The organism is Archaeoglobaceae archaeon (assembly GCA_038734275.1).
Taxonomy (GTDB): Archaea; Halobacteriota; Archaeoglobi; order Archaeoglobales; family Archaeoglobaceae; genus WYZ-LMO2.
In genome coordinates this window covers 284,815-340,903 of the sequence record JAVYOO010000001.1, presented here as the reverse complement: position 1 = coordinate 340,903, position 56,089 = coordinate 284,815, and the positions used below count along the sequence as shown (strand labels likewise).

The following is a 56,089-nucleotide window of genomic DNA, read 5'->3' as shown; positions in this document are numbered from 1 at the left end:
TGTAAGGGCTTCTGCAAATCTTACAGCGAGTCATCAAGCTTTTTTTGAATGTGCTCTAACAGAATGGCAATTTTTCTGAGATAGAAGCAGGTCTCTGAGAGTATGCATAGATCGATGTTTTTTGTGCAGTTATCAGTCTTGAATTTGCATCTCTCGCAAACCGAAAAGAAGGTGTTCAATCCTACTGCTCTTTTCTCGATCTGCATAACTCTCTCTTAAAAAATTAGTGATTAAGTAGCTCTGAAAGTATGCATGGAAGCATCTTCTATCTGTTTTTCGTGAGAAAGGCCTCACAATTTGTTTTTTAGTGCATTTGAAGCAAACTTTGAGTGTAAATTCCTCAACTAGAGGCAATATAGTGCTTAAGCGTTCTTCTTGTTTTTCTTGTTCTCTTCTCTTCCTCAATTGCTCAGCAAGCTCATTTAAACGTTCGTCTTGTAATTTCTGAAGCTAATATTCACTTTCTCTCTTCTGCTTTTCCAGCTTTGTTATCTCTTCCATGATTTTCTTCTTTTCTTCGCTCAAGGTGGAGAAGCTTAATTTTCTATTGAGTTGAGCAATTTTTGTTTCGATGTCTTCAACGTTCTTTCTTTTCTCTGCTATTATGTCATTGATGTTCATCTATCCTCACCTCTGAGCCAATCTATGTGCTTCTTTATCGCTTCAGTCCAGAACATCACTACGGTTGGACAAAGCCGTTCTTCGAAGATGCAAAGCTGTATATGGGTGTCAAGAAGGTGGCCTTATTCCTTGAAGATGCTGCCTGGACCCTTTGCAGTAGGGAGGGGTGCAAATATGTAACACCCTTCGGATCTACTGAAACAAAAGCTATGAAAGACTGGATAAGGGATGAACTCGAACTGGAAGTTGTATACATTGTTAACATAGCTGTCGGTGAGAAGAACTTCCTACCAATGCTTGAAATGGCCAAATCGAAAGGTGCTCAATATATTTTCGTGCGTTCAAGCTGGTATACTGACACAGTAACACTCGTTAAGCAGTGGGCGACATCCAGTGCAAGGGACATTCCAATCGTTCTATGGGGAGGTCCGAATCACTGGAGCGTCTTCTGGAATCTAACCGGTGGAGCAGCATTGGGTGTGATAACTAGTGGAGCATACGATGCTCCCAATATCCCGCCAGTTAGCCCACTAACGCGACCTTTCATCGAAAAAGCCAGATCATTAGGTTTATCTGTTGACATTTCCTCTCACGTCTTCTACTCAGAGATGTATCGCATAAAAGAGGCAATGGAAAAAGTTGGAGATCCAAAGAATATAGATTCAGTAATAAAAGCAATGGAGGATATCGAATTCAAGAATCACACATTATATCCACCTTCTGCAGTCTATTTCGGATACAAGGATCCGAGGTTACATTCATATACGGGCCTTCCAATGCCATTCCCTGCTCAAATTCAGTGCAACGGCCAGGCAGTGTTCATAAGTTCTCCAGAGAGAATAAAACAAGCCGGTTACTCAGAAGAAGTAGTCAGCATGATGAAGCCTGAAGCTTACAAGCCCCCAGCTGAACTACGAAAAATCTGCGGAAGCTAACTTTTTTAAAATTTTTTAGCTACCTTCTTCTAAGCAACCAACCGCTGATTTCTTTTGGCTTAAGTAAATATAGCCCGATTTTTGGATGGCTGAGCGATATTTTTATGAAATCCTCGCACAACTTTTCAGGGACCCCTTCCATCCTGCAGAAAATCGGTATAACTTTTCTAATTTCATCTTCATCTCCCACTTTTTCCAAAAAGCCTTCTATTATCAACGAACAATCCCCACTCAACACGATATAGCAAACATTTCTGCTTTTTTCCAGACACCTATGTTTTCTCCCCTCTTTCAAAAAGCAAAGTAGATCCTTCTATCTAAAAAGCTCACAACTCCCTGAGGATTTGTTTTTAGAATTCCCTCGATCTTGATCTGATCAAGTTTCTCGACTTCTATTCTATGAGGTATTTTATTTTAAATCTAAAAATTACTTAAATTTTATCAAATGATTAATTCAAAAAGGCAGACCGAAAATTTAATATTGCATAATTGAGTCAAACTGCCATGCTCGGAATGGAATTTCAAACATTTGTATGCTTTGCTATAACTATGCTCGCCCAGATCTTGGTTTTGCTGATCTGGGCTCTGAAATGGAGGTGAGTAAATGCTCGCTTGGGTCATCTTTGTAGCCTACCTTGTAGCAGTGGCGATAATTGGCTACTACGGAGCTAAAAGGACCAAGACTGTTGCAGATTTCGTCGCAGCGAGTGGTCAGCTTGGTTTTTGGACCTATTCTCTGCTAATGATTGGGAGTGTTTTCAGTGGAATGACTCTAATCGGAGTCGCTGGACTTGGATTTACAACCGGTTGGGCAAACATGTGGGAACGCATAATTGGACCCCCATTTGCTATTGCCTTTGGCACAATCCTGATCGCAAGCAGACTTTACAAGATTAGACCAAATGGAATTCTGACAATTCAGGATTACCTTTCGTTTAGATACAACGATCCAAAGGTTATGAGAATTCTTGCAGGAACAATTTCTGCCCTTACATGCTACATCTACCTTATAGGGCAGTATACTGCCATTGGTGTTGCAAGCCACATAATTCTGGGGATTCCTTACTGGCTTGGTGCAACCATCGCTGCTGTAATAGTGGTCTCCTACGTTATGAGCGGGGGAATGTTTTCGACAGCATGGACGACTTTTTTGCAGAGCCTTCTCATGATGTTTGGAGTTTACCTTACAGTTCCATTTATAATAGCAGGAGTTGGAGGATTTGAACAGCTAAACATCGCACTGTCAAACATGCCTCAACTCCAGAACGAAACTCGTGGTGTAGCACCAAATTACATGTTTGCAGAGTATCTATCGAAGCCTTTTGGACCTGCCGAAGTTCCACTTGTAGGCTGGGTTTACAACATAACGCTGTTCTTTATAACAGTGCCCTTTGGCTTGATGGTTGCCCCGCACATCGTTAACAACATGCTGACGTTCAGAGATCGTAGCTATATAAGATGGAGCCCACTGGTAATGTATGTGTTGGGAGTTGCAATCATCCTCCTAACAGCACTCGCTGGGATGGCTGCGAGAGTAGCATGGGCTCAAGGACAGCTTGATATCCCCGAATTAAATCTTGGAGTTACCAAAGTTGCTTGGTCTGATATGGCTTATCCTGCCGTGGCCCAAAAATTCCTCCCAGAGTGGCTTTTCCTCTTGCTCTTGCCAACTATACTTGCGGGCGTAATGTCCACCACGGACAGACTTATACTTACAGCAACGAATAGCATAAGCTATGACATTGTAAAAAATGCTCTGGGTAAAGAGATTGGAGAACGAAAAATGAGATTGTTCAATGCAATCCTTGTTGCGATTATCGGCTTTTCATCCCTTCTGATTGCGCTGACACCACAACAAATGCTCGCTTGGATCATCTGGTCAGGCCTTGCACTGATGGCAAACTGTTTCTTCTTCCCCATCGTCCTCGGGCTCTATTGGGATCGAATGACTAAGAATGCCGCAAGGCTCAGCATGCTTGTCGGATTCATCGTAACCATAGTTTGTTTTGCCACTTATGGAAGGACAATTCCGATTTTTGGAATTCCGAGCTATGCAGCGTTTCCAGGATTCTTGGCAAGCTTTTTGACTGCAGTAGTAATCTCACTTGTGGAGAAGAAAAAATAATTTATTTTTTATAAATTCGTTGCAAAAATTTTACAACCAAAATTATAAAATAACATGAAAGAGAATTTCTTACATGGAATTTGAATACATATTCGAAGACGTGAAGATTAAACCGAGCAACGCTCCCAAGTTTATCCTCAATGGTGAAGAAGTTGATATCTGGAGTAAAGAGCTTATCAAATATCACTCCAAGAGTATCACTGAATACATTCGCGAAAATCTGCTGTTTTATGAATCTAAAGGGCTTGACCCATTTGGTGAAATCGTAGGCAAGACGGTTGAGAAAGAGATGGTAAAGACAGCTCTTCTCAGTGGTTCGAATATTCTATTCAAAGGTAAGAAAGGATACGGAAAGACAACATTCTCAAAGAGTGTTTCAAAACTTTTGCCGGAGAAAATACTCGCAATAAAGGGCTGTAAAATACACGACGACCCCACACAGCCTGTATGCTTTTCATGTAAGAAAAAGGTTCTTGAAAACGAAAAAGTTGAACTAATCTTTATCCCAAGAAAATGGATTAGAATTCCAGGAGACCCGATGATGACAACAAGACAGTTAATCGGTGGGATTAGCATTCAAAAGATAAAAGAAGGCTATGATCTTGATCATCCAGAAGTATTTACTCCCGGCAGAGTATTAAAGGCACATAGAGGCATTGCTTACTTTGATGAACTTGGATCAATTCCTTCTGCTTTACAAACACTCCTTCATGAACTTTTTGAGGAAAAACAGGTCACTACCCCTGAAGGGGACATAGTGCCGATGAAGATAGACACACTTGTAATTGCATCTACGAATCCTGCCAATTATAAAGGAGTCTCGGACATCAAAGAGCCCTTACTAGACAGAATGGAGCAAATCGACATAGGCCCCCCCGAAACTCTGGAAGAGGAGATTGAAATCGGATTGAGAAATATGAACTTAAAACACGGCTCAATTATTCCCGACTGGCATCTAAGGATATTGGCTAATGCTGTTCGCTGTATGAGGAACAAGACATGCAGATACGCTAACAGGATTGAAGTTGAACCCAGCTGTAGAGCAACGATAAAGCTCTTCGACCATGTAAGAGCTTCAGCCATACGAAAAAGACATGAAGCGGTTATGCTTGCAGATTATGGTGAAAACTTTGAAGTCGTTAAACTTGCGCTAAAAAGCAGATTTGAAGTTGAATATGAGACAGAAATATCAAAAGATGAAATAATCGAAGGGGTTTTGAACGACTCCATTGACAGCGTTTGCAGTTCGATTTACACTTCGATCCCAAGAAATACATTCAGTGAGATTATTGAGGAGATCGCAGAGCAGAAAGTTGTAAATGCTTACGAGACAAATAGCGTTCTTAAAAGATTCGCGTCATCACTTTGTAAAAAGAAAGAAGAGCTTAAATCCGCTGTTGAGATAACTCTTGAAGCGATTGCAAGATGTTCTGGGCTTATAGAAAGAGACGGTGATGGTATTTATGTTTACAAAGCATATGATCGAGAAACCTGAATGCAAAGCCTGCAAAAAAGGTTCTCCATTAGAAAGTTTGGTAAACGATCTTCTTTATTCTCTGTTCAACCCCTACTATCGTGAGAAGGGTAATTTTGACCCGACAGAGCTTATAAAAAAGTATTTAAGAGATGAACTGAAGAGATTCGAGCAAAATCCATTTTTCAGGGAAATTGTTAGAGATTTAGGTTTTTCTGACGGTTACTGGACCGAACAACTTGAAAAATACCAGATGGCCAAAAAGATGGCTTGGGAAGATCTAAAAAGCATGCTCGAAAGGGGAGAGCTTAAAAGAGAAGATATAAGTGCAACTCAGCTCGTAGAGAATTTCTTTGATGAAGTAGTTGAAGATCTCAAGAAACTTGGGTACATTGAATACGTGGAGGGGAAATTCCATAGAAGAGTTGTAAAGTATAAAGCAATTGCTGAAAAGATAATCGGAGACAAAATACTCTCCATAGCACTGGAAGAACTTGAACAAAAGAATCGTGGAGAACATCTGACCGAAAAGGAAGGAATTTCGATTTTTAGCGGCGAAAACATAGTTGAGTTTGACCCTGCAATTCATTCCTTTGATAATATAGATATCTGCGAGTCATTCGTAAAATCAGCTATAAAGGGTAGACTCGATCTCGATGAAATCGTTGTCAGACAGCCAAAACACGCAGAAAAGTGTGTTTACGTAATGCTTATTGACGTAAGCGACTCTATGCGTGGTAAAAAGATCATAGGTGCTATCGAAGCAGGAATCGCATTAAGGAGAGCTATAGAGAGAAAATCGAGCAACGATGAGCTTGTAATAATGGCCTTCAATCACAGGGTTTCAAGAGTTAGGAAAGAAGACATTTTAAATCTCGAACCGAAAGGAAGAACCGATATAGGGCTGGCCTTAAGAAAAGCACGTGAAATTCTTTCCGAAAAGAGTGGAACCGGCATTGTTTTTCTTATTAGCGATGGTGAGCCTACTTCAAGCTTCGATCCAACACTCACCCCCTGGATGTGTGCACTGCGAGAAGCTAAGATGCTCAGGAATGTTCGTGCCAAGCTTCAAATAGTTATGTTTAGCAACGAAGGTAGATTTGTTGAATTTTGCACACTGATGGCCAAACTATGTGGAAACTCTAGACTCTTCCATTTCTCAGACCCTCTAAATCTCAAAAAATATATCCTGAAAAGGTTTTAAAGTAATTCTTCCTTTGAATATACCACTATCCCTTTGTTCGTAATCTCAAACGGATGTATTTTCTTACTATGATTTGTGCCGCGCATTTTGAAAATTTCAAGGCTTCGCATTCTTGTATTCTCGACTCTTGTGTAATAGAGAACTATCGTGCCTTCAACCACGAAGTTCTCGATTCCGAATCTACTTATTCTGTCCGGGCCATCTTCGATCACTTCACAGGTTAGCAGAGAAGTCAAGCCTAAAATTTCCATTGTGGTTGAAATCTTCAGCAATTCAACTCTAAACTTGGCTGGATCGGAAATTGTAAATCCAATCGAGGTCGTGGAATCCAAGACCGCCCTCCTTGCCCCGATTTCATCTTGGATTGTTATTATGTGGTCCAGAAGGGATCTTGTATCAAACGGCCGAACATCGATATATCTCTCTTCTGAAGGCAACCCGATTTTTGTTGAAGTGGCATCAACTATGGCAAGCATGTTTTCGTCTTCAAGTTTTTCAAGATCCCAACCAAAACTCATAAAGTGCTCTCTAAGGTGTTGAGGCCTCTCTTCTGTAGCCACGAATATTCCTGGCTCATTAAATTGTTTTGCGCCATTTACCAGATACTGCATTGCGAACACAGTCTTTCCGGATCCTGACGTTCCAGAAATCAGGTAACTTCTATCCCTTAAAAGTCCGCCCTCACAGAGTTCATCAAAACCGGGTATACCCGTAGGCACTCTTTCAAGCATAATCATCACACTAACCATTTCAAAACCTTAAAGTTTAAATTATTTACGCAAAATTCAGTCTTATGAAGATTACGGTCTCGTTAATAAAGGCAGATGTTGGAAGCGTTGTGGGGCATGCCGTTGTTCCTGAAGAAATAAAAAAGTTGGCTGAAGATCTTTTGAGAAACGCGGTGGAGAGTGGCGAGATAGTGGACTATCGGGTGTTTAACGCTGGTGACGATCTCGAATTGCTGATGACACACAAAAAAGGCGTTGATAACGCCAAGATTCACGAACTCGCTTGGAATGTTTTTAGTAAGTGCGCAGAAAAAGCCAAGGAGATGAAATTGTATGGTGCAGGACAGGATTTGCTCAAAGATGCTTTTTCTGGAAACATTAGAGGTCTTGGCCCGGGTATTGCCGAGATGGAATTCACAGAAAGAAAGGCAGAACCATTACTTGTGTTCATGATGGATAAAACAGAACCAGGTGCGTTTAATTTGCCAATATTCAGAATCTTTGCAGACCCATTTAATACTGCCGGCCTCGTGATAGACCCCTCAATGCACTCTGGCTTTGTATTCGAGATCTGGGATATCCTGGAGCACAGAAGGGTTTTCATGAGAAGTCCAGAAGAAATTTACAGCATACTCGCACTTATTGGAGGAAAGAGCAGATTTGTTATAAAAAGAGTTTATCCGAAGCCTGGAAAATTGCCGACAGACGAACCCGTAGCGGTCGTAAGCACCGAAAAACTATATCAGGTAGCAGGGGAGTATGTTGGTAAAGATGATCCTGTAGCGATTGTGAGAGCTCAAAGTGGTTTGCCTGCTGTGGGGGAAGTTCTCGAAGCCTTTGCTTTCCCACACTTGGTTAGTGGCTGGATGCGGGGGAGTCACAATGGTCCAATAATGCCAGTTCCCTTTAGATATTCCAAATGCACCCGTTTTGATGGGCCCCCGAGATGCATATGTGCAGGATTCCAGCTCTGCAATGGTAAACTCATAGGCCCGGTGGACATGTTTGACGATCCGGCCTTTGACTACGCAAGACAAAAAGCAAATGAGATTGCAGAATACATGCGAAGACATGGTCCGTTCGAACCGCACAGACTTTCCGCAGAAGACATGGAATACACAACACTACCTAAAGTGCTTGAAAATCTGAAAGGGAGATTTGAAGAGTTATGAAATACGTATTCTGGAAATCAATAATGGATGAGCAGAAGATTGACTACCTTAGCAAGTATAGCATCGCTGTTGTTGGAAGCAGGATGATGCTTGAACTTTTATGGCGTTCTGGAATTGGATGTATTAGATACGTTTCCGACTTTATCACTCCGCTCGATTCACTCATTGATTGTACGATCAACCCAGGCGAGGCAAATCAATACGATGTTGTGAATCCAAAATCCGATGAGAGTTGCGTCATATCATATCTCTATCCTGAAGACAGAGGCGAATTAAGAAAAATACTGAGAGGAGTAGACATGATAATAGCCCACAAGCATATTCCAGTGGTTGCTAAAGTTGCTGAAGAGATAGGCGTTCCTTTTGTGCCTGATGTGGTTACCACATTTCTTCCAGACGGTGTTAAATTCTGGGAAGTAGAATACCCAGTAATTGAAAGAAATCCTATAAGCTACGCAATTACATGTGGGCTGCAGGCAATGGAGGTCATGAAGACGCTTTGCGGTTATAAGCCGATCTTAGCTCCAGATGCCATACTGGTTGACATGAAGGAGGGGATTAGAAGAGTATGTCTGAAGAAAATTGGCACGGCCTGAAGGTTGGTATAGAGATTCATCAACAACTCGACACAAAAGAGAAGCTATTCTGCAGATGCCCAACAGAGTCCTCAGAGGATGCGAAGCTCGAAATTAGGAGGTATCTAAGACTTAAAAGGAGCGAAATGGGTGAAGAGGACAGGGCGGCGAGAGAGGAAGTTGAAAGGAAAAAAAAGTTTCTTTACAAATATTATGAGTCTACATGTCTTGTCGAGGCTGATGAGGAGCCACCGACTGAAATGAATAGAGAAGCCCTAAAAATTGCGATTCAGGTTGCTAAAATGCTCAAAATGACAGTTCTTGACGAAATACATGTGATGAGGAAGATCGTGATCGATGGAAGTAATACAACCGGATTTCAGAGAACTGCACTTGTTGCAGTGGATGGAGAGTTGGAAGTTGATGATGAAAAAATTAGGATAGCGACGCTTTGCCTTGAAGAAGAAGCATGCAGGAAAGTTGAAGAAGGTGAAGGTTTTACAGTTTACTCTTTAGATAGACTTGGAATTCCTCTAATCGAGATAGGAACAAAAGCGGACATTAAAACTCCTGAAATGGCAAAAAAAACTGCAAAAAAGCTTGGAATGATTTTAAGATCAACAGGAAAAGTCAAAAGGGGTATAGGGACGATAAGACAGGACGTGAACATTAGCATACGAGACGGTGCGAGAGTTGAGATAAAGGGCGTTCAGGAGCTCGATCTAATAGACAAGGTTGTCGAATACGAGGTTATAAGGCAGTTAAATCTGTTGCAAATAAGGGAAGAGTTGCAAAAGAGAAATGCTCACGTAGTTGAGAGAGTTTTCGATGTAACAGACGTTTTCAGAAATACTAAGTCTAAGATCTTAAAAGGAAAAACAGTAAAGGCTATACTGCTTAAAAACTTTGCTGGAATTGTTGGAAAAGAGCTACAGCCCGGAAGAAGGCTTGGAAGTGAGTTTGCGGACATAGCGAGAGCTTTCGGTTTGGGTGGAATATTCCACACAGATGAACTTCCGGCTTACAGTATCAGTGCTGAAGAAGTTTCAATGCTGAGGAGCGTTGTTGGTGCTGTTGAAGGGGACGCAGTCGTTATCGCAGCTGGAGATCCAGATAGGGTTGAGAGAGCTTTGCTGAGGATAATCGAGAGAGCTAAATATTGCTTTGTTGGTGTTCCAGAAGAGACTAGGAAGGCTAACGAGGATGCGACAACTTCTTATCTCCGCCCACTCCCGGGGGCTGCAAGAATGTATCCTGAAACAGATGTCCCTCCAGTTACCTCTTTAGCTTATCTCGATGTTGAAATTCCCGAATTGATCGAAGATAGGGCTAAGAGATATGCAAAGCTACTACCAGCGGATCTCGCATTTGAGATTGCAGATTCAAAATACTACCGAGTTTTCGAAGAATTCTGTAATTCGCTTCCACCAACGATTGTTGCAAGGGTTTTGCATGTAATTCCGACTGAGCTCAGAAGAGAGAACTGCAAGGTTGATTTGCTCGAGGAAAAGCACTTCAGAATGGTTTTGGAGATGATCCGAGATGGAGAAATTGCCAAGGAAGGTGCTGAGAATGCTTTGAGGGCAATACTCGAGAAACCATCTGCAAGTAGGAATGAATTGAAAGTGGCGCTCGGATCGAAGAGCGACATTGATAGCTTTATTCAAAAGCTTATTGAAGAAAAGAAAGACCTGATTGCTGAAAAAGGTGAAAATGCTTTCAAGCCATTAATGGGTATAGTTATGGGCGAATTCAGAGGCAAAGTGGACGGAAAGGTTGTTGCAGAGAAGCTTAGAGAAGCGATATCGAAGAAAATGAAAGAACTCGAACCGCAAAATTCATAAGTCAGAATACCCCCCTTTTTTTAGGGCTCGTGGTCTAGCGGTTATGACGTCGCCTTGACACGGCGAAGTTCCCCGGTTCGAATCCGGGCGAGCCCATGTTTTTCCAGGATTGGAGACGCCTAAAAGGCCACTGTTAAATTCCTGCTTTTCTGGATTGTTCGATTTTCGGTTTGAGGGCTTTGGAGCTTTATTTTTGCTGGATATCTCATATGAGAAATTTTTTCGCATATGAGATTCGCCTTTCTTAGAATCAAACTCTTTTATCAATTCGAGTATTTTCCGCTCGATTAAATCTGAAATGGAAACGCTTTGAACTTTAGTAATCTCTTGCAACTCTGAGAGAAGATCTTTATCCACACGGAGCAAGAAGTTAACTCTACCGCTTGGCTTTCTTCCCATGTGTGGAGTTGGCAACTTTTCGCCTTAAATTGACAATGATTTGTGTTCTCCCTCATTTATGGTTTTTGCTCAACTCACATAGCAAAAATTTTAACCACCATTCTCTTACGCCCTTCATGCTCAAAGATGTCATCAAGGACAGTGAGGGAGAAAAAGTTCTTCTGCTTGGTAACGAAGCCATCGCTCGAGGAGCAATCGAAGCTGGCATAGATGTCTGCGCTGCTTATCCCGGAACACCTTCTTCAGAAATTCTCGATACATTAAGTGAGGCTTGCAGAATGCTAAAGGACAGGATGGAATTCTACGTTGAATACTCCACAAACGAAAAAGTTGCTTTAGAGGTGGCAATCGGTGCTTCGCTTGCTGGAAAAAGAGGAATGGCTTGTATGAAGCATGTGGGCGTTAACGTTGCTGCAGATGCTTTGCTGAGCTTTGCGTACGTTGGAACGAGAGGAGGATTTTTACTCGTTTCTGCAGACGATCCAAGTATGCATAGCAGTCAGAATGAACAGGATAACAGGTGGTATGGAAAAATTGCTAAATTGCCTGTTCTTGAAGCTTCGAGTGTTCAGGAAGCAAAAGAAATAACTAAGCAAGGTTTCGAACTTTCCGAAAAATTTGGTTTGCCCATAATTTTTAGAAGCTACACAAGGCTGAGCCACCAGAGTGGAGCTGTTAAACTCGGAAGGATTCCATATAAAAAGCTTGATAAAGTAAAGTGGACCAGACGTCCTGAGACTGATGTTGTTCTGCCAGCAATTGCAAGAAAGCTTAAGCCAGTGTTGAACAAAAAGCTTTCAGATATCGAGAGATTCTTTAACCGCTGGGAAATGAACTGGATTGAAGATGGAAATGGAAAAATTGGCGTTGTTGCCTGTGGATTGGGCTATGCATATGCGAAGGATGCAATGAAAAGTCTAAAAGTGGAATTACCGATTCTCAAGCTCTCTTCAACTCATCCCATCCCTGAAAAACTTGTAGAGGAGTTCGTTTCTGATCTCGATGCAGTTATTACTGTTGAAGAAGTCGATCCATTCGCTGAGATCCATTTGAAAGCGATGGGCATTAAGGTTTTTGGAAAACTCAACGGCTACATGCCAATGGATTACGAATACAACGCTTCAAGAGTAGAGATTGGGATTGCAAAAGCACTTGGTATTAAGCCAAATAGAAATTACCCAGAAGAGCTGAAAATAGCTGAAGAAATCTCAAAGTTAGCTCCTCCAAGACCTCCAGTGCTTTGTCCAGGCTGTCCGCATACTGCAGCATTTTATGCAATCAGAAAAGTCGTGAACGAACTTGGAAACGCTTGCTTACCTTCAGACATTGGCTGTTATACTTTAGGCATTAACAAACCTCTCGAAGGTGTCGACATAACGATCTGTATGGGAGCAAGCGTTGGTGTGTCGAATGGACTTGCACATGTGCTGAGTGATAAGATCATCGCCACCATTGGAGATTCCACGTTTTTGCATGCTGGGATACCAGCCCTGATTAATGCGGTCTACAACAGAGCAAAGTTTGTGCTCGTGATCCTTGACAACTCCACAACTGCAATGACTGGACATCAGCCACATCCGGGCACGGGAGTAAGGGCTTGCGGTGAAATTGGGAGCAGGGTGAAGATCGAAGAAATCGTGAAGGGCTGTGGAGTAGAGTTTGTTGAAGTTGTAAATCCATACAACGTTAAGAGAATGATCGATACACTTAAGAGGGCCATAGCCCACAATGGGGTTTCTGTTATCGTTGCAAGACAAGCCTGTGCAATAATATGGGCAAGGGAAAAGAGAAAGAAATCGAAAATAGTTCCTTTAAAGGTAACAGACAAATGCGATCTCTGCATGGAGTGCATAAAGACATTTACTTGCCCAGCATTGACTTTCGATGGCAAAGTGAATATCGATCCGGACTTGTGCGTGGGCTGTGGAGTGTGCTCGCAGATTTGCTCAAAGGGAGCAATAAGGAGAGAGAATGCTTGAGCTCAGAGAACTAAGCTGGAAACTATCGTTTAGCTCTACAGTAGTTTCGGTATTTTTTATCAGTTTTGCAGTATTTTACCTCGCAAAATTCGGTCTTCAGAATTCGATTTTCGTAGCATTGCTGTTGAGTCTCTTAGTGGCAATCTTGATGAAGTTCCAGAAGAGCAAGATTTTAAAACCTCCATAATAGCGGTCATTATGCAAGTGAAAAGAGCATTGATCTTCGGAAGATTTCAGCCATTCCATCTCGGGCATCTCAACGTGATCAGATGGGCTCTGGAGCGTTTCGACGAACTTGTTTTACTCGTTGGTATGGCTGACGAGAGTCATACGCTTAGAAATCCGTTCACTGCGGGAGAGAGGATCACCATGATCAGAGAGTCTTTGAAAGAGGAGGGAATAAGTCTCGACAGAATTATAACTGCAACAGTTCCGACAATGAGCGTTTACGTTGGCAATGCAATCTACATCCAGCACCTTGTCCCCAAGATTCAGGCTATAATCACGAGAAATCCCGTTATCGCTCAAGTATTCAAAGATGCGGGACTTGAAGTTGTTCTTCCACCAAACTTCAACAGAGAGAAACTTCGCGGGACTACGATAAGGAAGATGATGCTCAATGGGGGTAATTGGGAGGAATGTGTTCCAAAAGCAGTAGTTAGAATCATTAAAGAACTCAATGGTATTGAAAGACTCAAAAGGATAAACACAACCGATTGAAAGTTTTTATCGACACGCTTAAAATCTGAGAAAACGTGAAAATGATAAGCCGCCGTGGCTCAGCTGGAAGAGCGGGTGACTTGTAATCACCAGGTCGCGGGTTCAAACCCCGCCGGCGGCTTTTCTTTTAAATTCCGTTTCTTGGAATGAGGAGATCATCAACAATCTTGTTTCGTAAGTTGAGTTAAGGACAAGGGATAAACGCTACGTCAAGGCTTTAAAGCTGAGATTGAAGCGATTTTCTGAGTTTCGTTCATACTCTGCAAATCTTAACGGCATATTAATTTAAGCCACTTAACCAGCTTCAGAATTTTAGCGAGTTGCAGAAGCTAAGGTTAACCACAGCCATTCTAATCTCTGCAACCTCAGGAATTAGGGCTGAAGAGCTATACAAGTTGCAAAGAGATAACATTGATTTGGAAGAGCGAATGATAAGAATAGACTTCAGAATCGCCAAAGACTATGAAGAGCGCTTTACTTTCTTCTCTGAGGAGGCGAAGGAATGGCTTGAAAGCTATTTTGTCCATAGGTGGTAAAACGCTATTTCCAGAGACAAGCATAAGAAGATGTTTCAGAAAACTGGATTCTTTCCTTGGGCTTAGGCACATGCGAAAGTTCTTCTCTCAGCAAAGCGATCGCTTGGGGATGCCAACAACGATTAAAAAACTTTTAATGGGACATTCTCTTCGAGGAGATGTGGATTTGAATCATTACGACTTCCAGGATGAGGAAGAGCTGAGGAAGATCTATGATCGTTATTGGAAGGATTTTAGAATTTTATCCTAATTCTCAGTAAACTTTCTTTCTATGCCCCAAAACGATCAGATGAATCTCCTTCTTCTCTTCCACAATTCGATAAATAACTCGGTATTTTTCTATCCTCAAAGACCTTAAGCCAGAATAGTCTAAGATAGCGGTTCCCAGCGTTTGGATCCTTAGAGAGCTTCTTAATCGCTTTAGCTATCCTCAATGCAAGTTCTGAGTTCTTTTTCGTTAAGTCTTTGAAAGCTTTTTCGAATTCTGGAGTAGCTTTAATTTTATAACTCATTCTGAGATCCCCAGATCTTCGAGAATTCATCAAAAATCTTTAAGTTCTCCCCTATCCGCTTCTTCTAAACCCTTCTTTATAGATTGAGCGAGCTCCTCATCATTCATAACTTCAAGAGTCTCGATGATTGACTCTATTCGGGCTTTAATCTCCTCAAGCTCTTTTATGATTGAAACTCTTTGCATGATTAAAACACTCTCGCATTATTTTTAAGCTTTCTCTATGTTTTTCTTCAGACTTAAAACAAACTTTTCACGTGAATGCTCAGAAACCTCAACCTCAGCAAAGTAGCGATCAACAAGAGTTCTTATCATTTTGAGTAACTTTTTTCCTCTATCTTTCTCATCTTGGCTTAAAACTTGAAAAACGATCTTTTCCGACGTCATTTCCACGATTTTGACATTCTTCGAAAAATTACGTTCGATGAGATCTTTCAAAGCTTTGAGGATTTCACCAATTGCAAGCATTTGTCCCAACTCTTTTCATTGGACCGATTAAAAATGTAAACTTGATTTGATAATATTTTTTATTACAAAAACAAATCAGTAATATACATGCAATGCCATAGCATTATCGGTGATGGAGATGAAGTTGTTGCTCGGAATCGCAATCTGCACTTTGGTGTTTGCAACCGCTGGAATAATTGCTGGAGCGATCGAAGTGCCGTTCAAAACGATTGCGAAGGGGCAGTTCTGCGATTACCTCGGCGAAGATAACTACGTTATAAGGGATGAAGCGAGTTTCAAGGAGCTCATGGCGAAAGCAGGATTAGTTGTCAATGATAGCGTGAACTTTGATCGAGAAATGGTAATAGCAACCTTCTACGGCTGGAAATCAACTTCTGGCTATGATATAACTATAAGGAGTATCAAGATAATTCCAAAGGCTACAGAACCCCACAACAAAGACGTGATGGTTGTCACTGTCGTCAAGAAGAAGCCAGGCAACAATTGTATTCCGATGCCAGTTATAACTTCTCCGTTCCACATTGTAAAGCTTCCGAGATTCGATGGAGCGGTTGTCTTCAAAGAAATAACAGTTGTTGAGCCCTGCAAACCCGTGAAGCTCGAAGTCAATGGAGACTGGGGACCGCCAAATAATTATTACTAATTTTATTTTTTCCGAATTTTCTGCATTCGAAACTATTATCTGCCATAAAGACTTTTGCAAAGCATGGAGTTCGAAATTATTGCCAAAGATGCCCTCGGGAGAATATGCAGAATCGAAACAAAGCATGGAAGGATTGAAACTCCTGCTGTGCTCCCTGTGATTAATCCAAATATCCCATTCATCCCTCCTGAAAAAATGAAGGATTTTGGTGCTCAGGCTTTGATTACAAATGCCTACATAATCTACAGAAGCTTTAGAAAGGAAGCTCTGGAAAAAGGTGTTCACAAAGTTCTTGGTGTTGATCTGCCAGTAATGACTGACAGCGGTAGCTATCAGCTAATGCTCTACGGTGATGTTGAGGTTTCAAACAGAGAAATTGTTGATTTTCAGCAAAGAATTGGCTCTGATTTTATCGTTCCTCTCGACATTCCAACTCCGCCTGATGCTGATCTTGAGACCGCTAAAAAAGATCTTGAGATCACGATCGCAAGAGAAATAGAAGCTAAGGAGCTTAAGGGAGATTCCATGCTTGTGCTTCCGATTCAAGGCTCAACCCATGCTGAACTAAGGCGTGAGAGTGCAAAAAGGGCTAAAGAGATTGGTGGCGACGTTTACGCAATTGGAGCAGTGGTGCCTTTAATGGATGCTTACAGATTCAAGGATCTCGCGAAGATCATCCTTGAAATAAGATCTGTGTTATCTGTGGAGCCAATTCATCTTTTTGGCTGTGGACATCCAATGGTTTTTGCCTTGGCTGTTGCAATGGGCTGTGATCTCTTTGACTCTGCAGCCTATGCTTTGTATGCCAAAGACGATCGCTACCTTACAGTTTACGGAACAAAGAAGCTCTCTGAGTTGCAGTATTTCCCTTGCAGTTGTCCAAACTGCATAGAAATGGAGCCTGAAGAGGTTAGAAAGCTTGAGAAAAATGAACGAGAGATCTTTCTTGCTGAGCACAACCTTTACGTCACTTTTTCTGAAATTAGAACGATAAAAAATGCTATTAAGGAGAACTCCCTTTTTGAGCTCGTCGAAAAGAGGATCAGAGCTCATCCAAATCTTATCAGTGCCTGGAGACTCATAAAAGAATATCAAGAGCTTTTCGAGAAGTCTGATCCTTGGATAAAAACAAAATTTCTTTACTGCGGTGTCGAAACATTGCTAAGGCCGGCTGTAAAAAGGCACGCTGAAGCGGTTAAGCATATAGATTACGACAAGGAAACGATTGTAATCTCGACAGATTTTGGAATTCTTGCAGACGTCTACCTTCGTCCAGTCTTTGGTCCTGTGCCAATAGAACTGCTTGAAAGTTATCCTGCAGGACATGCCGAGATACCCGAGCCAGAGTTTATAGAAAAAGAAGCTCTTGAAGTTGCGGTCGAGAATTTGAGGGATTTCATGAGCTCAATGAAGGGCAAAAAATTCGTGATCCATGTTTCTGGTAGATGGAAAGAATTCGTTAAGAATCTGCCCGGGGAATGTGAGTATGTTCTACACTGAAAAAAGGGACGGATTTGCAAGACTTGGAGTTATTGAGATCGATGGCTACAGCATTAAAACTCCAGCGATGCTTGAAGGAGAGATTTTAAACAAGATAGACTTTGGTAAAGCTCCATATGCTGTAAAGAAAATTTTGCCTGAAGTTTATGAGAAGTTGAAGCCTAAGGGCGAGATTAAAATACTCACGGGACTACCAGCAATGTCCCCAAGAGAGGTCGCTGAAGCTTTTTCAGAGCTAAGAGGTCTTAAGCCATTGTTCGCAGTAGCCTGTGCAGATCCGAAGAACGTTTCTCTGCTGATCTATCTCGGAACGGATCTTGTTGACAACATAATGGCTGTTGCCAAAGCCTATAGGGGAATTTACTTCTTAAACGATCTCGAAGTAAAGATAGACAAGCTGAAAGCATTTCCGTGCAACTGCAAGTTTTGCAAATCTCAGGAGCTAAGCAAACTTAGTAGAGACGAGATCCTTGAAATCACCGCAATGCACAACACCGAACAGCTTAGAATGGAAGTGGAAAAGTGCAGAATTCTCATTGAAGAAGAAAATCTAAGGAATTACGTTGAAGCTAAGGCGAAACTAAATCCAGAATTTACTGCTTTGCTTAGATTCGCTGATCTTGAGCAGAGCCCATGTTTTCCTAGATTCAGAAGATCGACTTGTTTCTTTAACTCGCAGGAGAGTTTGAACAGATTCGAAGTCAGATACTTCTTAAGCAGAATTGTGGATTGCTATAAGCCGAAAACGAAGGCATTGCTTTTGCTTCCATGCACAGCAAAGAAGCCCTACTTGCTTTCAAAGACTCACACGATCATAAGAAGTGCGGTTAAGGTAAACGTGAACGAGATCATAATAAGCTCCCCGCTCGTTCTGCCGAGGGAATTTGAGCTCATTTATCCTGCGGTGAACTACGATACTCCCGTGACTGGGCATTGGAGTGAAGAAGAAATCAACTTCGTTGCAAGCTGGCTTCTTAAGCTTGTCGAAAAAGGAAACTTTGAGAAAGTCGTCGCACACGTCGAAGGTGGATACAGAAAAGTCGTTGAAAGAGCCTTAAAGGATTACGATGTGATTTTCACTTCTGATGGCGATATTCTGAGCGATGAGTCTCTAAGAAGACTCAAAAAGGAGCTCGAAGGCTTTGAGAGATACGATCTATTTTCAGAAATGTTCTCCCACGCTTCTCGCTACCAGTTCGGAACTGGGGTTGAGGGAACTGTTAAGGGAAAGTATCCTGAGATTGAGCTTGTAAAAAAGGACAGAGTTGCGAGATTCGATCTAAGATACGGTAATCTGGACATTTACTCTGAGTTTGCAATTGAGCTACTGAAGAGGGGGGACTACGTTGTCAAAATTGCTGAATTCGAACCGACTACGACGATCTTCTCAGCGGGAGTAGAAGAAGCGGATCCTAAGATCAGACCAAACGACGTTGTGGTTTTCAGCAACTCAACACATTATGGCGTTGGAATTGCGAGAATGCACGGAAAGGAAATGATGGAAGCAAAGAAAGGTGTTGCAATTGAAGTTAGAAGAAAATACAGATTCTGATTCAAAATGGGATAAATTTATTTCTCCTGAATTCCAAATTTTTTAGTGAAAGTTGAAGAACTTTCGGATAAGGTTTCAAGTTATGTTGTTGAGGTTTTGAAAGAGAGCGGAATTTATGAACTTTTTCCCCCTCAGGAGTCTGCTTTACCTTTTATTTTCAACAGAGAAAATTTAATTCTCGCAGTTCCTACTGCTTCGGGAAAAACGCTTATTGCTGAGCTTGCAATGGTTCTTGAGACTATAAAGGGTGGAAAGTGTCTTTACATTACCCCGCTGAGAGCTCTGGCAAGTGAGAAGTTCGAAAGTTTCAGGAAATGGGAGAAAATTGGTGTCAAAGTTGGGATCTCTACTGGAGACTATGAATCCACGGACATGCACCTGGCGGACTGCGATATAGTGGTCACAACTGCTGAGAAAGCGGATTCACTTATGCGAAATCGAGCTAACTGGCTGAAAGACATTAGCTGTCTTGTGGTTGACGAGCTTCACCTGATCGACTCTGAAGATCGGGGACACACGCTGGAAGTGCTAATAACGAAGATGAGAAAAATGAAACCTGAGATCTGGATCCTTGGATTGTCTGCAACAGCTCCAAATGTCTCGGAGATTGCTGAATGGCTTAATGCCAAATTCATTCAAAGCTCTTGGCGTCCAGTCCCACTTTACTACGGCATTCTCTGCGAGAAAACGCTTGAGATTTACAGAGATGGCGTAGTTTACAGTGCAAAAAAGAGCTTCGAAGAGATCGTAGAGGACTGCATTTCAGAAGGCGGAGGAGTTCTGGTCTTTGAGTCCACGAGAAGATACGCTGAATCACTTGCGGAGAAGCTCTCCAAAATTTCAGCAAAATATTGCCAAGCTAATGAACTCGCAAACCAAATACTTGAAGAAAACGATGGAGAAATGAGCAGAAGGCTTGCGGAATGTGTAAAAAAAGGCTCAGCATTTCATCATGCGGGATTGCTGAGTGAGCAGAGAAGAATAGTTGAGGAGGGTTTCAGAAAGGGGAAGATCAAGGTTCTCGTAGCAACTCCTACGCTTGCTGCGGGAGTTAATTTGCCAGCGAGAAGGGTGATAGTAAAGAGCATATACCGTTACGACGGCTATTCGAGAAGAATAAAGGTTTCTGAGTTCAAGCAGATGGCGGGAAGGGCGGGAAGACCAGGAATGGATGAGATTGGCGAAGCAATTGTTATTGCGAGCAAAAAAGATAAAGAAATAGTGCTGAAAGACTACATCAATGGCGAAGCTGAGAAGATCATTTCAAAGCTCGGAGTTGAGAGCAAGCTTAGATTTCATTGCCTCTCGTTGATCTGCGATGGATTTGCGAGCGATTTGAAAAGTCTTAAGGAGTTCTTTAACTCAACGCTTTTTGCTAAGCAATCTGAGCTTCACGATTTCGAGCTTGAGAGGGTTTTAAGGCAACTCGAAAATTGGGAAATGATCGAGCTATCAGACGAAATAATTCCCAAAAAGCTTGGAATTCTCGTTTCGAAGCTCTACATAGATCCGCTTACTGGCTTCATATTCTACGACACGCTCAAAAAATTCGATAATCTGAGCGAGATCTCAGCTTTGCATCTGATCTGCAGAACTCCAGACATGGAAAGACTTAGCTTGCGAAAAGACGATTACTGGGTAGAGGACATGGCTTTTAAACTAAGAAATGAGCTTACTTACTATCCATCGCAATACTCTGTTGATTACGACTGGTTCCTCGAGGAGTTGAAGACCGCTCTATGCTTGAAAGACTGGATTAATGAAGTTGACGAAAACGAGATCTGCAGTAGATTTTTAATTGCTCCCGGAGATCTAAGAAGGCTGATCGAAACCGCTGAATGGCTTGCACATGCACTCTCAAGAATTGCAAGTGAATTCGGCAGAAATGTGCCGAGACTTGAAGAGAGAATTCGCTACGGAATTAAAGAAGAGCTCCTTGAGCTCGTTTCGATCAGGAATATAGGCAGAGTTAGAGCGAGAAAGCTATACAATGCAGGGATAAAAACCAAGGCAGATATTATTGCCAATCGCTCAAGAATTGGTAAACTAATCGGAGAAAAAATCGCAGAAAAAGTTTTAAGGGATCTTGAGTCCTTCAAGCCTTAGCAGGGCTTTTTTGATCTCAATTCCCCAAGAATAACCACCAATGCTGTTTTTAGCCACGACTCTGTGGCACGGAATTAGCACTGCGATAGTATTTCTCTTCAAAGCCTGTCCTATAGCCCTTGGAGAGCTTTTTAAGTCCTTTGCCAGCTCTCCATATGTGATCGTTTTCCCGTAAGGAATCTTTAAAACCCTTTCAAGGACTTTCTTAGTGAAGATTGGCAGATTTAGCTCGAATTCGCATTCAAATTCAACTTTTTCTCCTTTGAAGTATCTTTCAATTTGTTTCGCCAGCTCGCAGTCTTTGAACTCGAATGCTGGAGACTTTGAGAAAAAGGCTCTTTTAACGATTTCTCCACCTTCAACGTTGAAGTAGAGTTCATTCCATTGGATCGAGAATCCAGTCTTCTTTTTGAGTTCATTATTCTTCATTCTGTTCATACTAAGACTACTGGAGATACTTATTTGCTTTTGTCTAAAGAACTAAGGGTGTGGAAAAAGAAGTGTTGAAAGTTGAACCTCAAAAGTGGCTGGCAGAAAAGTTTAGGGAATACGTTGCGGAGAAATACGGTTTAAGAAGGGGGACTTTCAAAGGCTGTTGCAGATTTAATTGAACAGGAATTAAAAAAGAGAGAAGGTTCAGTCGATTTCATTGTCGGACTTAGCTTGTTTCAAAATTTCTTGGCGAAATAATGCTATAAGAGCTCTGATGGAATTTGGACTAAAATATCTCATTAAGCAAAATTAGGATGCCAATAAATAGCATAAACACTAAAACAAAAGCCAGAATTGTCCCTATTATCGCTCCTATAAGTTCTGAAAGGTTTTTAGGAAAATTTTCTGAGCTGTCTTCGTCATCAGTCAGGCTTCGATAGCGATTGTAGAGAATGAATTCGAGTTGTTCTTTTTTCATGTATTCGCCCCTTCTGTCTGATTTATTCTCTTTGCCGTAAAATATGATATTAACCATAGGAATGAGGCGAGAATGAGTAGGTAAAACCCGATCTCGTAGTTCGGTTTTACTTTTGCTACAAATAAATCAAGGGTTAAATTTGCGAGAAGATAGTAATTTAAGATAAATGCGAGAATTATACCCAAGACTCCGCTAACTAAGGCATATCCTGGCCTGTAATGAGCATAAATCGAAAATATAAAGATGCTGACCAGCAGAAAATAGATGATGAACGTCAGGTAATTAAGCTTACCAAGAAGCTCGAAAAGGTAAACTGAATTTACTCCGAAGCCTCCAAGACTCGCCAACGGAAAAATAAGAAAAGCTGTAAATAGAAAGAGAGCCATTGTGTTCAAAATTTTTGTGATTAAAGTCGGTTTTACGATCTCCTTTTTACCGTCTTTCACCTCCCATTTCTCTTTTCCTTCTAATCTTCTGAAAAACTCGAATCCAAGAATCGTTAGTTTATACTCTCCGTTTTCCAGCACAATGTAGTCTTTTTCCAACAGCAAATCAATTGAACTCTGAATCGCTTGCATTGAGACGCTCGGAATTTTCTCTTGAATTTTCTCTATGGTTGTGGCGCCCTCTGAAATCAATTTGAACACAGTGAAATCAAACGAAGATAACCCTCCCTTCAGCTCTTTTATTTCTTTTGAAGTCTTGTCTGTTTTTGGTAATTTCACCTTTTCAGAAATTGTGAACAAGATCATCAAAACCGTGGCTAAAAGAGCTATCCAGAATCCGTAAAAAAAGTAGGTGTTCAAAATTACAATTTGCCCAGAATTTAGATTTCTGATTGTTCTCTCAATCGTGCTGAGATCAAGCAGAGACAAAATTGAAATAGCTACAAAGAAGCAAATAACAGCTAATGAGAGTGTAATTTTCATGGGCTTTTCAAGATTTAATAATAAGGCGATTGCAAGTGCAAGAGACAAGGATCCAGTCACAACAATCAAAATTGAGTTCATAAAAACGAAAGGGGACTGCATGGCTCCCATAAGTAGAAAACCATAAATCAGACCAAAAATCCCAAAATAAGTAAGAAAGGGTGTTGCAATTATTTCTTTTCGCATACCACTCACCTTTTTCATTAATTTTCTAAGAGTTTTGTATTTAAAAATTTTGTCAAATTGGCTCCACGATAATTAATATAGTCGCCTAATCAAAAATCCTTCCCTGCGATCTCTCTTATTCTCTCAATCCCGCCGATCTCCTTTATAACTTCTACGACAGCTTTTGGCACAAATTTTTCCCAGTCATCGCCTTCAAGCATCTTCTTCCTTATTTCAGTGCCATGATACTCGTGTCTGTTGATCATACCCGTCTTTACCACGTTGAAGTTCGCCTCCTTGAAAAGCCGATACACGAGAGGGTTGTTTGTGTAAACCACTTCGAAGGGAGGGACCATTGAACAGATGTGGGTCACCCATAGGCTATTGCGATAGATGTCTTCGAGTGGGATTATGTAAACCTTTTTCCGTGTTCCGAGCTCATCTATAGCTCTTGAAATCATCATAATTCGTTCTCCAGCAGTAAATGGGTTCTCAAGCGTATGGCTTTCTTGAGCACTGCCAATTCCTATAATGAGTTCATCGACTTCCTCCAGAATCTTCTTAACGACTTCGTGATGTCCTAAATGGTAGGGCTGAAATCTGCCAATGAATAGCCCTCTCATCTTGGTCTCCTCACAACTCTGTATATGTCGTCTTTAAGCTTCCTTCCAGTCCTTTTCTCCCACTCCTCAATTGGGATGGCAAACTTCTCCTGGATCTTGTCCCTGTAGTATTCAGGAATAACATTAAATGTGCAGAAGGGTATTATTCTGCCATCAGGAGTTGCATAGTGAATTTCGCAACGCTCAACTCTTGCTATGTCGTAGTTGTATAGATCTTGGAAGTGCATGAAGCCTATGAAGAGAGATTTCTTGTGGAATTCTCCCAGCGCAGAGTAATCATGCTTGAGAAGAATGTTGAAGAGAATTTTCCTTAAACTCATTCCCTTTGGAGCCTTAGACGAATCTATAAACCTACGCATGTCTATCAGGTTCTTCAAAGCCTTGACAGATTTAATTTTACTATCCCGTATATAATCCGCCTTTTTGTCGAGGAAGTCGAGGAATCCGTTTATGTCTACAAATCTCGTAATAGGGATCATTTTTCCATCTTCGATGAAGACGTAGGTTGCCATTCCACATGCAAAATGGGCAGTTAACTCGTATTGTGGTCTCGAAGTTATCGCCTCAACGAATTTCGAGACAGGGACTACACTTGGAACTGGATAAAAGTCGTCTCTGGTTATCTCCCCTTCGGTTTGCTCTTCTATGGCTTTTAGACAATCTGGAATCGTAATCCTATACTGCTCCCTTTCCTTTTTGGGCATGCTCCCTACAAGGCTCACTGGCTGGAAGTTGACACCACGAACTATGTCTACGTTTTTAGCAGCAAATCTTATTATATCTGCAAGCTGGTGATCGTTAACATTTCTGATTATGGTTGGCACAAGAACGATGCCCAGATCAGCTTTTCTGCAGTTCTCAAGGATCTTTGGTATCTCTTGATGGTTTTTGGGGTTCGTTTTTTCATCAACTCCATCATAAGAAAGATATACTGTGTTAACACCCGCTTCCCTAACCTTCTTTGCGAAATCTTCTTCAAGTGCCAGTCTTATGCCGTTTGTGTTTAGCTGAACATGATCGTAGCCCTCCTCCTTTATCACCCTGATAATTTCAAGCAGGTCTTCTCTTAAAGCTGGTTCCCCGCCAGTTAACTGCACAGCATTGCAGGGAACTGGTTTAATTTGCCTTGCAAGTCTGACCATTTGTCTTATTTGCTCAATTGTGGGCTCATAAACATATCCTGCTCTTTTTGCGTAGAAGAAACAATACCAGCAGGCAAGATCACATCTATTCGTTAAGACAATGTTCAGCAGTGCGGTATGGCTTTTGTGGTTACCACATAGACCACAGCTAAAAGGACAATTGCCTTTTTGGGTAATCGGATTTTCAATTCCTTTACCGTCTCTTGCAAACCTTGAAGCTCTCTTAAAAAGCTCCACATCTCCCCAGTAAACGTCTTCGAATTCCCCATGTTCTTTGCAAACCTTCTTTATCATCACCTTGCCATTTTCAGCGTAAACTTCTGCATCGATTATAGCCAGACATTCAGGACAGAGTGATCTTGTTTTATATGGCAATGAAATTTCGTTCATTAGCCTAATTTATACTGCGGGTATTTTAAGATTTCCACAACCGCAAAACCATTAAAAAAGAATTGCCTATTGCTCAATCACGAATCCATCCATAACATAGGTATCGTCGTAGTATCTCCTGACTATTCTTTCCGCAAAAAACCTTGCCTTTTTCACATCAAAACCAAAATATGAAAAAAAAGTTTCCACTTGCTTCCTTGTCCTAAGCTGATAAACATTCTCTGCAGAAGAAGTTATGATGAAAGGTGTGTCGAATTTTTTAACAATCTTCGCTTCTTGCTTTAATCTCGAAAACAACAGAGATCTTCTTAAACCTCTGGTAACCAAGAATTTAGAGAGGCCAAATTCTATGGCTACATCTTTCTCCTTCGCAAGCTTGAGTGTCGCGTAATCGAGTTCTCTTCGCTCGTTATCGAGAATGATATCGACTTTTTTTCTCATCACCGCTTCTTTACAAAGCCCCAGGGTGCAGTCAACAGCCACAATTGAATTTTCAATGCTTTTTAACTTCTCCTTTAGCTCTTCTGAACTTTCAGCTCTAACTATGTAGCCGTAATACCCATCTTTCATGGGTTTTTCGCTTAAAACGACAAATCCACGAAAACCGAGATCGATTTTAGGTGGAGAAAATCTCACAAAATCGAACATAGTTCTCTTGCAAATTCCAAGACTTTTTCCCTTTTTGCAGGGAAAACAACGAGCTTCACTTTTACCGCTATGGGGTCCGTGCCAGATAATTCAAATTCACCAAGATAAGCCTTCTGTTTGTCAAGCCTTATATGCAACACATTCTGCGCATCTACTCTATCTTCAAGTGTGTTCAATAAGATCTCTCTTTTATCTTTGAGCAAATTCACTAAATTCTTCCAAAATAATTTTATTTCAGAGCTTTTTTTAAGTTCTACTTCAAGATACTCAAGGGGATTACCATAGTGCCCCTCAGCCTTGCTAACCTGAATTTCGAAATCAAAAGGAAAAAGATTTGCAAGTGCTTTAGAAACTTTTTCTCTACTTTCAGTAGAGTGAACAACTGCCGAAACTTTAATCCATTCAATTCTACCTTTCATTCCTGAAATTTGCTCTATAGCTTGGTCTAATCTTCTCTGCCCCCCTTCCTCTTCTTCTCAGTCCTCTTGCTCTCCTTCCTGCAGGTGTTAAACCCCTGTAAACCCTTCCCTTCTGTCTTGTTATCCAGCAGAGATCTTTATCTGCAATAATATCTGGACAGCTTCTGTCAACGAGGATAACCTCAAACCACTTGAATTTAGCATCCTCACCAACCCAGTATGAGCCCAGAACCTCCATGTTCGGATATTTTCTATTTGCTCTCTCTTCAGCAATCCACTGAAGTCCCTTTTTTGGTGTTAACTTGCTTACCATCTGATTTTTCGTCTTCCTTCCTCTACTTGGTCTCCTCGGTAGTCTTCCACCTCTTCTAACTCTGACCCGCACAACAATTATGCCTCTCTTAGCCTTGTAGCCCAAAGCTCTGGCTCTGTTAAGTCTTGTAGGTCTTTCAATTCTCACAACTGCTGGTTCTCTGCGCCACTGCTGGAGTCTTTTCCACATCAAAGGCTTCATCAGTTCCTCATTTTGCCAAGTCTGTCCGATGAATGCATACATGGACTTCATCCTGCGACCACCTCTGTTTTGGGCTCACTCAGCAATTCTATTTTTCTGATTTCAACTCTTCTGATTGGGTATATCTTCTTGGCGCCCTTGTAAATCTCAGATGGGACTTTTCCAAGAATGCATTCTTGGAGGAACTGAACAAAATTCAATGAACTCTTGCTTTCTATGACTTCTCTTGAAATTGCCCTTATAGCTCTCTTCTGAGAGCTCTTGCACCTCTTAACTGTGAAGACAACAGGTTTCACTCTAAGCCTGTAACCATCCGCAGTCTGAATGTCTATCACGTCTTCAACTTTGCTGGTTCTCCGCCTTACGAGACTATTCAGATACTCTCTCATCAGCTCAAACCTGTGAAACTTTGTGTAAGCTTTTTCGCCAGCAACTCTATGGACTTTAAAGACCAACTTCTTGTATGGATTCTGGTTTGAAGCATCTCCCGTTAGGTCTGCCAAAGTCGTTTCCACAGTCCTGCCAACTACTAACTCTGGATCGCTTGCTGGAGTCTCGCCTACCTCTGTCATCCCAAAATACTCTGGAGCCAGAAGTGTGAACCATTTCTTACTTGCCCACTTATCCTTTACTCTTGCAACCCTCTTTCTCGCCATGTTCGATCGGAAAAGCTTTAGTTCGGACAATTAATAAAACTTTTGATGCTCGCACTGCTTATGTGCGGTGGTAAGGGAGAAAGGCTAAAGTCTGGGGAGAAGCCCCTATTTGAAGTTTGTGGTCTAAAACTTATAGATCATGCCCTAAAAGCTTTGTCCTCACATGATGTAATAGCGATCACTTCACCATTTACTCCAAAAACTGAAAAATATCTCGAAAGCATTGGGATCAGGTTTTTCAGAGCTAAAGGAAGAGGATTCATTGAGGATTACAGTGAAGCTATTAAAATCTTAACATTAAAGGGTGCTATATTGATCGTATGCTCAGATCTCATTTACCTGCGTGATGGCATAATCGACGAGATAGTCTCACACTACAGGAATTGCGGAAAAAAGGCTCTTAGAGCAGTTAAAGATGGTGAGGCTGTTGGAATAAACATAATAATTGCCGATGAAGAGGGTGAACAGGAAGAGGAAATATATATAGTTGATGACGTCTTAAATATCAACACATTGGAAGATGTAAAAAAGGCTGAGAAGTTATGGACTATGAAGAAAAAAGGCAAAGACTTGCAGATAGATTGAAAGAGGAGCTAAATCTCAGTGAAAAGGTATACAATGCAATAAAAAAGGTTCCGAGACATCTTTTTGTTCCAGAAAGATATCGTGCTGAAGCATATATCGATACTCCCCTGCCAATTGGCCATGGACAAACTATTAGCGCACCACATATGGTTGCAATAATGTGCGAATTGCTGGAATTAAAAGAAGGGGAGAGAGTTCTTGAGATTGGAACAGGGTGTGGATATCACGCGGCTGTAACTGCGGAGATAGTTGGTAAAGATGGACTCGTGATTTCAATTGAAAGAATTCCCGAACTTGCAGAAATTGCCAAACAAAACCTTCATGCACTTGGTTACGACAATGTAATCGTGGTTGTTGGAGACGGCAGTAAAGGATACGCTGAAAAAGCACCCTACGACAAGATTTATGTCACGGCATCTGCTCCAGACATTCCAAAACCACTTATTGAACAACTTCGAACCGGTGGAAAGATGGTGATCCCGATTGGTGAAACGTATCAGAACCTCTACATCGTAGAGAAAAAAGATGGGATAATAAGGAGGAATTGGGGAGCGGTAAGATTTGTGCTTCTCTATGGCGAATACGGGTTTAGAAATTTTGAAGAGTAGCTTGGGATTCTTAACAACTCTCCCTGTGGGAGGAGATGTGGAAGTTTTAAGGAGAAATCTGTGGATTTTTCCGTTTGTAGGGTTTTTTTTAGGATTCTTAATCTCAATTCCAGCATTTTTTGGATTCGGGCTTCTTTGTCTTCTTCTATATCTTGCTCTTGAGGGCATAAATCACGTCGACGGTCTTGCGGATTTTGGAGACGCATTTTTCGCACCAAAAGATAAAAAGCTCAAAGCTCTCAAAGACATCCAGTTAGGGGCAGGAGGTGTTGCGTTTTTATGTGTTTATTTTATTGTCCTATACCATAGCTTTTTAAGCGTAACTGCTTTTGATATAGTGATCTCGCAAATAACAGCAAAATTCTCGATGTTGTTGCTTCTTACCACATCAAAACCAAGTTGGGAAGGGATGGGGGCCTACTTTATGGAATTTGCAACCAAAAGAGATTTAATAATTGGTTCGATCCCATTAATACTTGTAATTATTAATATCGAAAGTTTGATCGCTGCAATTTCAACTATTTTTATGATATTTTGTTTAAAAAAATACGCTCACTCGAGATTTGGAGGGATAAACGGCGACGTGATCGGATCGGCGAACTGTATAGCATTTGCTTCGATGCTTGGCATTTTATCTCTAAATTAAGACCATTTGAGCATGGGGGCAATTTTCTATTCTTAAAACCTTATCTTTATCCACGATTCCTATCTTTATGGCCAGGTCAACTGCCATTTTTCCAGTAATATTCGCAATCGTAGCCTTTCTAAGTGCTTCTTCCACATCTTTTTCTTCGAATTCCTCAGTCCCGTAAAATTCCTCCTTTACCTCTATTTTCAAATTCCCCTCTCTAAAAACTTTTCCAACTATATCGGCATCGCACACAGCAACGAGCACTTCACCCCTAACCCGATATATTTTCATCCTGAATTTCATCCTTTTACAGGTTGCTTAGCCCCACAGGCCAAACAGCGCAGGAAAGTGACCCTCTCCTCTTTTAACAGTTCCGTATCCGGAGCGTTGCACTCCTTGCACAAAACATATGTCTTTACGTATTCATCTATCTCCTTCTGAATCTCCTCTTCCGAGAACTTTCCCTGGAATATTAGCCTCCCATTGTCGATGAAGCCAGCAGTCCCCAGAGACTTCACAAGGTATTTATAGATATGATCCTCACTTCTGTTAAGTGTTTTTGCGATTTGCGATAGATTTCTCAGGATTGTTCTAACTCCTTCCCTTGTAACACTCACCTTCGGTATTTCAAAGCGATCTTTCCTCAATATGGGCTTCTGAGATAACTTCTCCATCGCACGATCCAGCAATCTAAGATATTCCTCCATTGTAGAAAATAGGAGGATGAAGTATTTAAAAGTTCTCGAAAAAGTTAAATTCTCGGTTTTGAAGCTTATAAAGAATGGATGTATACCTGCTTCTTACCATATTTCTTGGTATTTCTGCATTATTGGCGTTATTATTTGAGAGAATTGGGTTATCTCGAATTGCTGGATATATAATGACGGGATTTTTGATCAGCCTGATCTTTTCAGGAAGTATAGAGGCAAATAAAGAGTTGCTTGGCTTTTTCTCACAGATTGCCATCACTTTGCTGGTTTTCGAAATTGGAAGAGAGATCGGAATTGAAAGAGTAAGAAAAATGGATCTGATCCCCCTTACGATCTTGGGATTTGAGGTCTTTTTCGCCCTGATCCTCGCCATGATCTTTGGTTATCTTTTGAAGCTGGACATTTTAGAGATCCTGATCTTGGCGATCATTGCTTCCTTTAGCAGCACAGCCATACTTTACAGTTTGTTGGAGAACTTCAATTTTCCTCAAGAAGTTAAGAAGCAAATACTCACAGTTACAATCCTTGAGGACGTCTATGCTCTCATAATTCTCGCAATTTTACCAAGTTTCAAGCTTGGAGGATTAGAGATTGTGGAGATCTTGAGATTTGGAGCCTTATCGCTTGTGATCGTTGCGGTTCTAATCATATTCGGACTAACGATCGTTAAAAGGTTCTTTGTGAAGGTTGTTGAACCAAACGAGCTGGGTGTCGCTATAATCCTTGCGTCTGCTTTTCTATTCGCAATGATTTCGAAATTTTTTGGTCTGTCTCCCGCCTTGGGTGCCTTCTCTGCAGGTGTTGCCCTCTCAGCTCACCCCAAAAATAAGGAGCTGGGCGAATATCTTAAACCCATGAGAGAAGTATTTTTAATCCTTTTCTTCATTTCTCTTGGCACAGAGGCGGGACTCATAAAAGAGTTAAGCCCCATCATTTTTCTAGCCCCGCTTGTTGTATTCCTTAGATTTTTAGCATTTGCATCCTCAAATTGGCTTGTAACTGGGAGAAATTTAGAAGAGAGTATTAGGATCGGGTTTGTTGCAAGTTGTGTTGGTGAGTTCGGGATCGTCGTTACCTACGAAGCCATGGAACTCGGACTGATTGGAGTTGAATTTCTAACTCTTTCAGCGTTCTCAGTGATCTTGGGAGCAATCATATCTTCGAGTATGGGAGGTTCTGAGAAATACTCCAGAAAGCTATCTTCTATAGTTCCAGTTGAGATAAAGATCCTTATAGGCAGAATATCAGTTAACGTTAACAGAGTTGCAGAAGGAAAGGCAAGCAAAGTTGTGCAAAAAGCCTTTTATAGAGTTATCAGGAATGTTTTGGCACTTTTGGCAGTCATAATTTTAGGCTCTTCCACTTTATATCTTCTGGATCATCTTGTTCCTGCCTTCAGCCACTTTCTGATACTCTTCATAATCTTCTTATTTTTACTCACAATCCTGTTGATCGGGATCAACACAAAGAAGTATTCTGAAGAACTTTGCACGATTTTAGTGGAGAAAAGTGGACTCAATCCCAAGTTCAAAGAAGTATTTGTAGGCTTCACTTTTATGGCTTTTCTACTTATCAGCTTTAGCCTAACGATCCTTTTTTCAGGTAGATACTTTACTGAGCTTATGCTGAAAGTCTATGAATTGGATATTTCAAACTACATAGTCTTTTCAGTCTTATTGCTCTTTACCGGAATAATTCTGATATTATACTGGAAGCTGAAGAAAATGCCCCTATAATGGGAAAAGCATTTATTTGCTCTCAAATAATTGCCGTATGCGAGTTGCCCATACGCCAGATGCGGATGATGCCTTCATGTTCTATGCAATGCTCAATGGCAAAATTCCTCTTAGCTTTAAAGTTGAAAATGTTGTTGAGGACATTGAAAGCCTCAATAGAAAGGCATTGCTTGGAGAATACGAAGTCACCGCATTATCTGTGCACGCTTACGCATTCGTTGCGGACAAATACCGCCTTCTTTCCGCTGGAGCGAGCGTTGGAGATGGTTATGGGCCGATTGTGGTGGCAAAGAGGGATTTGGATTTAAAGAAAGCAAAGATCGCAATTCCAGGTAAGCTGACTACCGCTTCACTACTGCTGAAGCTTGCAGTTGATGCCAAAACTGTAGAGATGAGATTTGATGAAATTCTAAATGCGGTAAAAAGTGGCAGAGTCGATGCGGGGCTTTTAATACATGAAGCCCAGCTCAGCTATGAGGAGCATGGACTAAAGAAGGTTCTTGATCTCTATGATTGGTGGCGCTCGCAGACAAAGCTCCCACTGCCTCTCGGAGTAAATGCGATAAGAAGAGATCTTAGCTTGGAATTGCAAAAGGCTTCTCTGAGGGCGATGAAGGAAAGTGTGAGATATGCGTTGGAAAATGTTGACGAAGCTTTGAGCTACGCTGAGCGATATGCGAGGGGAATGGACAGAGAGAAGCTCAGGAAATTCGTGACGATGTATGTAAACGAATACACTGTTGAGATGCCTGAAAAAGTGCTTAAAGCAATAGAAGTGCTTTTTGATATGGCGGAAGAGAAAGGAATAGTTAAAAAACCTCGCTTGGATGTGCTTAGAGATGTCGATTAGAGAGATCGAAGAACTCTTTGCCAAAGACTTGCACGAGCTTGGATGCCTAATTAAAGCGGAAAAAATCGTGACATTCTCAATTAACGCTCACATAAATTACAGCAACGTCTGCGAAACTAAATGCAAAATTTGTGCCTACCACCGCAAAAAACAGTTCACGCTGAGCGTTGATGAAGTGGTTAGCGAGGCTTTGAAGGCTGTAAAGGCGGGAGCAACAGAATTGCACATCGTTGGCTCTCACAATCCAGAGCTTGGAATCGAGTATTTTGAAGAGATCTTCAGAAGGATCTCTTCGCAGTGCTCAGCAACGATAAAAGCATTGACAGCTGCGGAAGTGCATTACTATGCGAAGAAGGAAAAAATGAGCGTTAGAGAATTTTTAAGCAGATTGAAGTCCGCTGGGCTCAAAATCCTTGCTGGCGGTGGGGCAGAGATCCTTGTTGACAGCGTTCGCAAAGAAATATGCCCAAGAAAATGCAATAGCGAGGAATGGTTGAGGGTTATGCGAATAGCCCACGAGAATGGAATCAAGAGCAACGCTACAATGCTCTTTGGACATGTTGAGAGCAAAAGGCATAGAGCGATCCATCTGTATAAGCTGAGAAAGCTTCAGGAAAAAACTGGTGGTTTCTTGGCTTTTATCCCGCTACCCTTCCATCCCGAAGGAACAGAATACAGCTTTAAACCATCTCCAGTGGACATATTAAAAACGATAGCGGTCTCAAGGCTTGTGCTTTCAAATTTCAGAGCAATAAAGGCTTACTGGGTAATGCTTGGCTTGGAGCTTGCTGAGATCGCTTTAAACTACGGAGCAAACGATCTCGACGGAACAGTTGGCTATGAAAGAATTGCTCACTCCGCTGGAGCTAAAACTCCTGTTGGGCTTCCCGCTGAAGATCTAATAAGGCTGATAAAAAATGCAAACAAAATTCCAGCTGAGAGAGATGCCTTCTTTAATATTTTGAGGGTTTATGAGAATCGGGAAGTTCGGATTTGTGAATAACTTCCTTCCCTACTATAGGCTTGAAAAGGAAGGGAAGTTCGAGATCGTTGAGGGAACACCAAGAAGGCTTGCAGAGCTTTTTGAGATTGGCGAGATCTTTTACGCTCCTCTTCCCGCCTTTGAAGTTCTGAAAAAAGGCTATAATGCGGGAAAGTTCTGCGTTGCTTCAGATGGAGAAGTTTACAGCGTTATAGTGGTTTCAAAGAGAAAAAGGCTCGATGACTCGCCGATTGCGATAACCGAAAATTCAATGACTTCTGCAAACATGATGAAGATCATAAAGGCTGAAAAAGGTTTAATAAATAGACTTGTTGCTGTAAACGGAAAAGTGGATGAAATGCTCAGGAATTTTGATCATGCACTCGTTATTGGCGATGAAGCTATAAAGGCTCGAATGAGCTATAGAGTGCTTATGGATCTTGGCGAGGAATGGAAAGAGCTAACTGGGTTGCCCGCGGTCTTCGGAGTTTCTGTTTCGCGAGTTGATGGAATTGACGAAGAAATACTTGATTCTTTAAAGTGGGGCAGAGAGCACATCGACGAAGTTGTTAGCGTTGCGAGCGAGAAGTTCAGATTACCCGAAGAATTCCTGAGAAAATACTTCGAAACTCTCATTCATGAGCTTGGCGGTAAGGAAAGAAGATCTTTGGAGCTATTCGGTGAGCTTTGCCATGAGCACGGACTACTCTGAACTATTTAGCCTTTCTCTTCCAGAACTTGGGAGGATTGCGAATAAACTAACGCTTGAGAAATGCGGAGATCTCGTGACCTTTGTTGCGGATGCAACGGTCAACTACACAAACGTTTGCTCTTCTAAGTGCAAATTCTGTGCCTTCTATGCAAAGAAGGCAAACGAGGAGTTCACTTTAAGCCATGAGGAGATCATAAGCAAAGTCAAAAGAGTTGTGGAGCTTGGAGCGACGCAGATAATGCTTCAGGGTGGTTTAAATCCCGATTTAAGGCTTAGATGGTTTGAAGAGCTTTTTTCTAAGCTTAAGCGAGCTTTTCCACAGATCCACCTTCACAGTCTTTCGCCACCAGAGATCGTTTTCCTTTCGAACTTGGAAGGTTTAAGCTACGAAGAAGTTCTTAAAAGGCTCAAAAAAGCGGGTTTGGATTCTCTGCCAGGCGGTGGAGCGGAGATTCTTGTCGACAGTGTCAGGAGAAAGCTCAGCCCAAAGAAGTGTAGTAGTGAGGAGTGGCTTGAAGTAATGCGAAGCGCTCATAAACTTGGAATACCAACTACAGCAACGATGGTTTTCGGGCATCTTGAGAGCGATGATGACATTCTGGAGCATCTGCTTAAAATAAAGGAGCTTCAAAGCGAAACTAATGGTTTCACAGCTTTTATTCCATGGACTTTTCATCCCGGCAAAACGGAGCTTGAGCATTTGGGCAAAGTCGGAGCTTCGAGGTATCTTCGTATTCTTGCGATCTCAAGGATCGTTCTTGACAACTTCAGGAACATTCAGGCTTCTTGGCTAAGCCAAGGCTTTGAGGTTGCAAAGCTTGCTTTGTTTTTTGGAGCAAACGACTTCGGCGGGACGATGTTTGAGGAAAGCGTAATAAGAGCTACTGGAAAGGATTTCAGACCAGCGAGCTTTGAGGAGATCGTGAATGCTGTTAAGTCAGTCGGCAGGAGAGTTGCGAGAAGAGACACTTATTATAATATTATTGAATTTTTCTAAATTCCGCAAATATTCTCGAAATTTGATCGATTGTAAAAATGTAGAAAAGTTTAAATAGTTTCCATCCAGATTTTGTAAATCAAGTAAGACTGCTTTGATGCCACTGTTCTGTGGTGTTTGGTGGTTTTACTGAATTAAACACAAAAGGGGTGTGTATATGAGAAATAAATCTCTAATAGGAATAGCTGTGATGCTCTTTTTAGTTGTGGGTATCTCTCCAGCCTTTGCTATATTTTTGGAGATCGGAGAGTGCACAAACATAACTGAAGAGACGTATTACAGGCTAAATCGAAGTATTGGTGGTTTGCAGAGCGGTCAAAATTACTGCCTGAATGTCTTAGCGAACAACGTCACAATTGACGGAAATGGCTACTCGATCACCGATGACAACTACGACGGCTATGGGATATACATTAATGGTTTTAGAAATGTAAAAATCATAAATGTAAATATTTCGGGCTACAATACAGGCATTGAGTTTTACGGGGCAAATAGAAACACAATAGAAAACAGTACAATTTGGAACAATACAAAAGGCGTATTTATAGACTTTTCAAACTACAACAAAGTTGCAAATTCTACGATCTCAGATAACGAAGTAGGAGTCTACATAAACTCCTCTTCTGAAAATAATCAGGTATATCTGAACGACTTTGTAAGCAATGGTCAGGGTGTTTACATAAGTTTTTCGAACAATAACATTCTGCTTCTGAACAACTTCATAGACAACGAAGAGCAAGCTTACTCTGAATCGGGCTTGACGAATTTCTGGAACTCTTCTGTCGAATTAACCTATTCATACCAAGACAAAATTTATCAAAATCACTTAGGCAATTACTGGAGCGACTACTCTGGAAGTGCAACAGGCGGAGTGGGTAATGAGCCATACACAGCGGGCAATTTAACAGACTACTCTCCTCTAATTGAGCCTAAGGAGAACTACATGTTTATGACGGTAAACACTATAAGCTCCTGTTCAGAAATAACTTCTGCGGGATACTATGTGCTGACCAGAGATCTCAACGGACTTAAATCTAGTGAAGATTACTGCATCAAAATCTCAGCAAATGATGTTGTGCTAAATGGTCAGGATTTCAAATTAACAGGAGTCCGATGGAATGATGGAATGCGAATAGAGTCGGTCAGCAATGTTACTGTGAAGAATATAACAATCTCGAACTATTACAATGCGATCAACATGGTGTCAACTTCAAACAGCAAAATATTCAACAGCACGCTGAAGGACAGCTTCAATGGGGTTCAAATCTTCTATAGTTCTCCAGAAAACGATCTTGAAAACAATAAAATCCAGAATAACGACTATGGCGTTATAATATATGCTGGATCTGATACCAACACGATAAGGAACAATTTCTTTGAGAACAATAGATATGCAGTATATCTATGGGGGTGCTCTGAAAATGAAATTTTGAACAACGACTTCAGAAATGATGGACTATATGTTTATGAAAGCTACAATAATAGTGTAGTCGACAACAATGTGAATGGAAAAACACTGGTTTACCTTGAGAATGCAAGCGATGTTGAAATAACCAACGCAGGACAGGTGGTAGCGGTTAATTCAAATAACATTACGCTCAGAAATCTGGACTTGTCAAATACAACTGTTGGCATGGAATTCTGGAAAGTAGAGAATTCGAGTATTGAAAACAGCACGCTATTGAATAATAAAGAGGAGGGCATTTATCTCTACCAATCTTTGGGTATCAGAATTGAAAAAATTACTCTTTCAGAGAACAGACATGGTGTAGGTATAGAAAGCTCAAATAAAATCGATGTGTCCAACTGCACGATTTCACTCAGTCAGATATACGGTATCTACCTTGTTCTGTCTAATACTGTGAACATGAGCAACTGCACGATCTCGAATAACTCAGAATTCGGAGTCTATCTCTTGAACTCAAATGGAAATAATATAACCAATAATATCATTTCTGGTGATAACGGTCTATATATCGGCTATTCGGATAACAATCGGATCTACAACAACCTTCTGAATAACACATACAACGTCACTGTCTACTCTTCCTCGAACACATGGAATACGACGCTGACTGATGGCAAGAACATTCTTGGCGGTAACTTACTCGGCGGAAACGCATGGCTAAGCCCAGATGGAACTGGTTATTCGCAGACTTGTGCAGACTCAGATTACAATGGAATCTGCGATCAGCCCTATGTGATTGATGGAAGCGAGACCGACTTTCTACCACTTACAAAGGCATTGCCAATGCCACCGCCATCTACACCTGCAACTCCAATTCCAACGACCACGATAAGACCCCTCGTAGGCGGGGGTGGAAGTGGTGGGGGCGGATTCATTCAGGGAGTTCCAATTTACGTTAGCGACTACATAAGGATACTGGCATATGAGGACACAGAGTTCATCGTTCCACAAAGTGCATTCTGGGAGACAAATACTTTCTCTTTAACATTTAACAGCACTGAAAATGTGACTGCAAGACTCAGAATTGAAAAGCTCAACAATACTCCCGCAGACTTTGCGGTTCCTGAAGGTAAAGTCATGCTACCGCTTAAGATAAGCCTTACTTTCAGTGGAGACGCAAAGATCTGGGGAACGATAAACTTTGCAATCGAGTCGGAAGACTTGAATAAGAGTGGTTTGGATTCGAATGAGGTTGCAGTAGTTTTGCTGAAATGGGATGGAAAGCAGTGGATCGAATTGCCTACGAAGTTCGTTGGCAGTGATGGAAAATACAGCTATTACGAAGCAGAAACACCAAGTTTTAGCTATTTCGTTGCGGTGCTAAAGCCATTAGAGGCATCAAAGCCAACAACTCCAACTACGCCAGTAACAACGTCCGAAAGTCCAGAAACAATAAAACCAACAACTACAGCTTCTGGTTCGATTCCGGGCTTTGAGGCAATCTTCGCAATCGCTGGACTATTAGCGATGGCTTATGTGCTGAGAAGGAAAAGTTAATGTAAAATTTTTATTTTTTTATAAATAGTTATCTTAAATGTATGCAATCTCCAACGTAAATTTTCTTGCCTCCAACAATAATCGCTCCGTCTTCAGACAGCTCAGCAATTCCCTCGAACTTTCCAGAAGGAGTTATCACTTTCACATACCTCCCCAAAGTGATGCAAAGCTCTCTATACTTTCTAAAAAGCTCTTTCCAGTTTCCTGAAACAAGCTCTAAATAGTTTTTGTAAAAATTCGCGGTAACTCTGTCAAAGACTTCTTCTCTGCTTAGGCTAAAGAATTTTGACAGATTTGTTGCATAATCCCTTAGCTCAGCTGGAATCTCATTCTCAACGTTTATTCCAATTCCAACGACTGCCAGATCTCTAAAAAGCTCTCCAAGGATTCCAGAAAATTTGAGATTGCCTATTAATACGTCGTTGGGCCACTTTATCCTTGCGGTAGGGATTGATTCAGCGACGCTCAATGCTGAGATCGTTGTAAGCTTTCCAACTTCGTAAGCGGGCAATGTAATTGAGAAGTAAAGCCCACCTTTACTGCTGAACCACTTCCTACCGAGTCTGCCCCTTCCAGCGGTTTGCTCTTCCGCAAAAAACAGGCAGAATTTCTTACAAATCTCCTTTGCTCTCTCGTTCGTGGAGTCAACGAGCTCATAATAATAAAATTCGTCCAGAAATTCCAAATTTCGAAAGGCAATTTCTGCAAATTTACCCGCTACTCCTTCCAGCTTATCTCCTCTTCTAATTCTGAGCTCTGAAAACGATTCCCGCATAGCCTACTACAAAGCTCTTGTCCGCAACTTCTCCGCTCGTTGAGTAGTCCACAAGCTCTGCCTTTGCATTCTTCGCAATCGCATAGTTCATCGCAACTGCTATCGCGCCATAACCACAGACACTCGCGTCGATCTCGTAGATCTTCGTGTAATACCTTGCAAGATCCATAGAAAGAATCGCATCTATTATGATCCTGTCTCTTTTTCTGCACTCGGCGTCGCTAAGATAGTGGTGCATGTCTGAAGAAGCAATTAAGACGATTTTTCTGCCAGTCTTCTTCTCTGCTTGTAAGATCTCTTCAGCGACATCCTTTGCGGTGTCCTCGTCTTGAAGTCTAAGGCAAATGACAACGATTTTGAATTTGCTATGGGCAAACTGCAGAAACGGGAGCTGAACTTCAGCGCTGTGCTCCTCAACATGAGCCATTTCGTCTTCAGCTACAATTCTCTTCGGCATAGCTTTTATGAACTCAAGATCGCTCTCAACTTCTCCAAGTGGTGTTTTCCAACTCTGCGTGGAAACCGCTACGGGCAAACCAAGTCCAGTGTGGTTTGGGCAGACGATCACGAAGGTCTCTGCATCGGGAAGCAAGGAGTGAACTTTTCCAGCGGTCTTACCAGAGTAGATATAGCCAGCATGCGGGGAAACGCAGGCAACAACTTTATCATCCTTCTTGGGCTCAATAAACTTTCTGAGCATCTTTTCAAGCTCCTCTTTCCTTGAAGGATAGAAGCTTCCAGCAACTGCAGGGCGTCGCATGTGAATTAATTGCTCTGCAAATTTAAAAATGTTCGCAGGTTTAGGTGATTTTCTTTTATTTCGGTGAATTTTAAAAATAAATAAAAAATGAATTTAATTCCTCCTCAGCAGATAAGCCACCGCTAAGAGCCCCGCGATTGCGAAGATTGCTTCGAAGCCAGGAATGAACGGTTTCTCAGCTGGAGTCGTGGTTGGTGTTGTCACGACTATTGTGGGTGGCGTTGTTGGGGTTACCGCTGGAGTTGGAGCCTCTGAAGGCTTTAGCACAGCAGCAAAGAGACTAAAGCTTGGAGTTTCAGATTCATAGTAATTGTATTTTCCATCACTGCTCAAGAATTTGGTTGGTAACTCGATCCACTGCTTTCCGTTCCACTTGAGCAGAATTACTTCAACAAGATTTGGATCGAAGCCTTTTGCTTTTATCTCTTCAATTGGTATTCCGAAATGGATCTTTGCTTTAATGTTTGAACCCTTGCTCAGCGTTGGCTTAATGTCGAGAATGAGCATTGCAACTCCGCTTGGCTCTGGAATTCCTGAGTCGAAGTCTTTTAGCTTTTCAATTCTAAAGCGAACGTTGTCATCTTCCGAGCTGATAACGATTATCTTGAGGATATTTGTCTCCCAGAATCCGCTCTGCGGGAGTTCTATTGGGCTTTCTTCATTTGCCTTGGTTGTTATGTAGCCAGTTATGTAAATCGGCACTCCGGGAATTGCTCTGCTTCCTGTTCCACTGCTTGATCCACCGCCAGCGGGTGGTCTTGGAGTGGTTGTTGGAGTTGGTGTTGGAGTAGTAGGTGGTGTTGGTGGTGTAGGAACTGGCTGTGGATATTTCAACGGCAGATAATCTATATTGTTATCATCAATCACGAATCGAGTATCGCAGATTCCATTTCTATCCGAATCCGCACAGGTTTGAGAGAATCCAGTTCCATCTGGGCTTAGCCAAGCATTACCGCCAAGCCAGTTGCCACCGAGGATGTTTGTTCCTTGCTGCAAGGTAGTGTTCCATGTGTTCGCTTCAGCGATATACGAGTAGATAAAGATCGGAGTTGCATAGCTATCCGCCGGTGCTATTCCACTCGGATAATCCTGATTGTTTGCACCATTACCACCAGAAATGCCAAAAGCCAATCCGTCTGAGATCGGATCACCTTCTATTCCAATTATATCCCAGATGCCAGTCCAGTCAGTGACGTATACAGCGTGCAAGTAGTTTCGATAGAATTCTGGATCATTTCCCAGTTCAACTAAATAGTAGCCTATATCCTGCCCTGTTATGAATAGCTTTCCTCCATTGTCCAAATAATCCGCCAAAGCCTCTATTTCAGCTTCATTTAGAACTTCCTCGTAGTCATCTCCAAAGAACCATACAACGATTGGATAATTGCTTAAATCAGAGTAGCTTGGGGATCCCATAACTTCGCAGTCCCAGTAATCATATGCAATGCTAAGATTATTCAGAGAATTGTTATAGTATGACTCATAGTCGGCTCCAGAATCGTCGTCCACCAGCAGAATCGTCTGACCGCTGTATCCAAGCCAGTTCAGAGTTCTGTTCATAACCTCGTCTCTCATTTCACTGCTGTTTATTGCCTCAAATCCAAACGCAAGGTAAACGAGCTTGTAAGTTCCAGTATCCACTTTTATGCCAGCAACTAATTTATTAATGTTGTTAGTGTTATTGAATAGATTGTTGTAGATGAGATTGCTGCTGGAATCCTCGAGATAGATGCCATAACCACTGTTGTCAGAAATCGTGTTGTTGTTAATGACGTTGTTGCTGGAATAGATAATATAGATGCCATTAATATTGTTGCCAGAGATCGTGTTATTCTCTATGATGTTGTTGCTGGAATACTCGAGATAGATACCATCAATACCGTTGGCAGAAATAGTGTTATTCTCTATGACGTTGTTGCTGGAATCCCAGAGATAGATGCCATAATAATTGTTGCCAGAGATCGTGTTATTGTAAATCGTAATATTGCTTGAGAACTCTATTAAGAAACCATAGCCAGTATTTGCGGAGACGTTGTTTTTCTCGAAAGTTATATTTTCAGCCTCATATAGGTAAATTCCCGCTTCTCCGCCACAGTTGTCCACGATCTCGTTGCCATAGAATGTATTGTTTTGACTGCTTACTAAGCGGACACCATAGATCTTGTTGCCAGTTATGAGGTTGTTAAGGACTATTGTGTCATTAGCTCTGTATAACAAAATACCACCGTAATCCGAGCTTTCTGCTTGATTGTTGTTCCTAACTTCGTTGTTCGCTATGAAGTTGTTGTTAGAACCGAGATCGATACCTGCTTCGTAGTTATTCGTGATTATGCAGTTCGTTATTGCGTTATTGGGAGCATCTATGCTTATGCCCGCTCTACCATTGTTAGAGATCGTGCTGTTGTCAATGAAGTTGTCGCCCGAATAATTCAGATAGATACCAAAGCCACCGTTGTTGGAGATCGTGCAGTTCACTACTCTGATACTGGACTGGTAGGCATATATGCCATCATCATAGTTGTTCAGAATTAGGTTGTCTGATATTATGATGTTCTCAGAGTTATAGATCGTAATTCCATAACTGCTACTGGAGATCGTGCTGTTCTCTATTGTGTTGTTGCTGGAATAGTAGAGAAAGATGCCCCCGTCGTTGTTCTCGATTAGGCAGTCTTTTATTGTGCTGTTATCAGAATACTGGAATCGAATACCAGCTTCATTGTTGTATGAAATATGGCTGTTCGCAATTGTGCTATTATTCAAAGAATCAAAATAGATACCGTAATCATAGCCCGAAACGCTCACATTAATTATCGTAACGTTGTTCGCCTGAACGAGAATTCCTGTCCCGCTATCCGTGCCAGTTATCGAAAATCCCTGTCCATCTAAAACAACGTCGTCTGCAAAGATTCCTATGCAGTAATCCTGACCGCTTAAAAGTCCTGAAATGCTTTGATTCAGCCTGTAATTCCCGCTTTGCGTTATCTCCATGCACTCGCTTACGTTTGTAAAATCGTCCGCAAAGGCTGGAAAGATACTCCAGACTAAGAATAACACTGCTAAGATTCCTATTATTGACTTAATTCTCATATACACCCCCTTTTAAATTTTCGTGGTAAAATAGCTCTACAAAGCTACCGAAATTTGCTTCAGCAGTTTTGCAGGACTATCTTACCAAACAATATTATTCGAAATGACACTAAATAAACCTTTCGAAGAATTATCAAATACTAAGAATTCATTGGCGTGAGAATGTCAAGCATGGAAAGCTCATAATCGGGCAAATTTGTTTTTTAATGTCCAAGTTTAAATCAAAAAGCTCCGATAATTCCATTCAAAACAAACCTTAAAGCTATGTAAAGAAACAAAAAGCCAAAAATAAGTCTGATGAGCCAAGAAGGAGTTGAGCTTAAAATTCTTACTCCCATTTGTGCTCCGAACAGTGCTCCCAAGCCAAGAAAAAACACCGCCATTAGATCGACAAATCCCTCATAGAGTTTGAATGCTGAGCTCACAATCGCCATGCTCAAAAATGAAGCCAGAGAAGTCCCGACCGCAAGCTTTATTGCAGAACCAAAAATGTAAACAAAGCTTGGAACCAGAGCAAATCCACCACCTATCCCAAAGATGCCGACGAGCAATCCAACGAATAATCCTACTAAGACTTTCGCCTTCTTCGATCCCTGTATCTCCCCATTTTTGATTTCAGGAATCTCTCTTTTAAGACCTTCATAGATCATTCTGAGGCTCGTAAGGAGAAATATGATCCCCAAAAGGAGACTGAGAAGCCAAACTTTATCGCATAGATAAAAGAATGCCAGCGAACCAGCAACCGCTCCGGTAGCACCGCTGATCGAGATAAGTTTCGCAGTTTTCAGATCGACATTTCTCATCCTCAAATGCCCGAAAGCTCCAGAAATGGCGGTAAAGATAATTGCGGTTATTGTCGTGCCTATGGCAATAGCCAATGGATAACCAAAGAGAAAAGAAAGAGCGGGGAGCATTATAAAACCGCCACCTACACCAAGGAACCCTCCAAATGTTCCTGCGATTATTCCAGTTACAAAAAGCAATACTAAAGCCAGGGTCTCCACTGGATTGGAAACTTGGATAAGAGTTATAAATATTCTGAAAAACCAATTTCGTGAATTCCTTAGAGATTGCGGAGAGATTTGGTTTTCTTGTCTATAAAAGAAAATTCTGCCCGCATTTATCCCTAAGATTCAAAGGAATTGATATTCACATCGACTCAACTCCCGGAGACGGTTTTAATCTGATTACCCATGCGCACTCAGATCATTACGGGCATAGAAATGTTCAGAACCCAAAGGCAATAGCAAGTATTGAGACTGCGAAGATCCTTAAGACTGTTAGCAATAAAGAATTTTCGGGCATAATTTTTAAAATTGGTGACTCCTTCAGACTTGGAGAGCTCAAAATCGAAACTTATCCAACAAAGCACATCCATGGGGCAACCGCTTTCTACATTAAGGAGATTGGGGCACTAATAACGGGGGACGTCAAGCACTGGGAGTGTTTGCCGAAATGCAAAGTTTTGATCACCGAATCAACCTATGGTCATCCTTCTTTTGTTTTTGAGGACGAAATAGACAGGCTTTTGAGCGTTGCAAAAAACAATATAGCCCTTGGTGCTTACCCAATCGGAAAAGCACAGAGAGTTGCTGAAATTCTAAACAGCGAAGGATATGAGTTCACAGCGGAAGATAAAATCAAGAAGATCTGTTCTGCTCTTGGAATAGAAGTCGGAAATTCTGGATCCTGCATCGTTTCGCCAAGAAATCTCGAAAAAGGTCATATTTTGACCGCACAGAGATACTACCGGCATCCGAGGATCGTCATAAGCGATCACATGGACTATAGGGGAATAATTGCAATGGTTGAGCACTGCAAAGCAGAGCACGTGATCTTCTATCACGGAAAACCTTCAATAAAATTGAAAGAAGAGCTTGCAGAAATGGGTATAACCTGCTCAACTCTCAAAGATATAGACGTTACTCTTTCTTAGATCTCAGCTTCGTAAGAATCTCTTTTGCAAAGTCCATTCTAATCTTGCCTTCTTTAACCATGATCTCTGCAACTTCGTCGATTTCACTTCCCTTTGCACCCGCCATTATTGCGATGTTTCTTGCGTGAAGCTCCATGTGACCACGCTGAATGCCTTCTGTAGCCAAAGCTCGCAGTGCTGCGAAGTTCTGGGCTAAGCCAAGAGCAGCAGAGACTCTTGCGAGCTCTTCCGAGCTTTTAACTCCAAGGATTTTAAGACAGATCTTTGCCAGCGGATTCACCTGCGTTGCTCCACCAATGATCCCGGCAGAGATCGGGATCTCGATCGTTCCAACAAGATCGCCATTTGCATCGATCTCGTATTTCGTAAGCGGTTTGTAGCCCTTAATAGCTGAATATCCATGAGCTCCCGCTTCCACCGCTCTAAAATCGTTGCCTGTAGCGATCATCAAAGCTGAAATGCCGTTCATTATTCCCTTGTTGTGAGTCGCACACCTGAACGGATCCGCTTCAGCAAAGGCATAGGCTTTCATTACTCCATCGACAACTTCTTCGCCTCCAATGGCTTCTTTTTTAAACACAGCCTTTGCCCTCGCAATTCTATAAACTGCAAGATTTGAAAGTATTCGAAGGAGAGGTCTACCGCCCGATAGTCTGCCAACAATAGGGGCAACCTTTTCACACATCGTATTCACCGCATTCGCCCCCATTGCATCCCTTACATCGACAAGCAAATGAACTACAACCATCTTACCGCAAATTGAGTCTATGATTCTGACTTCAAGATCCTTGCAACCCCCTCCGAGCTTTACAAGGATCGGATCACACTCATTCGCCTTTTCAATGATCTCCGCCTTGTTCTTTAGTATCTCAAACCTTGCGCTTTCAGGATTTTTAACTTCCACAATTTGAATTTGTCCAATCATTATTGGAGCAGTGAAATCTGTGAAAAATCCTCCGCCTTCTCTTGCCATTCTCGCTGCGTTGCTCGCTGCAGCAACCACGCTCGGCTCTTCAATGACCATGGGAATTAAATAGTCTTTGCCGTCGATCAGAAAGTTCGTGGCAATTCCAAGTGGAAGTTCAAAAGTGCCTATGACATTTTCAATCATTCGATTTGCAACATCGATGGGTAAGCCTCCTGAAGATCTTAAAGCTCCAACTTCTTCTTCACTCAAACCCACTATTTCTGCCACTTTTTGCAATCTTTCCTCGACACTGAGTCTGTAAAATCCCGGAAGTCTCATGAAGTTAGTATTGGGTTTGCATAAATTATTTTTTGTAATTACCACATCAAAAAACTTAAAATCCTTCAAACAAAGTTTCTAAAGGTGAGGAGTATGCACACAGACTTACCAGTGAAAGAGATAATGACAAGAGATGTCTGTAAGGCAAGCATAGATGAGAACATACACTCTGTCGCCAAGAGAATGGTAGAATACGGCGTCGGAAGTGCGGTAATCATGGATGGAAATAAACCTGTCGGGATAGTCACAGAAAAAGATCTTATCGCAAAAGTTGTTGCAAAGAATAAGTCTCCTTCTTCTGTAAAAGTTAGAGAAGTTATGAGTTCTCCCCTGATCACGATAAAACCTACTACAAGTATTAGGGAAGCTGCAAGCATCATGACGAAGAAGGGAATAAGAAGATTACCTGTGGTTAATGAAAACGGAGAGCTTGTTGGGATTATAACTGATAATGACATATTGGGTATCTCTCTGGATTTAGGTGAACTTTCCTCTCTAATAACAGAGCAATCTTCGGGTTTTGTTGAAGAGATGAGCGGAGGAATATGCGAAAAGTGTGGGAGATATGTTGACACCCTATACGATGTTGAAGGTCTGAACCTGTGTGAAGACTGCTCAGAACGTGAAAGGTGAATTTGATGAATGTAATGGAAATAGCAACTACTGACGTTCAGACTTTGTCTCAAACTTCTACAATAATGAACGCACTCAAGTTTATCCTTAGAAAGAATTTCAGGAGGATTCCAGTCACCGATGCTGGGACAAAAAAGCTAAAGGGGATTATAACTGCCACCGATTTTATAAACTTCTTTGGAGGGGGAAAAAAGCATGGAATTGTGAGAAATCGGTATAATGGTAATCTCGCCGTAGCGGTTAATGCCGAAATTAAAGAGATAATGGAAAGAAATGTGATATCCTTATCTGTCAAAGATTCAGTCGAAACTGCAGTTGAATTGATGTTTGAAAAAAGAGTTGGTGGTTGTCCGATCGTGGATAAAGATGAAGTAGTTGTTGGAATAATAACGGAGAGAGATATTTTAGAGTTTCTCGCACAAAATAAGAAAATAGATGGAGTTGCTGAGGACTTCATGACAAAAAATGTGGTCACACTGAGACCCCAAGATTCAATTGAAACAGCAATGAAAACAATGATAACCAAAAGATTTAGAAGATTACCTGTAATTGAAGATGGAATTCTTTTGGGGCTTATAACAGCACGAGAGATTCTTGCATACTTTGGAAAAGGTGAAGCTTTCAAGATGCTCGAAATTGGAGATATAAAGGAGGCAATAAAGAAGCCCGTGACAACAATATTGGGAAATAACGATCTTTTGATTTATAAAGAAATTCCTATGTTTCCCAAAGACGCTTTAATTTCTCAGATTGTCTCAGAATTGCTTGAAAAAGGATATGGAGCAGTTTTAATAGTCGAAAATGGAAAATTAGAGGGCATACTCACTGAAAGAGACCTTGTGAAGTTTCTTTATCAGCATTCATGAATTTCGTTTCTGAAGCTCTTAATCTTTCAAAGTTTTCAACGGAAAGATTGGAAGAGAAAGGAATATTAAAAAAGGCCTTTGTGAAGCATCCGTATTTCAGTGACATAATCGAAGCTTTAAGAATCGATAAAAAGTTCGGCATGTATGAAGAAGGGACGCTGATTGTTAAGAGCAAAGATGGCTTGAAAGTTTTCAGGGGTTTTCCAAAAATAAAGAGAATACTTTACTTGGAATCAGGGCTTAAAAAGCATTTTGGAGATAAGAATATCGCTTTAGAAGAAAAAATGAACGGCTACAACGTCAGAATTGTAAAGATTTCGGACAAAATATATGCAATAACTCGTAGAGGACTTTTATGCCCATATACAACAGAAAAAGCGAGAGAACAAATCCCTGAGGAATTTTTTGATGAGTTTCCGGAACACATGCTATGCTGTGAAGCAATTGGAAATGCATCACCATACGTTCCCGATCATTATGGTATTGAAGGGTTGGAATTCTTCCTTTTTGACATAAGAGAATGCAAAACGAATAAACCGATGACAATAAAAGAAAAGGAGGAAATAGCAGAGAGATACGGAATTAAAACGGTGGAAATACTTTTAAAGACTTCTGCAAGCGATATAGAGGGTATAAGAAGAGTCGTTGAAGATCTCAACACCAGAGGCCGAGAGGGAATTGTCTTCAAAGATCTTGAGATGATTCTCGCCCCTCTAAAATACACAACAAGCTTTTCAAATTGTGGAGACCTCAGTTACGCTTTTAAAAATTTTGAAGAATACGGTAGAGATTTCATGCTGGCGAGAATTATCAGAGAAGCATTTCAAAGCTTTGAATTTCAGGATAATATCGAAGAAAGATCCAGAAGACTTGGAAAGGCTATTCTGAATGCCCTGATAGAGAGTATAAATAAGGTTTCGGAGGGAAAGGAAGTCACTGAAGAGATCAGACTGACATTTTCAAGTGAGGAAATCCTCGAACTTTTCAAAATGCATCTCAAACTCGTTGGTGTAAATCTAAGAGAGATCGACAGAAAATGCAGAGGAAAAAAAATTGAGGTTAGATTCGAAAGAGTTATGAGGGCGACTACAGACAAAATAAGAAGTCTTTTGGAGGGAAATCCATGGTAAATGCGGTTGGAGTAGATGCTGGGACAAAAAGTTATGAGATATTTGCAATTATAAATGGTGAATTTTTTGCTGAGAGTTTTGAAAGTAGTTTGATCAAAGAGAACCCGAATTTGCTTCTCGAAGCAATAGAATCCTACGAAGCAGACGTCTATGCGGGTCTTTCTGGCTACGGAATGCCCATAAAGAAGTTTTCAAATTTAACAAACGAAGAAATACTTCTAATGACGCTTAACCTCGATGCTGAAAAGAGTATTGGGCTAAGAGCTGTAATAGAAGCTATAAGGAGGAAAAATTTGAACTTTTACACCATTCCAGGAGTTATACACTTGCCAACTGTGCCAAAATGGCGAAAATTCAACAAAATCGATCTTGGAACTTCAGATAAACTCTGCTCAGCTGTTTTGGCAATTATCCAGCTTTCAGATGAAATCGAGATTGAAAAACAGAACTTTATTCTTGCTGAAGTTGGATATGGTTTCAGCTCCTTCATAGCGGTGAAAAATGGAAAAATAGTGGATGGCATTGGCGGAACTTCCGGATTCATGGGATATAGTTCGATGGGTTCTATTGACGCAGAAGTCGCATATCTGGCTGGATCTTTTCCAAAAAGGCTAATATTCACTGGAGGAATAAAAAGCTTTATAGAAGAACATGGTGGGAATCCCATTGAATTGCTCGGAGAATTTGTTTTAAAAGGACTAAGAGCGGTTGAGGTGAGTATTGGAAAAGCGGAATTATGTTTTCTTTCAGGAAAGTTTGCCAGAGATTTAAAGAATTTAGTGGCTGAAAAATACGAAACAAGACTTTTAAGTGGTTTTGGAATTGGAAAACAGTCCGCGCAAGGAGCAGGGGTGATAGCCAATGCGATTGGCGGTGGAGAGTTTGAAAGAATCGCAAGGCATGTGGAGCTTTTTTCCGCTAAAGGGACTGTTCTCGATTACCTATCCTCAGATCTGAAGAGAATAATTTTGGAGAAGTTAAATTTATATTTCCGCAGTAATTAGCTCTTGCGTTATGTATGCTCGAATAAAATTGCGCGATACCGTGCGTGTCCCTCCTTTCAAAATCGGGGAAAATTTAGAAGAGACAATTGAATCTCTGCTATGGGAGCAGTTTGAAGGAAGACTTGATAGAGAATATGGTATGATCATTGGCATAGAAAGCATAGAGGAGATTGGGGAGGGGAGAATAATCGAAGGAGACGGTGCAATTTATTTCGATGTTGTCTTTAACGCAATATGCTTTAAACCAAATTTGCAGGAAGTTGTGGAGGGAGAAGTGGTCGAAGTGGTTGAATTTGGCTGCTTTGTCTCAATAGGCCCTTTTGATGCACTTCTCCATACCAGCCAAATAACCGATGATTACATGGTTTTTGACGAAAAAAACAAAAGACTTGTTGGTAAAGAGACAAAAAAGGCTCTCACAGAAGGTGATCTCGTCAGAGCAAGAATCGTATCTCTTAGTTTAAAGGAAAGGGAACCGGAAAAGAGTAGAATCGGACTCACAATGCGACAACCTTGGCTTGGGGCTCTTAAGTGGATTGAAGAAGAGATAGCAAAAACAAGAGGTGAAAAAGTTGGCTGAATTAGCCTGTAGAATCTGCAAATATATAAATCCAGATGCGATAGTCTGCAAGAATTGTGGCTCATCTGACCTCACAAAGGAATGGTATGGCTATCTGATAATTCTGGATCCAGAAAAAAGCGAGATAGCCAAAAGCCTTGGCATTAACAACCCCGGAAAATACGCATTGAGGGTAGATTGATGCTCAGACTTCCGGAAAAACTTCGCTCTGAACTATCCAAACCCTACGGAAAACTCTACAGGGATGGAGAAAAAGTGCTCGAGATAGTTGAGGAAATCCGAGTTGCAAAATTAATCGCAATTGTAGGTGATTTTGTCACTTACTGTGCTTTTAAAGTTGGAATTCTTCCCCATATCGTTGTTATAGATGGAAAGACTCTTAGAGAGGAAAATCTCAGGTTCGAAGTTCCGAAGGGTTACGAAAGAATCGAAGTCGAAAATCCTCCAGCTCATATCTCCTCTGAACTCGTAAAGGCTATCGAAAAAGCCGTTAAAAGAGCAGAAGAAGGATATAAAACTTTGATATTCGTAGTTGGCGAAGAAGATCTTGCAGTCATGCCACTTGGCATTTTAATGCCTGAAAACTCACTCATTTTGTATGGACAACCAAAAGAGGGTGTGGTTGCATTCATGATCGATAAAGAAAAAAAGATTCTAATACTCAAACTTCTTAAACAGATGGAAATAGTTGAAAAAAGTGATGAGCTGAGAAAATTGGGGGTGATCTGATTGGAGATCCGAGTCGAGTCAGAAAGATACAATCCGCTCCTAAAGAGAAAGGAAGTTTACTTCAGAGTAAGGTTTAATGGTAAAACGCCCTCAAGGGCAGAGATTAGAGAGAAAGTAGCAGGACTTATGAACGCAGAACTAAAAAGAGTAGTTCTGGATTACGTAAAAACGGAATTTGGAAAAAGAGAGGCAAAGGTTTATGCAAAGATCTACGATACAGAAGAGGCTCTGAAAGCAATCGAAGACAGACACATCCTGGAGCGAAACTTTCCAGAACTGAAAGCTGAAAAGAAGGCTGAAGGAGCAAAACCGGAGGGATAAAATGCCGGAAGTTGTAAGCAGATTTTACGAGATAAAGGGCGAAAAAATTGTTAGAAAGAGGAAATTCTGCCCAAGATGTGGCGAAGGGGTCTTTTTAGCAGAGCACAAAGACAGGTTCACATGCGGTAAGTGTGGATATACCGAGTTTAAAAAGAAATGAATGTTCTTGGAATCGAGGGAACCGCTTGGAATTTGAGCTTGGCAGTTGTAGATGAGCAAGAAGTAATTGCGGTTGTAAGCGATCCTTACCTCCCCAAGGAGGGGGGAATTCACCCAAGAGAAGCGGCCCAGCATCATGCTGAAAAAATGCCTTCCCTTATAAGGGCTATTTTTAATAAATTTCCAAAGGAGAAGATTGATGCGATCGCATTCTCTCAGGGGCCCGGGCTTGGGCCATGCTTACGAATTGTTGCCACTGCAAGCAGATTCCTGGCTTTAAAACTGAAAAAACCTCTAATTGGCGTCAACCACTGTCTTGCACATGTTGAGGTTGGAAGATGGAGGACAGATGCAAAGAACCCGGTAGCGCTATACGTTAGCGGTGGGAACAGTCAGATAATCGCAAGAAGGGGCAATCGATACAGAGTTTTTGGCGAAACTCTCGACATAGGAATAGGAAATGCAATAGACAAGCTTGCAAGAAGTTTTGGACTTCCACACCCAGGCGGGCCCAAGATTGAAAAGCTTGCAGAATCCGGAAGCAAGTATTATCCACTACCATATGTGGTCAAGGGAATGGATTTCTCCTTCAGTGGTATGGTTACCGCTGCACAGAGATTGAAGGGCAAGGCAAGGATAGAAGACATAGCTTTTAGCTTTCAGGAAACCGCTTTTGCGATGCTTACTGAAGTAACGGAAAGAGCCCTTGCATATCTCGGCTACGATGAGGTCCTTCTGGTAGGCGGAGTTGGGGTGAATAAGAGACTGCAGAGTATGCTAAGAATTATGTGCGAAGATCGTGGGGCAAAGTTTTACACTCCTCCAGCCGAGCTTATGGGCGATAACGGAGCGATGATTGCTTACACCGGGCTTTTAATGCTAAAAAATGGATACAGCACACCTATTGAAGAGTCATACGTTAAACCGAATTTTAGAATCGAAGAAGTCGAGATAAGATGGTAAAATGCTTAGAGCAGAATTGCACGTGCATTCCAAATACAGTGATGGAAAAGACAGTGTAAAGAAGATCGTCCAAATTGCTGTCAATAAGGGAATCGATGTTCTTTCTATAACAGACCACGACACCATAGCAGGTTCTCTGAGCGCGATCGAATTAATCTCTGAAGAAAAGATCCCTATTGTAGTTATTCCGGGTATCGAAGTATCGACAGAGAGTGGGCATTTGCTTGTCTATGGAGTCTGGAAGGACATAGAGAAAGGGATGAAAATGGATAAAACTTGCAAGGTCATTAGAGAGATCGGGGGAATAAGCGTTCTTGCTCATCCTTTCGATATTCTGCGAAATGGAACAATTAGGAAAAAAGATTTTGAATTCGTTGACTGTATTGAAGTTTTCAATGCAAAAAGCTATTTCAATTTCCTTGCAAGGAGATACGCGGAAAAATTCCAGAAAAAGGGGATTGGAGGTAGTGACGCTCACAGCGCTGAGCATGTAGGTATTGTTATCAATTATATTAAAAGTTCGGAGAAGGAATCCATTCTTAATGCAATTTACGATGGTAGAAAACAGACTTTTAGGGAGAGATTGTCCTATCTACTATCTCGGATAAGTCAAAAACCCTGATTCTGCTACCACCAACCCTTGAAAGATTGTATTCACAAAAAGGACATGATGTTATTATAATATTGGTTCCGGTTTCGAGCGCTTCTCTGACTCTTTCTTCAGCTATTGCAATTGCTATTTCCTTAAACTGTGCCCTTAAACCTCCTCCTGCACCACAGCAAAGGGCAAATTCTCTACTTCTCTCCATCTCCACCAGCTTCACTCCGGCCTTTTTTATCACCTTTCTTGGATCATCATAGACCCCCATATGCCTGCCAAGGTGGCATGGGTCATGATATGTTGCAACCATTTCAATAGTCTCTTCTTTTTCCATCCTTTCAGCGAAAACTGATGAAACATGCTTGACTTCAAAGTTAAAGTCCATTTTTGCTTCTTCAGCAAATTTTGGATAGTCGTCCTTTATCGTCTTATAACAGCCCGGGCAAGATGTAATGATTTCCTCTATCCCTTCCCTTTGCCAGACTTTAATGTTACGTGTAAAAAGCATTTTCGCCACGTCTTTCTGCCCAGTCCTTAAAAAGGGGGACCCGCAGCAGAACTCATTTGCTCCAAGAACTGCAAAATCCACTCCGAGGTTTCTTAGCGCTCTTGCTGTTGATTTGGCTATATTGTGAGATTTGAAACTCGCGGTGCAACCGGCGAAATAAAGTGTTTTTGACTTTCCAGTATTGAACTCAAGCCAGTCCAGTCTTTTCCTCTGATCACCGCCGTATGGATTGAATTCCCTGTAAGTGATGTCTCTTACCTTTCTGTGGATCGGTAGTGGGGCCAACTTTTTGCTAACCAATTCTTCTCTAACTTTTTCCCACAATTCCACCAGTTCCAGATTTGCAGGGCAAACGACACCACAAATCCCACATACAGAACATTTGTAAATTTCTTTTACCAACCGGGCATCAATTTTAAGTCTTCCTCTTTTTATTTCGTGTAAAAGTATGAGTTTTCCTCTTGGAGAAACCGATTCCAATTTTTCAACTTTGAAAACCGGGCAAATGTTGCAGAGTCCACACTTTATACAATCTCTGGGACTTATGTGATCCATAACAATCTCTCCCCCACTTTCATTATCCTTGAAAATATATTCTCAGCAAAGCTCTTCCTCGGATTTAACAGGTTTTTCGGATCGACTTTTTTCTTGTAATCCTCAAGTTCCTTTCTGATTTTATTTTTGTGAGGGAATAATAATCCCGTTGTATAAACTCCCCCTCCCAATTTTTCAGCAATTTTAACGAACCTCAGAGCCTCTAAATACTCCCTAACGCTTCTGCCAAACAGACCCAGAAAAACAACACAATCTCGAGCGAAGATAGCCTCAATGCCGAAAGCAGATTTCTTTGCCTCTTCGTAAAACTCCACAGCGTTTTCATTTGGAACGATTACCTCTGAGTAAATTTTATCTGTTTTTAAAGCCTTTAAAGGAGATAGTCTTCTTTCCCAAAGTTTTTTTCCGAGTTCAGACGTTTCAAATGATCCCTCATAACTTAAAAGTAATGTGTCCTTCTCCGCAAGCTTTTCAAACTTCATGTGATAACTATCCTTGAAATTTGCGTGATATGCGCCCTTTACCTTTTCCAATGCATCTTCAAAGCTACATTCAAAAGCAAAACTGCTTATCTCTTGGGCCTTTCTAAGCCTAACACAGGCCCTAAGAATAACTCCCGTTGTGCCAAAAGCCCCGATATAATATTTAAGTTTGTCTCCTTTGACCTGCTTTATACCTTCAAAGTCCGCAACCTCCAGCCATTCGACATTTTCTGCAATTCCTCCGTATTTCAGACTTCCAACTCCATAACCATTCTGAGCAATCCATCCCCCCACAGTTGAAACCGTTGCACTTGTAGGATAAACTCTAAGAGCCTTTCCAACCTTATTTGCAGCTTTTTCGACATCCATCCAGACCGCACCGGATTCCAGAATGGCCGTGTCATCCTGAAAGCTAATCCTGTTCAGATTCTTCATGTCAATTACGATGCACTTCTCCAGCGGGACACAACCACCATATCCGGAAGTGCCTGTGCCTCTTGCAATAACTGGGACTTCAAACCTTTCAGAGATCTCAAGAATCTTAAGCACTTCTTCATCATTTCTGGGATAAACTATACAGACAGGGGTTTTTACAAATCTCGAAAGTTGTTTTGGGATTACTAAGAAGTCATACCGATATATATGCAAAATTCCAGGATGAGATTCAACTTTTCCAACTCTTGAAAGCGCTGAATAAAGAGCATCATGCACGAAAGTATTCCTCATACTTCTTTAAATATCTTTTTATATAACTATAAATTGTTCTTTTAACTATGGGTAATTTTATATGCATCGAGAACAGAAAATATGATGATGAAGCTGGATATAGAAAAGCTGAGATTTGGCACAGAGCTCGTTAAAAGAGGATTTGCAAAGATGCAGAAAGGAGGAGTCATAATGGACGTAACAAACGTAGAGCAAGCCATAATTGCAGAAGAAGCAGGAGCTGTTGCTGTAATGGCTTTGCACAAGGTTCCAGCAGACATCAGAGCAAGTGGAGGAGTGGCAAGAATGGCAGATCCAAAGAAAATTCAGGAGATAATGGATGCTGTGACGATTCCCGTGATGGCAAAATGCAGAATAGGGCATATAGCTGAAGCAAGAGCTCTGGAAGCTTTAGGGGTTGACATGATCGATGAGAGCGAAGTTCTCACTCCGGCGGATACGTTCTTCCACATATACAAGAAAGACTTTACAGTGCCATTTGTCTGCGGAGCAAGAAGCCTTGGAGAAGCGGTTAGAAGAATATGGGAAGGGGCTGCGATGATCAGAACAAAGGGAGAAGCAGGAACCGGAAATGTAGTTGAAGCAGTTAAGCACATGAGATTAATAAATCAGGCAATTTACCTTCTAAAAACCATCCCTGAGGAAAAGATTTACGATATAGCTGTTAAATACGCCTCAAGATATGCAGAACTCTCCCGACAAGTTAAAGAAGAAATGGGTATTATAGTGGAAGGGGAAATCGTTTATGAGCGTTTCACGCTTAA

64 protein-coding genes and 2 tRNA genes (2 of these 66 running past the window's edge) are annotated in these 56,089 nt (G+C 41.3%); 40 read left to right on the top strand and 26 right to left on the bottom strand.

Features of this window, described 5'->3' with window-relative positions; translation table 11 throughout:
* The 3 genes from QXI54_01835 to QXI54_01825 all read right to left on the bottom strand — a co-directional run.
* Positions 1-34: the 5' portion of a hypothetical protein gene (locus tag QXI54_01835; protein ID MEM0301894.1), read on the bottom strand. It extends 410 nt beyond the left edge of the window; the window shows 34 of its 444 coding nt (coding positions 1-34); the start codon lies at positions 32-34; its stop codon lies off the left edge, out of view.
* The gene (locus QXI54_01830) at positions 21-206 is read right to left on the bottom strand and encodes a hypothetical protein (protein MEM0301893.1); all 186 of its coding nucleotides are present in this window, start codon (positions 204-206) and stop codon (positions 21-23) included. Before QXI54_01830 ends, QXI54_01835 begins: the two co-directional genes overlap by 14 nt.
* A gap of 244 nt (positions 207-450) precedes the next feature.
* Entirely contained in the window at positions 451-621 is a 171-nt protein-coding gene (locus QXI54_01825; GenBank protein ID MEM0301892.1) for a hypothetical protein, read from the bottom strand.
* A 101-nt stretch (positions 622-722) separates the two neighbouring features.
* Here QXI54_01825 and QXI54_01820 point away from each other — a divergent pair, with 101 nt between their 5' ends.
* On the top strand, positions 723-1,556 hold the full coding sequence (locus QXI54_01820; protein ID MEM0301891.1) for an ABC transporter substrate-binding protein: 834 nt from the start codon (positions 723-725) through the stop codon (positions 1,554-1,556).
* 19 nt (positions 1,557-1,575) lie between these two features.
* Here QXI54_01820 and QXI54_01815 read toward each other — a convergent pair whose 3' ends face one another.
* On the bottom strand, positions 1,576-1,851 hold the full coding sequence (locus QXI54_01815; protein MEM0301890.1) for a hypothetical protein: 276 nt from the start codon (positions 1,849-1,851) through the stop codon (positions 1,576-1,578).
* 309 nt (positions 1,852-2,160) lie between these two features.
* Here QXI54_01815 and QXI54_01810 point away from each other — a divergent pair, with 309 nt between their 5' ends.
* From QXI54_01810 to QXI54_01800, 3 genes are all read left to right on the top strand, one after another.
* Positions 2,161-3,681 (top strand): sodium:solute symporter, encoded by a 1,521-nt coding sequence (locus QXI54_01810; GenBank protein ID MEM0301889.1) that lies wholly within the window; start codon positions 2,161-2,163, stop codon positions 3,679-3,681.
* 73 nt (positions 3,682-3,754) lie between these two features.
* Entirely contained in the window at positions 3,755-5,176 is a 1,422-nt protein-coding gene (locus QXI54_01805) for an AAA family ATPase (protein MEM0301888.1), read from the top strand.
* Positions 5,145-6,359 carry a VWA domain-containing protein gene (locus QXI54_01800; GenBank protein MEM0301887.1) on the top strand — a complete coding sequence of 405 codons (1,215 nt, stop codon included), beginning with the start codon at positions 5,145-5,147 and terminating at the stop codon, positions 6,357-6,359. The genes QXI54_01805 and QXI54_01800 overlap by 32 nt, the downstream gene beginning before the upstream one ends.
* Here QXI54_01800 and QXI54_01795 read toward each other — a convergent pair.
* Entirely contained in the window at positions 6,356-7,108 is a 753-nt protein-coding gene (locus tag QXI54_01795; GenBank protein ID MEM0301886.1) for an ATPase domain-containing protein, read from the bottom strand. The genes QXI54_01800 and QXI54_01795 overlap by 4 nt on opposite strands.
* Positions 7,109-7,152: 44 nt before the next feature.
* On the opposite strand from QXI54_01795, the gene fbp reads away from it, so the two are divergent.
* From fbp to QXI54_01745, 10 genes are all read left to right on the top strand, one after another.
* The gene (gene fbp, locus QXI54_01790; GenBank protein MEM0301885.1) at positions 7,153-8,259 is read left to right on the top strand and encodes a fructose-1,6-bisphosphate aldolase/phosphatase; all 1,107 of its coding nucleotides are present in this window, start codon (positions 7,153-7,155) and stop codon (positions 8,257-8,259) included.
* Positions 8,256-8,855, top strand: coding sequence for a hypothetical protein (locus tag QXI54_01785; GenBank protein ID MEM0301884.1), 600 nt, complete (start codon positions 8,256-8,258; stop codon positions 8,853-8,855). Before fbp ends, QXI54_01785 begins: the two co-directional genes overlap by 4 nt.
* Positions 8,828-10,678, top strand: a complete 1,851-nt coding sequence (gatE, locus tag QXI54_01780) for a Glu-tRNA(Gln) amidotransferase subunit GatE (GenBank protein MEM0301883.1) — start codon at positions 8,828-8,830, stop codon at positions 10,676-10,678. Before QXI54_01785 ends, gatE begins: the two co-directional genes overlap by 28 nt.
* A gap of 23 nt (positions 10,679-10,701) precedes the next feature.
* A tRNA-Val gene (locus QXI54_01775) sits at positions 10,702-10,774 on the top strand.
* A gap of 419 nt (positions 10,775-11,193) precedes the next feature.
* Positions 11,194-13,056 (top strand): indolepyruvate ferredoxin oxidoreductase subunit alpha, encoded by a 1,863-nt coding sequence (iorA, locus tag QXI54_01770; GenBank protein MEM0301882.1) that lies wholly within the window; start codon positions 11,194-11,196, stop codon positions 13,054-13,056.
* Positions 13,049-13,243: a hypothetical protein gene (locus tag QXI54_01765; GenBank protein MEM0301881.1), complete on the top strand. Its 195-nt coding sequence runs from the start codon at positions 13,049-13,051 to the stop codon at positions 13,241-13,243. The genes iorA and QXI54_01765 overlap by 8 nt, the downstream gene beginning before the upstream one ends.
* A gap of 11 nt (positions 13,244-13,254) precedes the next feature.
* Positions 13,255-13,776 carry a nicotinamide-nucleotide adenylyltransferase gene (locus QXI54_01760; protein MEM0301880.1) on the top strand — a complete coding sequence of 174 codons (522 nt, stop codon included), beginning with the start codon at positions 13,255-13,257 and terminating at the stop codon, positions 13,774-13,776.
* A 48-nt stretch (positions 13,777-13,824) separates the two neighbouring features.
* A tRNA-Thr gene (locus QXI54_01755) sits at positions 13,825-13,897 on the top strand.
* 199 nt (positions 13,898-14,096) lie between these two features.
* Complete coding sequence (locus tag QXI54_01750; GenBank protein ID MEM0301879.1) at positions 14,097-14,312, top strand: tyrosine-type recombinase/integrase; 216 nt, start codon at positions 14,097-14,099, stop codon at positions 14,310-14,312.
* Positions 14,284-14,562 (top strand): hypothetical protein, encoded by a 279-nt coding sequence (locus tag QXI54_01745; GenBank protein ID MEM0301878.1) that lies wholly within the window; start codon positions 14,284-14,286, stop codon positions 14,560-14,562. The genes QXI54_01750 and QXI54_01745 overlap by 29 nt, the downstream gene beginning before the upstream one ends.
* A gap of 19 nt (positions 14,563-14,581) precedes the next feature.
* Here the strand turns inward: QXI54_01745 and QXI54_01740 are convergent, their stop codons facing one another.
* Genes QXI54_01740 through QXI54_01730 form a run of 3 tightly spaced genes read right to left on the bottom strand, consistent with a single transcriptional unit; the run spans position 14,582 to position 15,291 of the window.
* Positions 14,582-14,854: a hypothetical protein gene (locus QXI54_01740; protein MEM0301877.1), complete on the bottom strand. Its 273-nt coding sequence runs from the start codon at positions 14,852-14,854 to the stop codon at positions 14,582-14,584.
* Positions 14,854-15,009: a hypothetical protein gene (locus tag QXI54_01735; protein MEM0301876.1), complete on the bottom strand. Its 156-nt coding sequence runs from the start codon at positions 15,007-15,009 to the stop codon at positions 14,854-14,856. Before QXI54_01735 ends, QXI54_01740 begins: the two co-directional genes overlap by 1 nt.
* A 24-nt stretch (positions 15,010-15,033) precedes the next feature.
* Entirely contained in the window at positions 15,034-15,291 is a 258-nt protein-coding gene (locus QXI54_01730) for a hypothetical protein (GenBank protein MEM0301875.1), read from the bottom strand.
* A 118-nt stretch (positions 15,292-15,409) separates the two neighbouring features.
* Here QXI54_01730 and QXI54_01725 point away from each other — a divergent pair, with 118 nt between their 5' ends.
* From QXI54_01725 to QXI54_01710, 4 genes are all read left to right on the top strand, one after another.
* Positions 15,410-15,934, top strand: coding sequence for a protease complex subunit PrcB family protein (locus tag QXI54_01725; GenBank protein ID MEM0301874.1), 525 nt, complete (start codon positions 15,410-15,412; stop codon positions 15,932-15,934).
* Positions 15,935-15,997: 63 nt separating this feature from the next.
* Positions 15,998-17,434: a tRNA guanosine(15) transglycosylase TgtA gene (gene tgtA / locus QXI54_01720; protein MEM0301873.1), complete on the top strand. Its 1,437-nt coding sequence runs from the start codon at positions 15,998-16,000 to the stop codon at positions 17,432-17,434.
* Entirely contained in the window at positions 17,421-18,986 is a 1,566-nt protein-coding gene (arcS, locus tag QXI54_01715; GenBank protein MEM0301872.1) for an archaeosine synthase subunit alpha, read from the top strand. The genes tgtA and arcS overlap by 14 nt, the downstream gene beginning before the upstream one ends.
* A gap of 45 nt (positions 18,987-19,031) precedes the next feature.
* The gene (locus tag QXI54_01710) at positions 19,032-21,092 is read left to right on the top strand and encodes a DEAD/DEAH box helicase (GenBank protein ID MEM0301871.1); all 2,061 of its coding nucleotides are present in this window, start codon (positions 19,032-19,034) and stop codon (positions 21,090-21,092) included.
* On the opposite strand, the gene QXI54_01705 is transcribed toward QXI54_01710, so the two are convergent.
* The 9 genes from QXI54_01705 to QXI54_01665 form a co-directional block, all read right to left on the bottom strand.
* Positions 21,063-21,530, bottom strand: a complete 468-nt coding sequence (locus tag QXI54_01705) for a methylated-DNA--[protein]-cysteine S-methyltransferase (protein MEM0301870.1) — start codon at positions 21,528-21,530, stop codon at positions 21,063-21,065. The two genes, QXI54_01710 and QXI54_01705, sit on opposite strands and share 30 nt — an antisense overlap.
* Before the next feature lie 280 nt (positions 21,531-21,810).
* Positions 21,811-22,002: a hypothetical protein gene (locus QXI54_01700; protein ID MEM0301869.1), complete on the bottom strand. Its 192-nt coding sequence runs from the start codon at positions 22,000-22,002 to the stop codon at positions 21,811-21,813.
* A complete protein-coding gene (locus QXI54_01695; protein MEM0301868.1) occupies positions 21,999-23,135 on the bottom strand; it encodes a hypothetical protein in 1,137 nt (378 codons plus the stop codon). Before QXI54_01695 ends, QXI54_01700 begins: the two co-directional genes overlap by 4 nt.
* A 71-nt stretch (positions 23,136-23,206) precedes the next feature.
* Positions 23,207-23,719: a nicotinamide-nucleotide adenylyltransferase gene (locus QXI54_01690; GenBank protein ID MEM0301867.1), complete on the bottom strand. Its 513-nt coding sequence runs from the start codon at positions 23,717-23,719 to the stop codon at positions 23,207-23,209.
* On the bottom strand, positions 23,716-25,251 hold the full coding sequence (locus tag QXI54_01685; GenBank protein MEM0301866.1) for a radical SAM protein: 1,536 nt from the start codon (positions 25,249-25,251) through the stop codon (positions 23,716-23,718). The genes QXI54_01690 and QXI54_01685 overlap by 4 nt, the downstream gene beginning before the upstream one ends.
* Positions 25,252-25,317: 66 nt before the next feature.
* Positions 25,318-25,899 (bottom strand): RNase P subunit p30 family protein, encoded by a 582-nt coding sequence (locus QXI54_01680; protein MEM0301865.1) that lies wholly within the window; start codon positions 25,897-25,899, stop codon positions 25,318-25,320.
* On the bottom strand, positions 25,884-26,318 hold the full coding sequence (locus QXI54_01675) for an RNA-binding domain-containing protein (GenBank protein MEM0301864.1): 435 nt from the start codon (positions 26,316-26,318) through the stop codon (positions 25,884-25,886). Before QXI54_01675 ends, QXI54_01680 begins: the two co-directional genes overlap by 16 nt.
* Positions 26,308-26,883, bottom strand: a complete 576-nt coding sequence (locus tag QXI54_01670) for a 50S ribosomal protein L15e (GenBank protein MEM0301863.1) — start codon at positions 26,881-26,883, stop codon at positions 26,308-26,310. Before QXI54_01670 ends, QXI54_01675 begins: the two co-directional genes overlap by 11 nt.
* Positions 26,880-27,488, bottom strand: a complete 609-nt coding sequence (locus QXI54_01665) for a 30S ribosomal protein S3ae (GenBank protein ID MEM0301862.1) — start codon at positions 27,486-27,488, stop codon at positions 26,880-26,882. The genes QXI54_01670 and QXI54_01665 overlap by 4 nt, the downstream gene beginning before the upstream one ends.
* 45 nt (positions 27,489-27,533) lie before the next feature.
* On the opposite strand from QXI54_01665, the gene QXI54_01660 reads away from it, so the two are divergent.
* From QXI54_01660 to cobS, 3 genes are read left to right on the top strand one after another with little or no spacing between them, the layout of a single operon-like run.
* Positions 27,534-28,073: an NTP transferase domain-containing protein gene (locus QXI54_01660; GenBank protein ID MEM0301861.1), complete on the top strand. Its 540-nt coding sequence runs from the start codon at positions 27,534-27,536 to the stop codon at positions 28,071-28,073.
* Positions 28,031-28,681 carry a protein-L-isoaspartate O-methyltransferase gene (locus QXI54_01655; protein ID MEM0301860.1) on the top strand — a complete coding sequence of 217 codons (651 nt, stop codon included), beginning with the start codon at positions 28,031-28,033 and terminating at the stop codon, positions 28,679-28,681. Before QXI54_01660 ends, QXI54_01655 begins: the two co-directional genes overlap by 43 nt.
* Positions 28,647-29,327, top strand: a complete 681-nt coding sequence (gene cobS, locus QXI54_01650) for an adenosylcobinamide-GDP ribazoletransferase (GenBank protein ID MEM0301859.1) — start codon at positions 28,647-28,649, stop codon at positions 29,325-29,327. The genes QXI54_01655 and cobS overlap by 35 nt, the downstream gene beginning before the upstream one ends.
* Here the strand turns inward: cobS and QXI54_01645 are convergent.
* Positions 29,319-29,603: a DUF424 family protein gene (locus QXI54_01645; protein ID MEM0301858.1), complete on the bottom strand. Its 285-nt coding sequence runs from the start codon at positions 29,601-29,603 to the stop codon at positions 29,319-29,321. The genes cobS and QXI54_01645 overlap by 9 nt on opposite strands.
* Before the next feature lie 8 nt (positions 29,604-29,611).
* Entirely contained in the window at positions 29,612-30,019 is a 408-nt protein-coding gene (locus QXI54_01640) for a translation initiation factor IF-2 subunit beta (protein ID MEM0301857.1), read from the bottom strand.
* Positions 30,020-30,093: 74 nt separating this feature from the next.
* Here QXI54_01640 and QXI54_01635 point away from each other — a divergent pair, with 74 nt between their 5' ends.
* From QXI54_01635 to QXI54_01610, 6 genes are all read left to right on the top strand, one after another.
* A complete protein-coding gene (locus QXI54_01635; GenBank protein ID MEM0301856.1) occupies positions 30,094-31,758 on the top strand; it encodes a cation:proton antiporter in 1,665 nt (554 codons plus the stop codon).
* A gap of 37 nt (positions 31,759-31,795) precedes the next feature.
* Positions 31,796-32,608 carry an MqnA/MqnD/SBP family protein gene (locus tag QXI54_01630; protein MEM0301855.1) on the top strand — a complete coding sequence of 271 codons (813 nt, stop codon included), beginning with the start codon at positions 31,796-31,798 and terminating at the stop codon, positions 32,606-32,608.
* Positions 32,598-33,611 (top strand): CofH family radical SAM protein, encoded by a 1,014-nt coding sequence (locus QXI54_01625; protein MEM0301854.1) that lies wholly within the window; start codon positions 32,598-32,600, stop codon positions 33,609-33,611. The genes QXI54_01630 and QXI54_01625 overlap by 11 nt, the downstream gene beginning before the upstream one ends.
* Entirely contained in the window at positions 33,580-34,302 is a 723-nt protein-coding gene (locus tag QXI54_01620) for a menaquinone biosynthesis protein (GenBank protein MEM0301853.1), read from the top strand. Before QXI54_01625 ends, QXI54_01620 begins: the two co-directional genes overlap by 32 nt.
* Positions 34,229-35,299: a cyclic dehypoxanthinyl futalosine synthase gene (gene mqnC / locus QXI54_01615; GenBank protein MEM0301852.1), complete on the top strand. Its 1,071-nt coding sequence runs from the start codon at positions 34,229-34,231 to the stop codon at positions 35,297-35,299. The genes QXI54_01620 and mqnC overlap by 74 nt, the downstream gene beginning before the upstream one ends.
* A 157-nt stretch (positions 35,300-35,456) precedes the next feature.
* Positions 35,457-38,264, top strand: coding sequence for a NosD domain-containing protein (locus QXI54_01610; protein MEM0301851.1), 2,808 nt, complete (start codon positions 35,457-35,459; stop codon positions 38,262-38,264).
* A gap of 28 nt (positions 38,265-38,292) precedes the next feature.
* Here the strand turns inward: QXI54_01610 and QXI54_01605 are convergent, their stop codons facing one another.
* From QXI54_01605 to QXI54_01590, 4 genes are all read right to left on the bottom strand, one after another.
* Complete coding sequence (locus QXI54_01605; protein MEM0301850.1) at positions 38,293-39,039, bottom strand: biotin--[acetyl-CoA-carboxylase] ligase; 747 nt, start codon at positions 39,037-39,039, stop codon at positions 38,293-38,295.
* Positions 39,008-39,799: an MEMO1 family protein gene (locus QXI54_01600; GenBank protein ID MEM0301849.1), complete on the bottom strand. Its 792-nt coding sequence runs from the start codon at positions 39,797-39,799 to the stop codon at positions 39,008-39,010. The genes QXI54_01605 and QXI54_01600 overlap by 32 nt, the downstream gene beginning before the upstream one ends.
* A gap of 93 nt (positions 39,800-39,892) precedes the next feature.
* Positions 39,893-42,886, bottom strand: a complete 2,994-nt coding sequence (locus tag QXI54_01595) for a right-handed parallel beta-helix repeat-containing protein (GenBank protein MEM0301848.1) — start codon at positions 42,884-42,886, stop codon at positions 39,893-39,895.
* Positions 42,887-43,107: 221 nt separating this feature from the next.
* Positions 43,108-43,890 carry a sulfite exporter TauE/SafE family protein gene (locus QXI54_01590; protein ID MEM0301847.1) on the bottom strand — a complete coding sequence of 261 codons (783 nt, stop codon included), beginning with the start codon at positions 43,888-43,890 and terminating at the stop codon, positions 43,108-43,110.
* A 50-nt stretch (positions 43,891-43,940) separates the two neighbouring features.
* Here QXI54_01590 and QXI54_01585 point away from each other — a divergent pair, with 50 nt between their 5' ends.
* A complete protein-coding gene (locus QXI54_01585; GenBank protein ID MEM0301846.1) occupies positions 43,941-44,822 on the top strand; it encodes an MBL fold metallo-hydrolase in 882 nt (293 codons plus the stop codon).
* Here QXI54_01585 and QXI54_01580 read toward each other — a convergent pair.
* On the bottom strand, positions 44,809-46,068 hold the full coding sequence (locus tag QXI54_01580; protein MEM0301845.1) for a hydroxymethylglutaryl-CoA reductase, degradative: 1,260 nt from the start codon (positions 46,066-46,068) through the stop codon (positions 44,809-44,811). The genes QXI54_01585 and QXI54_01580 overlap by 14 nt on opposite strands.
* Before the next feature lie 93 nt (positions 46,069-46,161).
* Here QXI54_01580 and QXI54_01575 point away from each other — a divergent pair, with 93 nt between their 5' ends.
* Genes QXI54_01575 through QXI54_01525 form a run of 11 tightly spaced genes read left to right on the top strand, consistent with a single transcriptional unit; the run spans position 46,162 to position 53,075 of the window.
* A complete protein-coding gene (locus QXI54_01575) occupies positions 46,162-46,701 on the top strand; it encodes a CBS domain-containing protein (GenBank protein ID MEM0301844.1) in 540 nt (179 codons plus the stop codon).
* Positions 46,702-46,706: 5 nt separating this feature from the next.
* Positions 46,707-47,567: a CBS domain-containing protein gene (locus QXI54_01570; GenBank protein ID MEM0301843.1), complete on the top strand. Its 861-nt coding sequence runs from the start codon at positions 46,707-46,709 to the stop codon at positions 47,565-47,567.
* Positions 47,564-48,697, top strand: coding sequence for an RNA ligase (locus QXI54_01565; protein ID MEM0301842.1), 1,134 nt, complete (start codon positions 47,564-47,566; stop codon positions 48,695-48,697). Before QXI54_01570 ends, QXI54_01565 begins: the two co-directional genes overlap by 4 nt.
* Entirely contained in the window at positions 48,691-49,701 is a 1,011-nt protein-coding gene (locus QXI54_01560) for a DUF1464 family protein (GenBank protein MEM0301841.1), read from the top strand. The genes QXI54_01565 and QXI54_01560 overlap by 7 nt, the downstream gene beginning before the upstream one ends.
* 10 nt (positions 49,702-49,711) lie before the next feature.
* Complete coding sequence (rpoE, locus tag QXI54_01555; GenBank protein ID MEM0301840.1) at positions 49,712-50,281, top strand: DNA-directed RNA polymerase; 570 nt, start codon at positions 49,712-49,714, stop codon at positions 50,279-50,281.
* Complete coding sequence (gene spt4, locus QXI54_01550; protein MEM0301839.1) at positions 50,274-50,462, top strand: transcription elongation factor subunit Spt4; 189 nt, start codon at positions 50,274-50,276, stop codon at positions 50,460-50,462. Before rpoE ends, spt4 begins: the two co-directional genes overlap by 8 nt.
* Positions 50,462-51,010 (top strand): DUF359 domain-containing protein, encoded by a 549-nt coding sequence (locus QXI54_01545; protein ID MEM0301838.1) that lies wholly within the window; start codon positions 50,462-50,464, stop codon positions 51,008-51,010. Before spt4 ends, QXI54_01545 begins: the two co-directional genes overlap by 1 nt.
* Positions 51,011-51,331, top strand: coding sequence for a 30S ribosomal protein S24e (locus QXI54_01540; protein MEM0301837.1), 321 nt, complete (start codon positions 51,011-51,013; stop codon positions 51,329-51,331).
* Position 51,332: 1 nt separating this feature from the next.
* Entirely contained in the window at positions 51,333-51,491 is a 159-nt protein-coding gene (locus QXI54_01535) for a 30S ribosomal protein S27ae (protein MEM0301836.1), read from the top strand.
* Positions 51,488-52,453 carry a bifunctional N(6)-L-threonylcarbamoyladenine synthase/serine/threonine protein kinase gene (locus QXI54_01530; GenBank protein ID MEM0301835.1) on the top strand — a complete coding sequence of 322 codons (966 nt, stop codon included), beginning with the start codon at positions 51,488-51,490 and terminating at the stop codon, positions 52,451-52,453. Before QXI54_01535 ends, QXI54_01530 begins: the two co-directional genes overlap by 4 nt.
* Before the next feature lies 1 nt (position 52,454).
* On the top strand, positions 52,455-53,075 hold the full coding sequence (locus tag QXI54_01525) for a PHP domain-containing protein (protein ID MEM0301834.1): 621 nt from the start codon (positions 52,455-52,457) through the stop codon (positions 53,073-53,075).
* On the opposite strand, the gene QXI54_01520 is transcribed toward QXI54_01525, so the two are convergent.
* Together QXI54_01520 and QXI54_01515 are read right to left on the bottom strand one after the other, a co-directional pair.
* Entirely contained in the window at positions 53,026-54,117 is a 1,092-nt protein-coding gene (locus tag QXI54_01520) for a heterodisulfide reductase-related iron-sulfur binding cluster (GenBank protein ID MEM0301833.1), read from the bottom strand. The two genes, QXI54_01525 and QXI54_01520, sit on opposite strands and share 50 nt — an antisense overlap.
* The gene (locus tag QXI54_01515; GenBank protein ID MEM0301832.1) at positions 54,105-55,310 is read right to left on the bottom strand and encodes an FAD-binding oxidoreductase; all 1,206 of its coding nucleotides are present in this window, start codon (positions 55,308-55,310) and stop codon (positions 54,105-54,107) included. Before QXI54_01515 ends, QXI54_01520 begins: the two co-directional genes overlap by 13 nt.
* 99 nt (positions 55,311-55,409) lie before the next feature.
* Here QXI54_01515 and pdxS point away from each other — a divergent pair, with 99 nt between their 5' ends.
* Positions 55,410-56,089, top strand: partial view of a pyridoxal 5'-phosphate synthase lyase subunit PdxS gene (pdxS, locus tag QXI54_01510; protein MEM0301831.1) — the 5' portion only. The gene runs 328 nt beyond the window's last position; the window shows 680 of its 1,008 coding nt (coding positions 1-680); the start codon lies at positions 55,410-55,412; its stop codon lies off the right edge, out of view.

Bases quoted from the DNA above. Each gene is read 5' to 3' on its own strand.
- QXI54_01600 (MEM0301849.1), bottom strand. From the start codon at position 39,799: ATGCGACGCCCTGCAGTTGCTGGAAGCTTCTATCCTTCAAGGAAAGAG.
- cobS (MEM0301859.1), top strand. From the start codon at position 28,647: ATGGCGAATACGGGTTTAGAAATTTTGAAGAGTAGCTTGGGATTCTTA.
- QXI54_01565 (MEM0301842.1), top strand. From the start codon at position 47,564: ATGAATTTCGTTTCTGAAGCTCTTAATCTTTCAAAGTTTTCAACGGAA.
- QXI54_01740 (MEM0301877.1), bottom strand. From the start codon at position 14,854: ATGAATTCTCGAAGATCTGGGGATCTCAGAATGAGTTATAAAATTAAA.
- QXI54_01645 (MEM0301858.1), bottom strand. From the start codon at position 29,603: ATGAAAATATATCGGGTTAGGGGTGAAGTGCTCGTTGCTGTGTGCGAT.
- QXI54_01735 (MEM0301876.1), bottom strand. From the start codon at position 15,009: ATGCAAAGAGTTTCAATCATAAAAGAGCTTGAGGAGATTAAAGCCCGA.
- QXI54_01605 (MEM0301850.1), bottom strand. From the start codon at position 39,039: ATGCGGGAATCGTTTTCAGAGCTCAGAATTAGAAGAGGAGATAAGCTG.
- QXI54_01530 (MEM0301835.1), top strand. From the start codon at position 51,488: ATGAATGTTCTTGGAATCGAGGGAACCGCTTGGAATTTGAGCTTGGCA.
- QXI54_01630 (MEM0301855.1), top strand. From the start codon at position 31,796: ATGCGAGTTGCCCATACGCCAGATGCGGATGATGCCTTCATGTTCTAT.
- QXI54_01520 (MEM0301833.1), bottom strand. From the start codon at position 54,117: ATGGATCACATAAGTCCCAGAGATTGTATAAAGTGTGGACTCTGCAAC.
- QXI54_01620 (MEM0301853.1), top strand. From the start codon at position 33,580: ATGAGAATCGGGAAGTTCGGATTTGTGAATAACTTCCTTCCCTACTAT.
- QXI54_01680 (MEM0301865.1), bottom strand. From the start codon at position 25,899: ATGTTCGATTTTGTGAGATTTTCTCCACCTAAAATCGATCTCGGTTTT.
- gatE (MEM0301883.1), top strand. From the start codon at position 8,828: ATGTCTGAAGAAAATTGGCACGGCCTGAAGGTTGGTATAGAGATTCAT.
- QXI54_01640 (MEM0301857.1), bottom strand. From the start codon at position 30,019: ATGGAGGAATATCTTAGATTGCTGGATCGTGCGATGGAGAAGTTATCT.
- QXI54_01595 (MEM0301848.1), bottom strand. From the start codon at position 42,886: ATGAGAATTAAGTCAATAATAGGAATCTTAGCAGTGTTATTCTTAGTC.
- QXI54_01670 (MEM0301863.1), bottom strand. From the start codon at position 26,883: ATGAAGTCCATGTATGCATTCATCGGACAGACTTGGCAAAATGAGGAA.
- QXI54_01695 (MEM0301868.1), bottom strand. From the start codon at position 23,135: ATGAAAAAGGTGAGTGGTATGCGAAAAGAAATAATTGCAACACCCTTT.
- QXI54_01685 (MEM0301866.1), bottom strand. From the start codon at position 25,251: ATGAACGAAATTTCATTGCCATATAAAACAAGATCACTCTGTCCTGAA.
- fbp (MEM0301885.1), top strand. From the start codon at position 7,153: ATGAAGATTACGGTCTCGTTAATAAAGGCAGATGTTGGAAGCGTTGTG.
- QXI54_01625 (MEM0301854.1), top strand. From the start codon at position 32,598: ATGTCGATTAGAGAGATCGAAGAACTCTTTGCCAAAGACTTGCACGAG.
- QXI54_01570 (MEM0301843.1), top strand. From the start codon at position 46,707: ATGAATGTAATGGAAATAGCAACTACTGACGTTCAGACTTTGTCTCAA.
- tgtA (MEM0301873.1), top strand. From the start codon at position 15,998: ATGGAGTTCGAAATTATTGCCAAAGATGCCCTCGGGAGAATATGCAGA.
- QXI54_01765 (MEM0301881.1), top strand. From the start codon at position 13,049: ATGCTTGAGCTCAGAGAACTAAGCTGGAAACTATCGTTTAGCTCTACA.
- QXI54_01805 (MEM0301888.1), top strand. From the start codon at position 3,755: ATGGAATTTGAATACATATTCGAAGACGTGAAGATTAAACCGAGCAAC.
- QXI54_01795 (MEM0301886.1), bottom strand. From the start codon at position 7,108: ATGGTTAGTGTGATGATTATGCTTGAAAGAGTGCCTACGGGTATACCC.
- QXI54_01800 (MEM0301887.1), top strand. From the start codon at position 5,145: ATGTTTACAAAGCATATGATCGAGAAACCTGAATGCAAAGCCTGCAAA.
- QXI54_01545 (MEM0301838.1), top strand. From the start codon at position 50,462: ATGCTCAGACTTCCGGAAAAACTTCGCTCTGAACTATCCAAACCCTAC.
- QXI54_01580 (MEM0301845.1), bottom strand. From the start codon at position 46,068: ATGAGACTTCCGGGATTTTACAGACTCAGTGTCGAGGAAAGATTGCAA.
- QXI54_01830 (MEM0301893.1), bottom strand. From the start codon at position 206: ATGCAGATCGAGAAAAGAGCAGTAGGATTGAACACCTTCTTTTCGGTT.
- QXI54_01760 (MEM0301880.1), top strand. From the start codon at position 13,255: ATGCAAGTGAAAAGAGCATTGATCTTCGGAAGATTTCAGCCATTCCAT.
- QXI54_01575 (MEM0301844.1), top strand. From the start codon at position 46,162: ATGCACACAGACTTACCAGTGAAAGAGATAATGACAAGAGATGTCTGT.
- QXI54_01525 (MEM0301834.1), top strand. From the start codon at position 52,455: ATGCTTAGAGCAGAATTGCACGTGCATTCCAAATACAGTGATGGAAAA.
- QXI54_01665 (MEM0301862.1), bottom strand. From the start codon at position 27,488: ATGGCGAGAAAGAGGGTTGCAAGAGTAAAGGATAAGTGGGCAAGTAAG.
- QXI54_01535 (MEM0301836.1), top strand. From the start codon at position 51,333: ATGCCGGAAGTTGTAAGCAGATTTTACGAGATAAAGGGCGAAAAAATT.
- QXI54_01635 (MEM0301856.1), top strand. From the start codon at position 30,094: ATGGATGTATACCTGCTTCTTACCATATTTCTTGGTATTTCTGCATTA.
- QXI54_01660 (MEM0301861.1), top strand. From the start codon at position 27,534: ATGCTCGCACTGCTTATGTGCGGTGGTAAGGGAGAAAGGCTAAAGTCT.
- QXI54_01725 (MEM0301874.1), top strand. From the start codon at position 15,410: ATGAAGTTGTTGCTCGGAATCGCAATCTGCACTTTGGTGTTTGCAACC.
- QXI54_01690 (MEM0301867.1), bottom strand. From the start codon at position 23,719: ATGAGAGGGCTATTCATTGGCAGATTTCAGCCCTACCATTTAGGACAT.
- QXI54_01560 (MEM0301841.1), top strand. From the start codon at position 48,691: ATGGTAAATGCGGTTGGAGTAGATGCTGGGACAAAAAGTTATGAGATA.
- QXI54_01785 (MEM0301884.1), top strand. From the start codon at position 8,256: ATGAAATACGTATTCTGGAAATCAATAATGGATGAGCAGAAGATTGAC.
- QXI54_01825 (MEM0301892.1), bottom strand. From the start codon at position 621: ATGAACATCAATGACATAATAGCAGAGAAAAGAAAGAACGTTGAAGAC.
- QXI54_01655 (MEM0301860.1), top strand. From the start codon at position 28,031: ATGGACTATGAAGAAAAAAGGCAAAGACTTGCAGATAGATTGAAAGAG.
- QXI54_01675 (MEM0301864.1), bottom strand. From the start codon at position 26,318: ATGAAAGGTAGAATTGAATGGATTAAAGTTTCGGCAGTTGTTCACTCT.
- mqnC (MEM0301852.1), top strand. From the start codon at position 34,229: ATGAGCTTGGCGGTAAGGAAAGAAGATCTTTGGAGCTATTCGGTGAGC.
- QXI54_01700 (MEM0301869.1), bottom strand. From the start codon at position 22,002: ATGAAAAAAGAACAACTCGAATTCATTCTCTACAATCGCTATCGAAGC.
- QXI54_01610 (MEM0301851.1), top strand. From the start codon at position 35,457: ATGAGAAATAAATCTCTAATAGGAATAGCTGTGATGCTCTTTTTAGTT.
- QXI54_01705 (MEM0301870.1), bottom strand. From the start codon at position 21,530: ATGAACAGAATGAAGAATAATGAACTCAAAAAGAAGACTGGATTCTCG.
- QXI54_01820 (MEM0301891.1), top strand. From the start codon at position 723: ATGGGTGTCAAGAAGGTGGCCTTATTCCTTGAAGATGCTGCCTGGACC.
- iorA (MEM0301882.1), top strand. From the start codon at position 11,194: ATGCTCAAAGATGTCATCAAGGACAGTGAGGGAGAAAAAGTTCTTCTG.
- QXI54_01730 (MEM0301875.1), bottom strand. From the start codon at position 15,291: ATGCTTGCAATTGGTGAAATCCTCAAAGCTTTGAAAGATCTCATCGAA.
- QXI54_01810 (MEM0301889.1), top strand. From the start codon at position 2,161: ATGCTCGCTTGGGTCATCTTTGTAGCCTACCTTGTAGCAGTGGCGATA.
- arcS (MEM0301872.1), top strand. From the start codon at position 17,421: ATGTTCTACACTGAAAAAAGGGACGGATTTGCAAGACTTGGAGTTATT.
- rpoE (MEM0301840.1), top strand. From the start codon at position 49,712: ATGTATGCTCGAATAAAATTGCGCGATACCGTGCGTGTCCCTCCTTTC.